The organism is Rhodobacter sp. P2_H5 (genome assembly GCF_056403335.1).
In genome coordinates, this window is the sequence record NZ_JBFUFS010000004.1 from 1 (window position 1) to 55,037 (window position 55,037).

Annotated in this window: 56 protein-coding genes, 1 tRNA gene and 1 pseudogene (1 of these 58 running past the window's edge); 30 read left to right on the plus strand and 28 right to left on the minus strand. The window is 65.5% G+C overall.

All coding sequences use genetic code 11. The annotated features are described in order from the left end of the window. The coding region (locus AC1DVR_RS05945; RefSeq protein WP_477999990.1) for a transposase at nucleotides 1–129 on the minus strand (129 nt) is incomplete at its 3' end. A gap of 220 nt (nucleotides 130–349) precedes the next feature. Continuing rightward, nucleotides 350–4,114, minus strand: coding sequence for a glycosyltransferase (locus AC1DVR_RS05950; RefSeq protein WP_477999624.1), 3,765 nt, complete (start codon nucleotides 4,112–4,114; stop codon nucleotides 350–352). 797 nt (nucleotides 4,115–4,911) lie between these two features. On the opposite strand from AC1DVR_RS05950, the gene AC1DVR_RS05955 reads away from it, so the two are divergent. The 3 genes from AC1DVR_RS05955 (at nucleotide 4,912) to AC1DVR_RS05965 (ending at nucleotide 6,741) form a co-directional block, all read left to right on the plus strand. After that, nucleotides 4,912–5,529: a trimeric intracellular cation channel family protein gene (locus tag AC1DVR_RS05955; RefSeq protein ID WP_477999625.1), complete on the plus strand. Its 618-nt coding sequence runs from the start codon at nucleotides 4,912–4,914 to the stop codon at nucleotides 5,527–5,529. Nucleotides 5,530–5,622: 93 nt separating this feature from the next. Continuing rightward, the gene (locus AC1DVR_RS05960) at nucleotides 5,623–6,366 is read left to right on the plus strand and encodes a M24 family metallopeptidase (RefSeq protein ID WP_477999626.1); all 744 of its coding nucleotides are present in this window, start codon (nucleotides 5,623–5,625) and stop codon (nucleotides 6,364–6,366) included. Between the two features lie 177 nt (nucleotides 6,367–6,543). Continuing rightward, the gene (locus AC1DVR_RS05965) at nucleotides 6,544–6,741 is read left to right on the plus strand and encodes a hypothetical protein (protein ID WP_477999627.1); all 198 of its coding nucleotides are present in this window, start codon (nucleotides 6,544–6,546) and stop codon (nucleotides 6,739–6,741) included. Nucleotides 6,742–7,149: 408 nt separating this feature from the next. Here AC1DVR_RS05965 and AC1DVR_RS05970 read toward each other — a convergent pair whose 3' ends face one another. From AC1DVR_RS05970 to AC1DVR_RS06005, 8 genes are all read right to left on the minus strand, one after another. Further along, a complete protein-coding gene (locus AC1DVR_RS05970; RefSeq protein ID WP_477999628.1) occupies nucleotides 7,150–7,401 on the minus strand; it encodes a hypothetical protein in 252 nt (83 codons plus the stop codon). 696 nt (nucleotides 7,402–8,097) lie between these two features. Next, nucleotides 8,098–8,925, minus strand: coding sequence for a hypothetical protein (locus AC1DVR_RS05975; RefSeq protein ID WP_477999629.1), 828 nt, complete (start codon nucleotides 8,923–8,925; stop codon nucleotides 8,098–8,100). A 94-nt stretch (nucleotides 8,926–9,019) separates the two neighbouring features. Beyond that, nucleotides 9,020–9,229, minus strand: coding sequence for a helix-turn-helix transcriptional regulator (locus AC1DVR_RS05980; protein ID WP_477999630.1), 210 nt, complete (start codon nucleotides 9,227–9,229; stop codon nucleotides 9,020–9,022). A 138-nt stretch (nucleotides 9,230–9,367) separates the two neighbouring features. Next, entirely contained in the window at nucleotides 9,368–10,306 is a 939-nt protein-coding gene (locus AC1DVR_RS05985; protein WP_477999631.1) for a hypothetical protein, read from the minus strand. Nucleotides 10,307–10,351: 45 nt separating this feature from the next. After that, nucleotides 10,352–11,503, minus strand: a complete 1,152-nt coding sequence (locus AC1DVR_RS05990; protein ID WP_477999991.1) for a tyrosine-type recombinase/integrase — start codon at nucleotides 11,501–11,503, stop codon at nucleotides 10,352–10,354. 194 nt (nucleotides 11,504–11,697) lie between these two features. After that, a tRNA-Met gene (locus AC1DVR_RS05995) sits at nucleotides 11,698–11,774 on the minus strand. An 84-nt stretch (nucleotides 11,775–11,858) separates the two neighbouring features. Next, nucleotides 11,859–13,856: a hydantoinase/oxoprolinase N-terminal domain-containing protein gene (locus AC1DVR_RS06000; RefSeq protein WP_477999632.1), complete on the minus strand. Its 1,998-nt coding sequence runs from the start codon at nucleotides 13,854–13,856 to the stop codon at nucleotides 11,859–11,861. A 91-nt stretch (nucleotides 13,857–13,947) separates the two neighbouring features. Then, nucleotides 13,948–14,889 carry an L-threonylcarbamoyladenylate synthase gene (locus AC1DVR_RS06005; RefSeq protein WP_477999633.1) on the minus strand — a complete coding sequence of 314 codons (942 nt, stop codon included), beginning with the start codon at nucleotides 14,887–14,889 and terminating at the stop codon, nucleotides 13,948–13,950. Nucleotides 14,890–14,997: 108 nt separating this feature from the next. On the opposite strand from AC1DVR_RS06005, the gene AC1DVR_RS06010 reads away from it, so the two are divergent. From AC1DVR_RS06010 to AC1DVR_RS06035, 6 genes are all read left to right on the plus strand, one after another. Next, on the plus strand, nucleotides 14,998–16,686 hold the full coding sequence (locus tag AC1DVR_RS06010) for an acyl-CoA dehydrogenase (protein WP_477999634.1): 1,689 nt from the start codon (nucleotides 14,998–15,000) through the stop codon (nucleotides 16,684–16,686). Continuing rightward, complete coding sequence (locus tag AC1DVR_RS06015) at nucleotides 16,683–17,717, plus strand: MBL fold metallo-hydrolase (RefSeq protein WP_477999635.1); 1,035 nt, start codon at nucleotides 16,683–16,685, stop codon at nucleotides 17,715–17,717. Before AC1DVR_RS06010 ends, AC1DVR_RS06015 begins: the two co-directional genes overlap by 4 nt. Nucleotides 17,718–17,875: 158 nt before the next feature. Continuing rightward, nucleotides 17,876–18,010, plus strand: coding sequence for an aa3-type cytochrome c oxidase subunit IV (locus AC1DVR_RS06020; RefSeq protein ID WP_477999636.1), 135 nt, complete (start codon nucleotides 17,876–17,878; stop codon nucleotides 18,008–18,010). A 69-nt stretch (nucleotides 18,011–18,079) separates the two neighbouring features. Continuing rightward, nucleotides 18,080–18,706: a hypothetical protein gene (locus AC1DVR_RS06025; protein WP_477999637.1), complete on the plus strand. Its 627-nt coding sequence runs from the start codon at nucleotides 18,080–18,082 to the stop codon at nucleotides 18,704–18,706. Nucleotides 18,707–18,850: 144 nt separating this feature from the next. Next, nucleotides 18,851–19,462: a molybdenum cofactor guanylyltransferase MobA gene (gene mobA, locus AC1DVR_RS06030; protein ID WP_477999638.1), complete on the plus strand. Its 612-nt coding sequence runs from the start codon at nucleotides 18,851–18,853 to the stop codon at nucleotides 19,460–19,462. Beyond that, nucleotides 19,459–20,076: a GNAT family N-acetyltransferase gene (locus tag AC1DVR_RS06035; protein WP_477999639.1), complete on the plus strand. Its 618-nt coding sequence runs from the start codon at nucleotides 19,459–19,461 to the stop codon at nucleotides 20,074–20,076. The genes mobA and AC1DVR_RS06035 overlap by 4 nt, the downstream gene beginning before the upstream one ends. Here the strand turns inward: AC1DVR_RS06035 and AC1DVR_RS06040 are convergent. From AC1DVR_RS06040 to AC1DVR_RS06050, 3 genes are all read right to left on the minus strand, one after another. After that, nucleotides 20,073–20,918: a 4-(cytidine 5'-diphospho)-2-C-methyl-D-erythritol kinase gene (locus AC1DVR_RS06040; protein ID WP_477999640.1), complete on the minus strand. Its 846-nt coding sequence runs from the start codon at nucleotides 20,916–20,918 to the stop codon at nucleotides 20,073–20,075. The two genes, AC1DVR_RS06035 and AC1DVR_RS06040, sit on opposite strands and share 4 nt — an antisense overlap. Beyond that, a complete protein-coding gene (locus AC1DVR_RS06045) occupies nucleotides 20,908–22,686 on the minus strand; it encodes a tetratricopeptide repeat protein (protein WP_477999641.1) in 1,779 nt (592 codons plus the stop codon). The genes AC1DVR_RS06040 and AC1DVR_RS06045 overlap by 11 nt, the downstream gene beginning before the upstream one ends. A gap of 118 nt (nucleotides 22,687–22,804) precedes the next feature. Further along, complete coding sequence (locus AC1DVR_RS06050; protein ID WP_477999642.1) at nucleotides 22,805–24,457, minus strand: electron transfer flavoprotein-ubiquinone oxidoreductase; 1,653 nt, start codon at nucleotides 24,455–24,457, stop codon at nucleotides 22,805–22,807. 246 nt (nucleotides 24,458–24,703) lie between these two features. On the opposite strand from AC1DVR_RS06050, the gene greA reads away from it, so the two are divergent. Beyond that, nucleotides 24,704–25,174: a transcription elongation factor GreA gene (greA, locus tag AC1DVR_RS06055; protein WP_477999643.1), complete on the plus strand. Its 471-nt coding sequence runs from the start codon at nucleotides 24,704–24,706 to the stop codon at nucleotides 25,172–25,174. Between the two features lie 20 nt (nucleotides 25,175–25,194). Continuing rightward, entirely contained in the window at nucleotides 25,195–26,187 is a 993-nt protein-coding gene (locus AC1DVR_RS06060) for a hypothetical protein (protein ID WP_477999644.1), read from the plus strand. A 91-nt stretch (nucleotides 26,188–26,278) separates the two neighbouring features. On the opposite strand, the gene AC1DVR_RS06065 is transcribed toward AC1DVR_RS06060, so the two are convergent. Further along, nucleotides 26,279–27,277, minus strand: a complete 999-nt coding sequence (locus AC1DVR_RS06065) for a polyprenyl synthetase family protein (RefSeq protein ID WP_477999992.1) — start codon at nucleotides 27,275–27,277, stop codon at nucleotides 26,279–26,281. A 59-nt stretch (nucleotides 27,278–27,336) separates the two neighbouring features. Between AC1DVR_RS06065 and AC1DVR_RS06070 the strand changes: the two genes are divergently transcribed. From AC1DVR_RS06070 to AC1DVR_RS06080, 3 genes are all read left to right on the plus strand, one after another. After that, nucleotides 27,337–27,561: a putative signal transducing protein gene (locus tag AC1DVR_RS06070; protein ID WP_477999645.1), complete on the plus strand. Its 225-nt coding sequence runs from the start codon at nucleotides 27,337–27,339 to the stop codon at nucleotides 27,559–27,561. After that, on the plus strand, nucleotides 27,558–28,322 hold the full coding sequence (locus AC1DVR_RS06075) for a tRNA1(Val) (adenine(37)-N6)-methyltransferase (RefSeq protein WP_477999646.1): 765 nt from the start codon (nucleotides 27,558–27,560) through the stop codon (nucleotides 28,320–28,322). The genes AC1DVR_RS06070 and AC1DVR_RS06075 overlap by 4 nt, the downstream gene beginning before the upstream one ends. A 100-nt stretch (nucleotides 28,323–28,422) precedes the next feature. Further along, nucleotides 28,423–28,587, plus strand: a complete 165-nt coding sequence (locus tag AC1DVR_RS06080; protein WP_477999647.1) for a DUF465 domain-containing protein — start codon at nucleotides 28,423–28,425, stop codon at nucleotides 28,585–28,587. Here AC1DVR_RS06080 and yddG read toward each other — a convergent pair. From yddG to AC1DVR_RS06105, 5 genes are all read right to left on the minus strand, one after another. Further along, nucleotides 28,568–29,449 (minus strand): aromatic amino acid exporter YddG, encoded by an 882-nt coding sequence (gene yddG / locus AC1DVR_RS06085; RefSeq protein ID WP_477999648.1) that lies wholly within the window; start codon nucleotides 29,447–29,449, stop codon nucleotides 28,568–28,570. The two genes, AC1DVR_RS06080 and yddG, sit on opposite strands and share 20 nt — an antisense overlap. Next, nucleotides 29,446–30,621 (minus strand): sugar-transfer associated ATP-grasp domain-containing protein, encoded by a 1,176-nt coding sequence (locus tag AC1DVR_RS06090; protein WP_477999649.1) that lies wholly within the window; start codon nucleotides 30,619–30,621, stop codon nucleotides 29,446–29,448. The genes yddG and AC1DVR_RS06090 overlap by 4 nt, the downstream gene beginning before the upstream one ends. 138 nt (nucleotides 30,622–30,759) lie before the next feature. Beyond that, complete coding sequence (phbB, locus tag AC1DVR_RS06095; RefSeq protein WP_477999650.1) at nucleotides 30,760–31,485, minus strand: acetoacetyl-CoA reductase; 726 nt, start codon at nucleotides 31,483–31,485, stop codon at nucleotides 30,760–30,762. A 109-nt stretch (nucleotides 31,486–31,594) separates the two neighbouring features. Next, nucleotides 31,595–32,770: an acetyl-CoA C-acetyltransferase gene (locus tag AC1DVR_RS06100; RefSeq protein WP_477999651.1), complete on the minus strand. Its 1,176-nt coding sequence runs from the start codon at nucleotides 32,768–32,770 to the stop codon at nucleotides 31,595–31,597. A gap of 229 nt (nucleotides 32,771–32,999) precedes the next feature. Beyond that, complete coding sequence (locus AC1DVR_RS06105) at nucleotides 33,000–33,842, minus strand: EAL domain-containing protein (RefSeq protein WP_477999652.1); 843 nt, start codon at nucleotides 33,840–33,842, stop codon at nucleotides 33,000–33,002. 123 nt (nucleotides 33,843–33,965) lie between these two features. On the opposite strand from AC1DVR_RS06105, the gene AC1DVR_RS06110 reads away from it, so the two are divergent. Both AC1DVR_RS06110 and AC1DVR_RS06115 read left to right on the plus strand, forming a co-directional pair. After that, nucleotides 33,966–34,553, plus strand: coding sequence for a DNA-3-methyladenine glycosylase I (locus AC1DVR_RS06110; RefSeq protein ID WP_477999653.1), 588 nt, complete (start codon nucleotides 33,966–33,968; stop codon nucleotides 34,551–34,553). A gap of 146 nt (nucleotides 34,554–34,699) precedes the next feature. Beyond that, entirely contained in the window at nucleotides 34,700–35,284 is a 585-nt protein-coding gene (locus AC1DVR_RS06115) for a DUF2087 domain-containing protein (protein WP_477999654.1), read from the plus strand. Nucleotides 35,285–35,361: 77 nt separating this feature from the next. Here the strand turns inward: AC1DVR_RS06115 and AC1DVR_RS06120 are convergent, their stop codons facing one another. Then, nucleotides 35,362–35,910 (minus strand): TlpA family protein disulfide reductase, encoded by a 549-nt coding sequence (locus AC1DVR_RS06120; protein WP_477999655.1) that lies wholly within the window; start codon nucleotides 35,908–35,910, stop codon nucleotides 35,362–35,364. Between the two features lie 24 nt (nucleotides 35,911–35,934). Here AC1DVR_RS06120 and argH point away from each other — a divergent pair, with 24 nt between their 5' ends. From argH to AC1DVR_RS06140, 4 genes are all read left to right on the plus strand, one after another. After that, nucleotides 35,935–37,335: an argininosuccinate lyase gene (argH, locus tag AC1DVR_RS06125; protein ID WP_477999656.1), complete on the plus strand. Its 1,401-nt coding sequence runs from the start codon at nucleotides 35,935–35,937 to the stop codon at nucleotides 37,333–37,335. Between the two features lie 70 nt (nucleotides 37,336–37,405). Beyond that, nucleotides 37,406–37,549, plus strand: coding sequence for a hypothetical protein (locus AC1DVR_RS06130; RefSeq protein WP_477999657.1), 144 nt, complete (start codon nucleotides 37,406–37,408; stop codon nucleotides 37,547–37,549). Nucleotides 37,550–37,681: 132 nt separating this feature from the next. Next, nucleotides 37,682–38,947, plus strand: coding sequence for a diaminopimelate decarboxylase (gene lysA / locus AC1DVR_RS06135; RefSeq protein WP_477999658.1), 1,266 nt, complete (start codon nucleotides 37,682–37,684; stop codon nucleotides 38,945–38,947). A 28-nt stretch (nucleotides 38,948–38,975) separates the two neighbouring features. Beyond that, a complete protein-coding gene (locus AC1DVR_RS06140) occupies nucleotides 38,976–41,501 on the plus strand; it encodes a TIGR02302 family protein (protein ID WP_477999659.1) in 2,526 nt (841 codons plus the stop codon). Nucleotides 41,502–41,604: 103 nt separating this feature from the next. On the opposite strand, the gene AC1DVR_RS06145 is transcribed toward AC1DVR_RS06140, so the two are convergent. Continuing rightward, entirely contained in the window at nucleotides 41,605–42,513 is a 909-nt protein-coding gene (locus AC1DVR_RS06145) for a hypothetical protein (RefSeq protein WP_478000009.1), read from the minus strand. Between the two features lie 168 nt (nucleotides 42,514–42,681). Beyond that, nucleotides 42,682–42,984, minus strand: a pseudogene (locus tag AC1DVR_RS06150) (zinc-ribbon domain-containing protein); the annotation flags it as partial. A 69-nt stretch (nucleotides 42,985–43,053) separates the two neighbouring features. Here AC1DVR_RS06150 and AC1DVR_RS06155 point away from each other — a divergent pair. The 5 genes from AC1DVR_RS06155 to AC1DVR_RS06175 are packed head-to-tail and all read left to right on the plus strand — an operon-like array spanning nucleotide 43,054 to nucleotide 46,307. After that, nucleotides 43,054–43,725: a cell division ATP-binding protein FtsE gene (locus tag AC1DVR_RS06155; protein WP_477999660.1), complete on the plus strand. Its 672-nt coding sequence runs from the start codon at nucleotides 43,054–43,056 to the stop codon at nucleotides 43,723–43,725. Beyond that, the gene (locus AC1DVR_RS06160) at nucleotides 43,722–44,609 is read left to right on the plus strand and encodes a cell division protein FtsX (protein ID WP_477999661.1); all 888 of its coding nucleotides are present in this window, start codon (nucleotides 43,722–43,724) and stop codon (nucleotides 44,607–44,609) included. Before AC1DVR_RS06155 ends, AC1DVR_RS06160 begins: the two co-directional genes overlap by 4 nt. A 12-nt stretch (nucleotides 44,610–44,621) precedes the next feature. Next, on the plus strand, nucleotides 44,622–45,350 hold the full coding sequence (locus AC1DVR_RS06165; protein ID WP_477999662.1) for a lysophospholipid acyltransferase family protein: 729 nt from the start codon (nucleotides 44,622–44,624) through the stop codon (nucleotides 45,348–45,350). Continuing rightward, nucleotides 45,350–45,700: a TfoX/Sxy family protein gene (locus tag AC1DVR_RS06170; RefSeq protein WP_477999663.1), complete on the plus strand. Its 351-nt coding sequence runs from the start codon at nucleotides 45,350–45,352 to the stop codon at nucleotides 45,698–45,700. Before AC1DVR_RS06165 ends, AC1DVR_RS06170 begins: the two co-directional genes overlap by 1 nt. 1 nt (nucleotide 45,701) lies before the next feature. Then, nucleotides 45,702–46,307 (plus strand): pyridoxamine 5'-phosphate oxidase family protein, encoded by a 606-nt coding sequence (locus AC1DVR_RS06175; protein WP_477999664.1) that lies wholly within the window; start codon nucleotides 45,702–45,704, stop codon nucleotides 46,305–46,307. 15 nt (nucleotides 46,308–46,322) lie between these two features. Here AC1DVR_RS06175 and AC1DVR_RS06180 read toward each other — a convergent pair whose 3' ends face one another. Then, nucleotides 46,323–46,904 carry a CGNR zinc finger domain-containing protein gene (locus tag AC1DVR_RS06180; RefSeq protein ID WP_477999665.1) on the minus strand — a complete coding sequence of 194 codons (582 nt, stop codon included), beginning with the start codon at nucleotides 46,902–46,904 and terminating at the stop codon, nucleotides 46,323–46,325. 126 nt (nucleotides 46,905–47,030) lie between these two features. On the opposite strand from AC1DVR_RS06180, the gene AC1DVR_RS06185 reads away from it, so the two are divergent. Then, nucleotides 47,031–47,498: a DUF4437 domain-containing protein gene (locus AC1DVR_RS06185; protein ID WP_477999666.1), complete on the plus strand. Its 468-nt coding sequence runs from the start codon at nucleotides 47,031–47,033 to the stop codon at nucleotides 47,496–47,498. A 141-nt stretch (nucleotides 47,499–47,639) separates the two neighbouring features. On the opposite strand, the gene AC1DVR_RS06190 is transcribed toward AC1DVR_RS06185, so the two are convergent. Both AC1DVR_RS06190 and AC1DVR_RS06195 read right to left on the minus strand, forming a co-directional pair. Then, on the minus strand, nucleotides 47,640–48,599 hold the full coding sequence (locus AC1DVR_RS06190; RefSeq protein WP_477999667.1) for an acetyl-CoA carboxylase carboxyltransferase subunit alpha: 960 nt from the start codon (nucleotides 48,597–48,599) through the stop codon (nucleotides 47,640–47,642). A gap of 300 nt (nucleotides 48,600–48,899) precedes the next feature. Further along, nucleotides 48,900–49,859: an L-malyl-CoA/beta-methylmalyl-CoA lyase gene (locus AC1DVR_RS06195; RefSeq protein ID WP_477999668.1), complete on the minus strand. Its 960-nt coding sequence runs from the start codon at nucleotides 49,857–49,859 to the stop codon at nucleotides 48,900–48,902. A gap of 180 nt (nucleotides 49,860–50,039) precedes the next feature. Here AC1DVR_RS06195 and dgcA point away from each other — a divergent pair, with 180 nt between their 5' ends. The 3 genes from dgcA to AC1DVR_RS06210 all read left to right on the plus strand — a co-directional run bounded on the left by dgcA (nucleotide 50,040) and on the right by AC1DVR_RS06210 (nucleotide 52,531). Then, nucleotides 50,040–51,002: an N-acetyl-D-Glu racemase DgcA gene (dgcA, locus tag AC1DVR_RS06200; RefSeq protein ID WP_477999669.1), complete on the plus strand. Its 963-nt coding sequence runs from the start codon at nucleotides 50,040–50,042 to the stop codon at nucleotides 51,000–51,002. Between the two features lie 3 nt (nucleotides 51,003–51,005). After that, a complete protein-coding gene (locus tag AC1DVR_RS06205; protein ID WP_477999670.1) occupies nucleotides 51,006–51,866 on the plus strand; it encodes a D-amino-acid transaminase in 861 nt (286 codons plus the stop codon). 206 nt (nucleotides 51,867–52,072) lie between these two features. Beyond that, nucleotides 52,073–52,531: a hypothetical protein gene (locus AC1DVR_RS06210; protein WP_477999671.1), complete on the plus strand. Its 459-nt coding sequence runs from the start codon at nucleotides 52,073–52,075 to the stop codon at nucleotides 52,529–52,531. Between the two features lie 247 nt (nucleotides 52,532–52,778). Here AC1DVR_RS06210 and AC1DVR_RS06215 read toward each other — a convergent pair whose 3' ends face one another. Continuing rightward, a complete protein-coding gene (locus tag AC1DVR_RS06215) occupies nucleotides 52,779–53,522 on the minus strand; it encodes an SDR family oxidoreductase (protein WP_477999672.1) in 744 nt (247 codons plus the stop codon). Nucleotides 53,523–53,630: 108 nt separating this feature from the next. Between AC1DVR_RS06215 and AC1DVR_RS06220 the strand changes: the two genes are divergently transcribed. Further along, nucleotides 53,631–54,011 carry a winged helix-turn-helix transcriptional regulator gene (locus tag AC1DVR_RS06220; protein ID WP_477999673.1) on the plus strand — a complete coding sequence of 127 codons (381 nt, stop codon included), beginning with the start codon at nucleotides 53,631–53,633 and terminating at the stop codon, nucleotides 54,009–54,011. 124 nt (nucleotides 54,012–54,135) lie between these two features. Here the strand turns inward: AC1DVR_RS06220 and AC1DVR_RS06225 are convergent, their stop codons facing one another. Together AC1DVR_RS06225 and AC1DVR_RS06230 are read right to left on the minus strand one after the other, a co-directional pair. After that, a complete protein-coding gene (locus tag AC1DVR_RS06225; protein WP_477999993.1) occupies nucleotides 54,136–54,456 on the minus strand; it encodes a DUF1244 domain-containing protein in 321 nt (106 codons plus the stop codon). Nucleotides 54,457–54,476: 20 nt separating this feature from the next. Continuing rightward, nucleotides 54,477–55,037 carry the 3' portion of an N-formylglutamate amidohydrolase gene (locus tag AC1DVR_RS06230; protein ID WP_477999674.1) on the minus strand. Its footprint extends 201 nt past the window's final position, so 561 of the gene's 762 nt are visible here — the last part of the coding sequence; its start codon lies beyond the right edge, outside the window; the stop codon is at nucleotides 54,477–54,479.

Below are 55,037 nucleotides of genomic sequence, written 5' to 3' on the forward strand. Positions count from 1 at the left end.
GGCCTTGTATTTGTAGAACGTCGCCGAGCTGATGCCGTGCTTGCGGCAGACCTCCACCGTCGGCGATCCGCTCTCCTGCTCCTTCAAAATCCCAATGATCTGCGCTTCCGTAAACCGCGATTGCTTCATTGTCCGTCTCCTTGCGTGGACGGACTCTACCAAAATCTGGAGGAGGTTCACGGGCTCAGGTCAAAGTGAGGAAACTTGCCAAGAAGGGGTCTAAATTTAAGTCAGTACTGCTGACGTATAATGTACATTATGTTATTTCTTTAGTTTGATAGCCCTGAGCCTTCTCTCAAGAGAAGGCAAGATAATATTTGCCCGCTCATAGGCAACCTGCCTCGCTTTACTATGTAATACTTAGATCGGATAGAAGCTTTCTAACCGACTCTCGCCAGGTCTTCTGGGATGCAAGTAATTCCCGAACTTGAGCCGCACGTTGGAAAGACGCTTCGCGATCGGAAAGCACTCGATTGATGTGTTCTGCCCAACGATCCAATAGATTCTGCCTCTCGCCGGACATTGGAACGACCATGCGAGCAGCTTGTTCTGGAGGCAACACTTCATTCAGTAATTGGCCCAGTCCGCTTTCTCCACTGATCAGAACAGGTGTTCCAGCGACAATGGCTTCTAACCCAACCAAGCCAAACCCCTCGGTCATGGATGGCATTAAGACTAGACTGGCTCGCCGCAAATCCACCCGCAAGCGTTCATCAGATGTCGTAAAGGTTCGAACAACAAGCTTGAGTTCGGCTGCTCCTTCTTTACCCAGTAGCGCATCCCTAAGGTCGTCCGCGCTTCCCGGTTGGGCTCCGCGGATGACAAGTTCAAGGCGGGCGAGACCGGGCGCACGCTCTTTGGCTGCCTTCGCCACGGCCATCGCCGCAATGTCCAACCCCTTGAGAGTCACATCTTCTGCTCGCCCTATGAGAAGAATTTGCCAAGGATCGCCAATCGGAGCAACTCGCGGCTCCATGTTGATTGCATCGAAACCTGGGTCAAAACGTAGCGGCGGCGGAACTTCGGAATATCCTGCAAAATATGTCGAATATCTGCCATGAAGCCGTGGCCCGACGGCGATAACTCGATGGGCTTTGCGACCAAGAGCTTCCTCGATCTCGGTGCGCTCCTGTGCTCGGACACTCGACTCGTCCTGCCGGTCTAGCTTGTATGCCTCGATTTCGTCTGGTGCCATGTGAACGAAATGAAGCCGGCGCGCGGTTGGATAGTGATCCGCTGCTAACGCTGCCGCCGCCGGACCAGTGATCCTGCCGTGACCGATCAGAAAATCCGGGTAGAAGCCTTCGAAATCTGGCGGCTTTCGCATAAGTCTTTGTTCATCGGAGAACCCCGGATCGCGGTTTGCCTCGATCAACGTGACATTTTGCTTCACCGCCTCGATCTTCTCGGCCTCCGAGGCCTCAAGCACCAGACAGGCGACCCGGAGGCCTGCTTTTGAAACAGCAATGCAGAGTTGGCGGTTGAATGTGCTCAGCCCGCCACGTCCCGAAGACCACTCCGTGGCCACCGCAAGCACGGAGACCGGCTTTACGGCACCATCGGGCTGTGCCTTGTTTTCTTCGTGGGGCGCATGAGCGCTCGTTGCGGTCTTGCCATCCGCGCCCATTAACTCGTTCCGGACCAGCACATTGTCCATTCCACTGATGCTCGTCGGTATCCGTGGGAAATGATAGGATAGGGAGGAGCCTAGTTCTCGGCAGGACTCCTTCCAACATTGCAGGAGATCGTCGATCGTAACCGGCTCGGATTCGTTCTCACATCCTAAATAGACGTTCAGATAGTGCCTGGCTTTTTCCATATCTCCAGCCAGGAACTCGGTCAGCGAGAAAAGCCAAACGCAGCTTTCGCCTTTGGCCAAATTGAATTCGCCGGGCCATCTCGCGAAGACTGCGCGCGCGCATTTCACGTCCCGAGCGGCGAGCGCCGCTATCGCCGCCTGCATATATAACGCGAAGTATCTTGGATATGCCTCGACCCCAATCATGGCCAGTTTAATGGCGCCCTGATAGTTTCCGGCTGCAAATTGTGTCAAAGTATCAAGCAGAGGTTTTTGCATCCCAGTTATCGGCCAGTCGTGGATGAGCTCCACCCGATCAAGTCCGATGGTCAAAAGGATTGCGCTCTCGACCAACTTGTAACCGTTTGACACGTTTCCAATTCTACCCGAACCCTCGCGCAGCAGCGTCACCGCCTCTTCAGATTTGCCGTCCCGGGCGAGGAGTTCGCCGGCCGCCTGGTAGAGCGAGAAAAGGTTCTGTGTCGGCGGCACCKTCTTGATGCCCTCGCGCAGCAGCGTCACGGCCTCTTCAGATTTGCCGTCCCGGGCRAGGAGTTCGCCGGCYGCCTGGTAGAGCGAGGAAAGGCTGCCGATGTTCGGCGTCTTGATGCCCTCGCGCAGCAGCGTCACSGCCTCTTCAGATTTGCCGTCCCGGGCRAGGAGTTCGCCGGCCGCCTGGTAGAGCGAGRAAAGGYTCTGTGTCGGCGGCACCKTCTTGATGCCCTCGCGCAGCAGCGTCACSGCCTCTTCAGATTTGCCGTCCCGGGCGAGRAGTTCGCCGGCCGCCTGGTAGAGCGAGAAAAGGTTCTGTGTCGGCGGCACCGTCTTGATGCCCTCGCGGGCGGCCTTGATCGCATCAGGGATTCCATTGATCTGGTACTCCGCCTGAATTCTTAGAACCCATGCTTGAGCAGGTGAGCGGGGGCCGGTTGAACGGCGCAGATGCGGTATTGCCAGACGCGTATCATTTGGATGACCTCGGGCCAGTAGGCACCGGGCAAGATGGAATTCCAACCCAACTGCACCGCGATCCTTCAACAGGGCCGACAACAGGGTAATTCGCTCATCACGCTCTTGCGGGTCCGAGGGGATCGGGCTGACAAAGTTGTATTGGTTTTTCAGGTGCGTCTCGAAAAGGCTGGCGATCTCTCGGAGATCCTCTTCGGACTCTCCAAGGGTGAAGTGGTATCTTGCTTCGACAAACCGCTCGCCGAGGGCTTCCGGGCGGCCAACCATTTCCTTCGCGCGAAACGCTGTCGCGAAGAACCGTCCGGCAATGAGATGGGCTTTGCGGCGCTGTGTTGCCGACACCTTCGTCAGCAATGTGTCTCGAATAATCGGGTGAGTATGGTAGTGCCCGGAACGGAACTCGATGATGTAGCGGGCCAGCAACTCGTCTCGAGACGTCTCCAAATCAACGCCACCTATGGCAAGGGCTTCTAGCACTTGGCGGCGAAAGGGCTTGCGCAGCACGGCGATCCGCTTCATCAGAAGTCCGGTTTTCTCGTCTAGTTGTTCGACAGCTCGCTCCAGAACACTCGTTTCGAAATCGCGCAGAAGTCTTGGCGAAACCTCTCGATCTCGGGCCTCCCAAGTATGCGGAGCGAGGCCGATCAAGAAATCCAAGCCTTCTCTGCCGAGGGCGGACACCAACAGCCGGATCGCACGAGCGTTTCCACCAAGCCAAGACGCCACATCAGCAATCCGATCCGGCGGGATCGCCTCTAATCTGTCATGTTCCCGCAGCAGGGCAACGAGATAGGCCTGTGCATCGCTTGGTTGAAACGGATTGAGCGTGACTATCTCGCTGTGCTCGGTCCATCGCGATGGGGTGAACTCTTGGCTAGACAATAGAAGAAGTTTGCCCGGAACAGATGTAGCTCGGGATATATTCTCTAGTATGCCTGCTATCGTTTTATTGCGAAGCAGTCCGCCGGAGGGGCTAATAAGACGCTGCGCTTCGTCGATCACGATTAGCCGTGGGCGTGTTAATAGCCTTCTGAAAATCTCTGCAGGATCTCTTCCTTCGTTAATTGCATCTGCAACTTGGGTATCGCCGGAACTCTCCAGATGTTCTGCAATGATAAGGAGCAGGTCATCGACAAGTGAGGTTGCTGCTTCTGGACAGTCGAAGTAAACGATCGATGCAACACCAGATTTGTCGCTCAATGCTCTCATGGCATGCATGGCAATTTCGGTCTTTCCCAAACCGGGAAACCCTTGGATGACAGCCAGAGGAGAACCGGTCTGCCACCAAGCCTCGACCAGCCATTCGACTAAAGCCGAGTGTTGTGCTCCAAACAGATGGTCTAGCAACTGTGCACACGCATTTCAGGTAGATCACCCCAAGTCCTATTCACCCTGCAAATGACAATCTCTGAAATTCCTCCCTGATACAAGGTATTGTCAGACCGAGCCTATGATAGGCGGCTAGTAAGGAACGCGTCAACACGGTACAGCGTTCGTGAAGCAATTTGCCTAAAACGGTGGTTTTCGTGCGCCCTCCGGCTTTCACACAACGTCAATGGTTTAGCCGAGACAGAACCCCCAGACAAAACTGGGCCAGTTCCGACACGTTTTTGACGCACGTGCACGACGAGCACGCCGACCTTGCGCAAGCTGCCGTCCGACTCGGCGGTCAGACGTCTTAGAAGGGGTCAGACCAGAAGTTCGCTGCGGGATGTACGAAGGTCGGCTATGGGCCGGTTGCGGACGTTACGCGAAGCTGGTCAACTGCTAGAAGCAAACGGGGTTGTCCGAAGGGCGGAGGGCGTCCCCAACCCGATCTTGCGCGTGATCGAGTTTCCATCCCAGGGACATGGACTCGGCCGTCTTGGATCTCCAGCAGCAACACATACCTGTCGAGTTGGATTCGAGTGCGGACCAAACGGAACCTCCAGAAAGATCCGGCGGGTCCAGGGCACTTCGGCAGCCCCTCCTTCATCAATGCGACGCAGGCATGGAAAGGTCTGGTGGCAGCGGAATGCCGACCCCTGAGGACGACGCCGCTTCCGATGCGCAAGGGGTCTTGGGCGGCCTTCTGCGCTTGGTTCCACCTTTCCTTCCCTTGCCGGATCGACGAAGGTCACAGGAAATCACCGATCGGAGGCGGGATGTCGACAGCCATGCTCTTCCAGGTTCTGAACATCCTCGGTACCTTCGTCTTCGGGCTCAGCGGCGCCATGGTGGCGGTCCGGCGCAGGCTGGACATCTTCGGCGTGCTGGTCCTGGCCGTGGCGACGGGCGTCGCGGGCGGCATGCTGCGCGACATGGCCCTGGGTGCGGTGCCGCCCGAGGTCTTGGTCAGCCTCTGGCCCATGGCCGTGGCCAGCCTCGCCGGGCTCTGCGTCTGGTTCTTCAAACCCCTGATCGAGCGGCTGAACCGCCCCGTCATGCTTCTGGACGCTGCGGGCCTTGGAGTCTTCACGGTCGCCGGATGCCGCAAGGCGCTGATCTTCGGCCTCGATGCCCCGGGAGCGATGCTTCTGGGCGTCATGACGGCCATTGGTGGCGGCATGCTGCGCGACATGATGGTCGCAGAGGTGCCGCGCGTCCTACGCGAAGAGGTCTACGCCCTGGCGGCCTTCGCCGGGGCGGCGGGTTATTGCCTCGGCCTCTGGCTCGGGGTGTCCGAGACCCTGGCGGCGGGGGGATCGGTGCTTCTGGCCTCGGGGCTGCGCATCGCCAGCGTGCGCTTCGGCTGGAAGCTGCCCCGCCCGCCCAAGGCCTGATCGCGGCCCAAATCCAGAAATTTCCACTACAAATTTCAAACCGCCCCTCCGGTCGGCTTAGTCTTGGCCGAGAGGATTTGCGGGAACATGCACATGACGAACGACATGGTTCATGTCATGGAATGGCACAATGGCGACAAGAGCCTGTCGCCCTTTTCACAGGCCGAGATGCGCCGCCGCGCAGACCTCGTCCGGGCCTGGATGGCAGGCCACGAGGTTGATGCGGTGCTCTTCCTTTCGGATCAGGCCATCGGTCATCTTTCGGGCTGGCTTCGCCCAGCCCCCGGCCGGAACCGCGGCCTGGTCCTGACCCGGACGGACTCGACGACGATTTCGGCCGCGATTGACGAGGGTCGGGGCTGGCGGCAGAGCTGTGGCGGAAACCTGACCTATACCGACTGGCGGCAGGATAATCACTGGCGCGCGGTCAAGCAGTTGTCGGCGGGGGTCCGGCGCTTGGCCCTGGAGTTCGACGTGGTCTCGCTGGACTTCCGCCGCTTGCTGGATGCCGCCCTGCCAGGCGTCGAGATGGTGGATATCGGCGCGGCGGCCCGCGCGATGCGACGGATGAAATCGGCCGAAGAGATCGCCTTGATCCGCAAGGGGGCCGCGATCTGCGACATCGGCGCCCGGGCGGCCATGGCCTGCATCCGCCCAAGCGTGACGGAATACGAGGTCGCACGCACTGCGTCCGTGGCGATGGACCAGGCCCTCGCCGAGGCCTTCCCCCTGATCGAGCTGGCGGGCGTCGCCTGGTTTCGCTCCGGCATCCACACCGACGGCGCGCACAGCCCCTCGACGGCCAAGCGGATCGGGCGGGCGAGATCCTTTCCCTGACCTGCGCGCCTTCGCTCTTCGGCCAGGTGGCGAGGCTGCGGCGGACAATGGCTTGCGGCCAGATGGACGAGGCGCGCCTCGTCCATCTGGCGGAAGAACGCCGCCGTCCATGCCCGGGGCCTGGCCCTGATCTGCCCCGGCGCCGCCTGTGCCGAGATCGGAGCGGTCTTGAACTAGATGTATCGCGGCTTCGGCCTTCTGACGCGCCGATCGTGCCGGGTGCTGAGCCATCTCGACGGCCACGAGGACCTCGGCGCCGAGCTGGTGCCGTGCATGGTCGTGGCGCTGGAGCCGATGGTGATGCTGCCCGAGGGCCATCCGGGCGCGGACGGCTACCGGGAGCAGGACAGCCTTCGTCGGCTACTGGAGGGATGACAATGCAGCCCATCCCCGAAAATGGGCGCGACCAGACCTTGGCGCATAGTCCCTCGTGGCCCTGAAATTGGCAAACCGCCTTTGCTACGTTGCGGATGAGGAGAGCCGGGGCAGTCAGGCCAGAATGCTAGTCCCGGAGAATGGTGGCACAGGTCAAGGCGGACACCCGAAACCAAATTCATCCGTCCTGGATTCAAAAGGGTGACCCCAAATCCGAGCAGCCCAAACGAGATCCCGGGCTCGGCTTCAACAGCGGCAAATATCACTCTATGAGCGCGAAGATCCGCGAAAAGCGAACGGGACATTCAGTCATAGCCTTTCACAGACTGTTGGGGGCGGGGCCAAGCAATCGCGTGACGCAAGGTCAGAGGCAACGGCTTCGGTGAGCGCCCGGGGTAAGCCCAAGCGTCAGGCCGGCATTGGAAGGCGGCCACGCCGGAGGGATTTTGGCACTTGCTCCACCCGGAATTCAACCTGGCTCGTCGCATTACGGATGCGGCGGATCTGAGCAATGTCGATGTAGCCTAGCAGGCCGATTGAGCCACCGTCTTTAACCGCGGTGAGCCGCGCGAGGTCGTGGCGCGGGCCTTTAAACGAAAGCGCTCCATCGCTCCAACGTAATTGGATCACCACGGTGGCCAGAACATCAAGGCGATCCACAAGATTGCATCCAGTCGTACATTGACCGGTGAGCCCAAAGACCCGAACGCCACAATCCGCAACCCGCCTTCCGACCAAGACCATAACAGGGATATGAGCGACGGAGCCCGTTTCGGGCGCATGGATGGCACCTCAACGGCGGTGCGGGTGAGCGATGCCCAAGTACGCAGTCCGGCATTGGAAGGCAACTCCGTCCAGCCAAACCCAAACTCTGCAGCTGAAAAATTAACCGGGGTGATGGGGCTTCCATGCCAGAGGCCATGACGCCGTCCTCCAAGGGTCTGGGCAAGGTCGGACAGGTCTTCAGACCGACTGACGGAAGGCCTTAAGAAGGACTGTACTGACCCGAGCAGATGACCGACGCTTTCACGCGGAATGGAGTGAGCTTCAGCGATGACGTCTCGAAAATCCGCAACGGTGATACAGAGGGCGGCGTGAAGGCAATGCTCCCCAAAATGCCGAAAAACCTGCCTCAGGCCCAGCTATGCGCATGAAAGGCGTCAAGGTGAAGGGCTGCGAGCCCCAAGTTAGATGATAATGATTCCTCATGACCTGAACCGCGGCATATGCAAAGGCGCTCGTCCATAACCACCCTCGAGCGACAGCCCCCTTGCAAGACCATGGGTGCGGAAAACCATGGGGGGATGATAGGGGGATAGTGGGGGGATCGGTCCGGCGGTTCGGCATGGCCTGACTCTATCCGCAGCGATGAAATCTGGCGCGTGCTTTGGGGCCGATGGCTTCGGACAAGCCGAAGACTTTGCCTGCGAGGTCTGGCCAATCGGCATGGTTTTCCGATTGCCTTGCGATGTAATCCACCCACGTCAGAGCCCCAGTCAGCAGGTCTTTGCCGTAGATGGTTTCAACCAGCCAACCCCGGCAGGAGGAGGCGAAGGTCAGGTTGCCTTTTCGGCGATCTTGCGGGGTTTCGACGGCGGCACTGCCGGTCACTCTTTGCATCAGCGCCAGAAGGGTTAACAAGTTCGCTCTGGAGCGCAGCGACCAATGCAGGGCCAGATGCGTGTGAAGGCCCATCCTGCTGCCAATGTCGCGGCCCCAGATGGCCACGAAGGGCTTACCCTGGGGACGGCTGCGGGTGAGTTCTGCACGCAGATAGGCTTCGCGCGACTTCTCGGAGCGGAACAGGCAATTGCCCTCGTTGTGCTCCCCCGCCTGAATCAGCGCGGTCCAGTTGATGGTGATGGCGATGTTGAGGGGCCAGCCCATTTCGTAGGCGAAGCGCGTGCCGGCTTCAAAGTTAAGACGGCGGTTCTTCTCGATCCGGCGGCGCTCTCTGGGGTGAGGGGGGTGCTGCCGCGCCTTCGGCTTGGCGGTGGCGATGACGGTGGATGACTCCCCTGCCCTGCTGCCTTCCACAAGGGTTGGACTGGCCTGCGCAGAGATGTTTTTTGCGCATACTATAAGAGGGGCTTTTGCGCCGGTTTTCTCTGCCCGTTCAAATACAGGGTTTTCTTCGAAAGCTTCCGCGCGTTTCGTCGTGAGTTTTCCCACGCTCGCGGCCATTCCCCCCTGTTCTGCGGCGGTCGCGGAATCCGACGGGGAACGACTTGTGATCGTTCCCCGCGGGCCTTGCAAAACTGTCTGGTGATCCTTTGGCCTAGGCATCCGAGCCGGCCTCGAACAGCGCCCGGATCTCTTCGGCCTTCCAGACCGTGGTGCGCGGGCCGAGCTTGGTCGGCTGGGGGAAACGCCCGTCCTTGACGCCCTGCCACCAGGTCGAGGGCGAGACGGGGATCGGGCCTTGCGGGGCCAGGATGGATTTCAACCGGACGAGGCCGGTCTTCGGAAAGGCGATAGTGTCCGACATGATGCACTCCGATGTGTGGACGTGCGATCAGGTCTGGCAGATGAGAAAATCGGATTGGGGCGGCAAAACCTCTATTTTAAGTCATTGATTTTGCATGAAACTCCTGAACTTGACGGAATCCCGACAAGGTTCCGACAGTCAGGGATCAGTCTTTCCGGCCTCTGCCAAGGCCACCAGACCATCTTTCAACAGGGCCCGGACTGCCTTCTGATCGAAGGCCAAACCCAGAAGGTCGCCGTCGGACTGGATCGCCTTGACCGCCTTGCCGATGTCTTCGGCCCCCTTCAGCCCGTATTTCCGCATCGCCATGGCCAGAACGATCTTGGCATGCGCGCGTGCCGAGGCACCGTGCAGTGGCTTTTCAGGGAGCACTCGGGGGTCCGACGGAACGGGCGGCTTGGGTGCCGCCTCGGCCAGCCTTTTGCGCCGCTCATGGATCATGCGGCGAAAGCGCTCATCGACGCTGACCGAGAAGGTGTCGATCCAGGCGTAGAAAGCATCGGCATCAATCATGGCGTCTTCGTCGTTCCGGTCGAGGCCAAGCCCATCAGCGATGGCATTGTAGCGGTCCTCCAGGAAATACAGGACCTGGTCGCCGGGATCTGAGCGCCCGTAGTGCTTCATCACTGCCGCGAAGGTGGTCTTCCGGGGATCGCGTCCCAGGGAAAGCATGGCAGCCTCAGCCAGCGTATAGCGCGCCATGCCGCGCCAATGCGGCTGATCGACCTCGCGCCCTTTGATGGCCCAGCCGCCGACGTAATCCATCGGTCGGTCTTTCTTGAGACGCGCCAAGCGTTGAGCCAGGTGACCGGCCCGGCCATCGCCATCAAACAGAAGGTTGCGGGCTGCCGTTGTGGTGGGTGGAAAGTCCTGTTGCAGTTCTTCGACCGGCAGCATCGCCAGATAGGCGCGCAGGTCAGCTTGAAAGTCCTGCAATGCCGCGGTGTACCGCTTGAAGACCTCAGGATAGGCCGGCCCGATGTTCTTGAGGGGCAGCGGCTCGGACCAGGACATCAGATCCTCAAGCGCGAAACGGATGATCCCGTCGATCATCTGGTCTTTTTCTGGCTCCGACATGCGCAAACTCCGTTTCAACGGCCGACAGGTTTGCGACCCATGCCCTCAGTCCTTGCCCTTGCGCAAGTCGTCCAGATACCCGGCCCACCAGTCCGCCATCCGCACGCGCTCCTCCCAATAGGCACCGCGGGCATAAGCCCGGCGCACCGCGTTCTCATCGACATGGGCAAGAGCACGCTCGATAGCATCGGGATGCCAGAGGCCGCTTTCGTTGGCCAAGGTCGAGAAGGTCGCGCGGAAGCCATGCGAGGTCATCTCATCCCCGCCGAAGCCCATGATGCGCAAAGCCACGTTCAGGGTATTCTCGCTCATTGTCCGCAGTGGGGTTCGCAGGCTGGGCAGGACGTATTCCCCGGACCCGGTCAGCGCCTGCAACTCATTCAGGATCTCGATGGCCTTGGCGGGCAGCGGCACCTGATGTGCGCGGCGCATTTTCATGCGCTCCGCCGGGATCGACCAGATCTTGGCCACAAGGTCGAACTCGGACCATGTCGCCTTGCGCAACTCACCCGGGCGCGGCACGAGGAGGACCAGCAGGGACAGCGCCAGCTGGGTGACCTTCTGGCCTTGAAAGCCGTCGATGGCGCGCAGCAGCCCACCGAGCCTGTCGGCATCCGTGATGGCGGCACGCGGCTTGGGCGTCGGGCGGATCAGCGCGCCTTGCAGAGAAAAAGTCGGGTCAGTTTCGGCCAAACCCACCGCCACCGCATATTTGAACACTGCTCCGATTTTGGCACGCAGACGTTTGGCGGTCTCGTGGTTGCCCTTGGCTTCGACCTTGCGCAGGCAAGCGAGGATCATCGGAGCGGAAATCTCGATGATCGGCCGCGCACCGAAGCTCGCGATAGCCATGCCCAAAAGCCACTCGGTCTTGGTCTGGGTGGAGGCCGCGCGCCCCTCGGCTGCCGCCTTTGCCATGAATTCCCCCGCCAAGACCTCGAACGTATTCCCACGCCGGGTGCGGTCCTGTCGTTGCTGATCCTTCTTGGCTTCGCTGGGATCCTTGCCCGCCGCCAGCAAGGCACGCGCCTCGTCCTTCCTGGCCCGGGCCATCGCCAAACCGATCCCGATGGACAAGAGCTTTTCCTTCCCGTCGATCCGGTACTTGAACTGCCAGAGCTTCGAACCTGTCGGTTTGATGCACAAGAACAGCCCCTCAAAACCGGAAACCTTGAAGGGTTTCTCTTCGGGTTTCAGGTTTCAGAACGCTGCATCGGTCAGTGGCATGTTGGGGGGATCGCCTTTTTCAGGCTTTTCCCGGTACCTCCGGCGATACAACCAAACCGGGGTATCTCAGCCGATCATGTCAGAGAACATCGGACAATCCGGGATCACGAAGCCCTAATACGGCAAGGCTTTCACCTGCCAAACGACAATTTCGGAGGGGAAAGTGGTGGCGAGGGGGGGACTCGAACCCCCGACCCTGCGATTATGAGTCGCATGCTCTAACCAACTGAGCTACCTAGCCAACGAGCGGGGAGGTACTGGACCCCGCATTTGGCGTCAAGGCGAAATCGACAGCCACAGACACAGTATCGGCCGCCCCTTCGCCCTAATGCGCCACCCTGGGCCGGCCCGAGGCGGTCGCGGTCACGGTCGCCTCGATGAACATCGGGTTGCCCTCGACCATCGCCTCGCGGATGTCGCGCGAAGTCGTCACCCGCAGATCCTCGGCCCCGGCCTTGCGGGCGCGGGCGCTGGCCTCGGCGACCAAGGCGGCCTCCAGCGCCGCCAAGGCCGCATCCCGGTCGGTGAAGCTTTGCAGACCCTCGGGCAGGTGGGCGGTGAAACGGCCTTCGCCGGGGCTGGAGACGAGGCCCTGCGCGCGCTGGCTCACCTGCCCCACCACGGCCCCGATCGCATTGGCGACCCCGGCGTGTTCGGGCAGGATCATCCGGCAGCTGAGCCTGTCGCCCACCGCGCCGTAATAGCTCGGGGCCGAGGCGCCGAGGCCCACGACCGGCACGCCGAGCCGCAGGGAGACCTCGACCACACCGCGATGCTGTTTCAGGCCCGCCTGGGTCAAGGGATGCCTTGCCAGGGTTTCGGCGGGGTCGTCAAAGCCGCCATCCTCGTCAAAGGCGGCTTCGAGCAGGCATTCCACGGTCTGCGTCGTCAATTGGTCCACAATGGCGCGGGCGAGGACGAGGCCATCCGCCGCGATCCGCTCGCCCGCGCCGTTGCGGCGTTTGGCCAGCAGTTTCAAAGCCTTCTCCGAGGCTGTCGCATCCCATGACGCCAGCCCGCCCAAAACGTGGCTCGCATCCGAAGGCGTCACGCCGGAAATCATCACCAGCCCCCGCGCCACCAGCCGTTCCATCGCCGCGACCTCCAGCCGCGAGGTCAGGGCTTGCGAGATCGGCATGGCCTGTGTCACCCGCGCCAGAACCGTCGCCTCGCGCGTCGAAAGCCCGCCGGTCTGGCCGGCCATCGGCAGGACGAAGCGGCCGTCGAACTCCCCGGACGTGTCCGAAGACAACCAGCGGTCCAGCGCGGCATGGACCATCGGCCCATGTTCCACCGCCAGCAATGCCACCGGGATCAGGCGGCGCGGGCCGAGCCGCAGGCCGCCGGTCAGGCCAGAGGTCACCAGATGCACCTCGCTGTCGCCGCCAAGCCCGGTGGTGCGCATCGCCACCGCCTCGACCATGGTGCGAAGGCCGCCGACACGGGCGCCCTCCGGGTCGATCTCGGGCAATCCGCCGCGCAACAGGGCCACGTCGGTCGTCGTCCCGCCAATGTCGCTGACCAGCGCATCCGGCTGCCCGGTCAGCCAGCGCGCGCCGACGATCGAGGCGGCGGGGCCGGAGAGGATCGTTTCAATCGGGCGTTCGCGCACCATGGCGGCAGAGATCAGCGCCCCGTCGCCGCGCACCACCATCAGGGGGGCTTCGATGCCCACCGCGGCCAGATGCCGCTCGCAAGCCGCGACCAGACGGTCGATCATCCCGATCAGCCGGGCATTCAGCACCGCGGTCAAAGCCCGCTTCGGCCCGTTCAGCTTGGCCGACAGCTCATGGCTGCAGGTCACCGGGCGGCCCGAAACTCGGCGGATCAGGTCGCGCGCCGCAATCTCATGCGCCGGGTTGCGGGTGGCAAAGCGGGCGGCCACGGCAAAGCCCATCACATCGCCAGAAAGCGCCGTGACGGCTTCTTCCAGCGCGGTCATGTCCAAAGGCGCCGCCTCGCCCCCGGCGTGGGAATGGCCACCGGCCAGACGCACCACCGGGTCGCCCTTCAATGCCTCGGTCAGGCCACCGCGTTCCAGATCGTCGGCGTCAAAGCCGATGAAGATGAGAGCCACCCGCCCGCCCTGCCCTTCGACCAGCGCATTGGTGGCCAAGGTGGTCGACAGCGACACCATCGCGATCTGCGAAGGCGCCACGCCTGCGGCCTCCAAGGCCGCATCCACCGCCTTGCCGATGCCAGTGGCCAGATCGGCCCGCGTGGTCAGCGACTTGGCCTTGCCGATCACCGCATCGGCGGTCTCGTCAAGGATCACCGCATCGGTATAGGTGCCGCCGGTATCGACGCCCAGAAGGTAGGCCATTCGCGCATTCCCGTATCAGGTCAAGGTGAAGGTAAAGCCAAGTCGGCGGCGGAACAGGCCCAAAGGCGACGCGAAAGGTCGGCCAGCGCCCTCATCGCGGGGCTGCCGCCCGGCGCAGGCGGTCGTTGATCGCGCGGCCCAGCCCGACCTCGGGGATGGGCGCCACGGCGATCATGCGGCCCTGCGCGATCCGGTCCACCTCGCGCATCAGATGGAAGAGGTTCGCCGCCGCCTCGACCAGATCGCCCTTGGCCGAAAGGTTGAGGTCCGCCTCCCCCGGACCAAAGCCCAGCCGCACCTCGCCGGGGCGCAGATCTGACGCCTCCAGCCGCACCGGAGCTTCGGGGGCATAATGGCTTGACAGCTGGCCCGGCGCGTTGGGCTTCGGGCCATGACCGCCGAGGGTCAGAGGCCCGGTCAAAGCCTCGACCGCCTCGGCCGGCACGCCGCCGGCGCGCAGCAGTTCGACTTGGTCAAAGACCCCGAGGATCGTGCTTTCCACGCCCACCGCGCAAGCGCCGCCGTCGATCACGGCGGCGATGCGGCCCGAGAGGCCCTCGATGACATGGGCGGCACGGGTGGGCGAGATCCGGCCCGACGGGTTGGCCGAAGGCCCGGCAATCGGCCCGCCGAAAGCCGCGATCAGGGCACGGGCCACCGGATGGGCGGGCATGCGGATCGCCACGGTCGGCAGTTCGGCGGTGACATAGGGCGACAGGCCGGCATCGGCCCGCAGGGGCAGGACCAGGGTCAGGGGGCCGGGCCAGAAGCGCGCCGCCAAAGCCTCGGCTCGCGCGTCAAACACCGCCAGACTGCGCGCCATGTCCATATCAGAGACATGCGCGATCAGGGGGTTGAAGCGCGGCCTTCCCTTGGCCTCGTAGATCCGCGCCACCGCCAGATCGGAGCGCGCATCGCCGCCCAGACCATAGACCGTCTCGGTCGGAAAGGCGACCAGCCGCCCCGCCGCCAGCAAGGCGGCAGCGCGCGCGATACCCGTGGCATCGGGGGTCAGGATCTCGGTCGTCTCCATCGTGACGCAGCGTCTTTCTTGCTGGTAACCCGGGCGGGGGTAAGCGTAAACCAGTGCTGCCATACCCCGCGCAGCCCGCCTTGTGAAGCCGAACCGGAGAAAGCGCCCATGTCCTACAAAGCCCCGCTCGCCGATTATCACCTGCTCCTCGATGTCATGGGCTTCGACCGGGTCGCAGCCACCAACCGCTTCGCCGATGCCACGCCCGAGACGGTCGAGGCGATCCTGACCGAGGCGGCGCGCCTTGCGGAAACCGTGCTCGCCCCCCTGAACCGCGCGGGCGATCTGCACCCGGCCCGGCTGGAGAATGGCGTGGTCCGCGCCTCGCCCGGGTTCGCGCAGGGCTTCGCAGCCCTGGCCGAGGGCGGCTGGATCGGCATCTCCGCCCCGCCCGCCCATGGCGGCATGGGCCTGCCGATCACCCTTGCCACCTGCGTCAACGAAATGACCGGCTCGGCCTGCCTGGCCCTGCAGCTGAACCCCCTGCTCACCCAGGGCCAGATCGAGGCGCTGGAACATCACGCCAGCCCGGAACTGCAGGCGCTTTACATCCCCAACCTGATCTCCGGCGCCTGGAACGGCACGATGAACCTGACCGAGGCGCAGGCCGGATCGGACGTCGGCGCGCTCCGCGCCCGGGCCGAACCGCTGGGCGACGGCACCTATGCGGTGACGGGCGAGAAGATCTTCATCTCCTGGGCCGATACCGATTTCTGCGCCAACACCTGCCACCTCGTCCTCGCCCGCCTGCCCGACGGGGCGGAGGGGACGCGGGGCATCTCCCTCTTCCTCGTGCCGAAATTCCTGCCCGATGCCGCGGGCAACCCCGGCGTGCCCAACAGCCTGAAGGTGGTGCGGCTGGAACATAAACTCGGCCTCCACGGCTCGCCCACCGCCGTCATGGCCTTTGAGGGGGCCAAGGGCTGGATGGTGGGCGCGCCGCACAAGGGGATGGCGGCCATGTTCACCATGATGAACAACGCAAGGCTGGGTGTGGGGATGCAAGGCGTCTCCTGCGCCGAGGCGGCCTTTCAGCAGGCGCTGACCTATGCGCAGGAACGCAAGCAAGGCAAGACAGCCTCGGGCGAGGCGGGGATCATCGGCCACGCCGATGTGCGCCGGATGCTGCTGGAGATGAAGGCCGAAACCTTCGCCGCCCGCGCGATCGGTCTGGCCTGCGCGGTGGCCATCGACATGGGGCGCGCGACGGGCGAGGCCGCCTGGCAGGCGCGGGCGGCGTTCCTCACGCCGCTCGCCAAGGCCTACGGAACCGACACCGGCCATCTGGTGGCGCAGCTCGGCATCCAGGTCCATGGCGGCATGGGCTTCATCGAGGATACCGGGGCGGCGCAATTCGCCCGCGATGTCCGGGTGACCGCGATCTATGAAGGCACCAATGGCATTCAGGCGCTGGATCTTGTCGGGCGCAAGATGATGGATGACGGCGCCATGGCCTTCACGATCCTGGACGAAATCGCTGCCGCCGCCGAAAGCGCCGCTGCCGACCTCCGCGCACCCTTGCTGCAGGCGGTCAGCGCCCTGCGCGCCGGCACCCAGACCCTGCTCGCCCAGAACCCGCTGGACCGGGGCGGCGCGGCGGTGGCCTATCAGCGCGCCTTCGCGCAGGTTCTGGGCGCGCATTTCCACCTTCTGGCGGCGCAGAAAGACCCCAACCGCCTGCCCCTCGCCCGCTTTGCGCTCACCAGGCTCCTGCCGCGCCACGCCGCCCTTCTCGCCGAAGCGCAGCAGGGGTCCGCTGACCTGTACGACCTGACCCCGGAGGCCCTTCTCGCGTGAGCGACCCTATCACCACCCCCTTCCCCGACGCCCCCGGCGAGTTCCAGTCCATCGAGGTCGCCCCCGGCATCCGCTGGATGCGCCTGCCGCTGCCGATGGCCCTGGACCATGTCAATGTCTACGCGCTGGAAGAGACGGACGGCTGGACGCTGGTCGATACCGGCCTGTCCTCCAAACGCACCAAGGCGATCTGGCAGGGGCTGATGGCGGTCACACTCGCGGGCAAGCCGGTCACCAGGCTGATCGTGACGCACCATCACCCCGATCACATCGGTCTTGCCGGCTGGTTCCAGACCCAGGGGGTCGAGCTGATCATCCCGCGCACCGCCTGGCTTTACGCAAGGATGCTGACGCTGGACGAACAGCGCGCCCATGTGCCCGAGGCGGTGCAGTTCCAGATCCGCGCCGGGGTGGACCCCGAAGCCATGGCCAGCCGCGCCCGTGAACGGCCCTTCAACTTCTGTGACGTGGTGGCCCCCATGCCGCTCGGCTTCACCCGGATCGGCGAAGGCTCGATCCTGCAGGCCGGCGGGCGGCGCTGGCTGGTGCGGCTCGGCCAGGGCCATGCGCCCGACCACGCCACACTCTGGAGCCTCGATGACGCGGTGATCCTTGGCGGCGACCAGTTTCTGGCGACGATCACCCCCAACATCGGCGTCTATCCGACCGAGCCAGAGGCCGACCCCCTGACCGAATGGCTGGCCTCGTGCCGCGGCTTCCGCGATCTGGCGCGGGGCGGCGATCTGGTCCTGCCCGGCCACAAGCTGCCCTTCACCGGCCTGCCCCTGCGGCTGGAGCAGATCCTGACCTCGCACAGCGATGCGCTGGACCGGCTGGCCGCGCATCTGGCGACCCCCACCACCGCCGTCGATTGCTTCGGCACCCTCTTTCGCCGGACACTCGGGCCGCAGGACTTCGGCCTGGCCCTGGCCGAGACGGTGGCCCATCTGAACTGCCTTCTGCAACAGGGCCGCGCCCGGCGGGCCATGGCGCCCTCGGGCGCCTGGCTCTGGCACAGCGCCACCGGCTGAGGCCCGCTGCCCGACGCCGGAACAGGCAGCGCCGCACCAGGCCCGCGCACAAGCGGGTGCAAGGCCACTTGCCCCCGTGACAGGCCCGCACTTATCGGCTAAGGGCAAGACAAGGGTTTGAGAACCTTCAACGGTTTGACAGGATGAGGACTGGGAAGATGAGCGACTACGTTCCGGGCAAAATGGACATCCGCGCGCAGGAAAAGACCTTTGCGGGCTTTATCCGCATGGTGTCCTGGGGTGCGGTGATCTCGATTCTCGTCCTGATCATCATGGCACTGGCCGACGCCTGACCCGGTGCGCCGGGCCTTCCGGCGCCTGTGCCACCACAATCTGATCGATATATTTTCACGGGTGACCTCATGCTGCGCCGCCTCTTTCCTCTTGTCGCGGTGGCCTCTCTCGCCGCTTGCGGAGCCGACCACAAATGGGCCAGCGATGAAGAAGTGGCCCGCGCCGCCTATTCGCCCGGCCCGCCGACCTCGATCACGCTGATCACCTCGATCAACGGGCGCACCGGTTCGGGCGCCCACAGCGCCCTGCTGATCAACGGCAGCCAGCGCGTGCTTTATGACCCCGCCGGCACCTGGGAGGTCACCAACGGCCTCGCCCCCGAGCGCAACGACCTGCACTACGGCATGACCCCCCCGGTGCTGGAGGCCTACCGCGCCTTCCAGGCCAATGGCGTCTTCTATGTGATCGAACAAACCGTTTTCGTCAGCCAGGCCGAGGCCGACCATGTGATTGCCGCCGCCGTGGCCAAGGGCTCGATCCCCAAGGCCTATTGCTCGAACTCGATCTCGACCCTGCTGCATGACGTACCGGGCTTCGAGAATGTGAAGACCACCTTCTTCCCCAAGGCGCTGGCCAACGAATTTGCCAAGGTGGCGGGCGTGCAGCGCAGCGTGGTCGAGGGGACAATCTCGCCCGACGCCGATGTCATGCGCGGCGTGGATTCGCCCGTGGGACTGCCGCCCCGGACCAATTGATCGGGACGAACTGATCGGGACGAACTGACCCCGAACGGTCCGGCGCCCGCTCGAAGGGCCGTCGGACCGGACGAAGCCGGGCGAGCACCCGGTCTTGGCCGCCCCGCCTTAAGCGCCGGGCGTGCCGCAGGAAAGGAAGGGCACTTGCGGATCTTTGGCGTGATTCTGGCAGGGGGTGAGGCGCGTCGGATGGGCTCCGACAAGGCGCTGATGCCGCTGGCCGGAAAGCCCCTGGTCCGCTGGGTCGCCGAACGGTTCGCCCCGCAAGTCGAGACGCTGGCCCTGTCCGCCAATGGCGACCCCCGCCGCTTTGCCGACCTCGGCCTGCCGGTTCTGGCCGACGAGATGCCCCCCGTCTCTGAACCTTCTGCCCCCACCCATCGCGGCCCGCTGGCCGGTGTGCTGGCCGGCCTGCGCTGGGCCGCCCCGCTTGGGGCCACGGCGCTGGTCTCGGTCCCCTGCGACGGCCCCTTCCTGCCGCCCGACCTCGTGCCGCGCCTCTGCCTTGCCGGCGAGGGCGGACTGCCCGCCTTGGCAGAAAGCGGTGCCGATCTGCACCCGACCTACGGGCTCTGGCCCATCACCCTTCTGGAGCCTCTGGCCGCCTTTCTGGCCTCCGGCGCTGTGCCGCGCGTCCGCGATTTCGCCCGTGCCCATGGCGCCGCCACCGCCCGCTTTCCCGAGGGCACCTTCCTCAACGCCAATAGCCCCGAAGACCTCGCCCGGATCGAGGCCGCTCTCGCGGGGTCGGCGTGAGCGCCCCGCCACCCGACAGCGCGCCGCGCATCCGCTACAGCATCCACCTCGGCCTGCCGCCCGCCCTGATGCCAGAGGCGGGGCGGCTCTACTGGCAGGCCTTCGGCGGCAAGCTTGGCCGGGTCATGGGGCCGGAAAGCCGGGCGCTGGCCTATCTGGCGCAGGCGATGCGGCCCGACCACGCGCTTTACGCCATCTCGCAGGAGGGGCGGCTTCTGGGGCTGGCCGGATTCAAGTCGCCGGAGGGCAGCTTCGCCGCTGGCAATGCAGCCCAGATGCGCGCGGTCTATGGCGAGTTCGGCGGCTTCTGGCGCGGCCATCTGATGGGGCTTCTGTCGCGCGAGATCGACGACGAGAACTTCCTGCTCGACGGGCTTTGCGTGCAGCCCGATCTGCGCAGCATGGGCCTTGGCACCGCGCTGATGCAGGCGATCAGCGCCGAGGCCCGTGCCCGCGGCTATGCCAATGTGCGCCTCGATGTGGTCGATACCAACTGGCGGGCCCAGGCGCTCTACCGCCGCCTTGGCTTTGTCGAGACCCGGCGGCAAAGCATCGGGCTTTTGCGCCTGGTCTTCGGCTTTTCCTCAGCAATCACCATGCTGCGCGGGGTTTAAGAGGCCAGCGCCCCCGCCCGCACCCACCATCCGGCCTCGGACTTGGCAATCTGGGCCGCCGCAGCCTCGGCCTGCGCGGCGGTGGCGAAAAGCCCGAAACAGGTGGCGCCAGAGCCTGACATCCGCGCCAAAAGACAGCCCGTCTGCGCCGCCAAAGCCGCCACCACGCGGCCGATCACCGGGGCCAGCCCCTGCGCCGGCGGCCCCAGATCATTGCGGCACTGGCGCAGATAGGTGGCGAGCGCCGCCGCATCCGGCCAGACCGCAGGCGTGGGCAGGGCCGGATGATCGCGCCGGGTCAGGGCGCGAAACACCTCTGCCGTGCCAAGGCCGATGCCAGGATTGGCCAGCACCACATGCACCTCGGGCAGCGCCAGGGGCGCAACCTCCTCACCGATCCCCGCCATCCGCGCCGGGCGGCCAAGCAGACACACCGGCACATCGGCGCCAAGCGCCAGCACCTCCGCCGCGCCGGGCAAGGGGCAGTCCCACAGCGCCGCAAGCGCCCGCAAGGTCGCCGCCGCATCGGCCGAACCGCCGCCTATCCCCGAGGCCACCGGCAGATGCTTCTCCAGCGTAATCCGCGCGCCCTGCCCCGATCCGAAGGCCGAAGCCGCCCGCAAAACGAGATTGTCCGGCCCGGCCCCCAGTCCCGCCGCCTTGGGCCCGGTGATCCGCAGGCTCAAAGCCTCCGCGGGCTCAACCGTGATCCGATCGCCGAAATCGGCAAAGGCCACCAGACTGTCGAGCAGATGATAGCCATCCGCCCGCCGCCCGGTCACATGCAGCGCGAGGTTGATCTTGGCCCGCGCCAGCTGCGTGAAGGTGGCCTCAGCCGCCATTGCCATCCGCAGGTGCGGGAGCAGGCACAGGCGCCGCAGCCTTTTCCTCCTGCAGGACCTGATCCAGCCCCACCTCCAGCTTGTGGCGGATGCGGGCGGCGTCCTTGTCCTCGGGGTGGAACGACAGCGCGCGGTGCCACTGATACTCCGCCTCGCGCTTGCGGCCCGCCATCCAGTAGACGTCGCCCAGATGGTCGGTCACCACCGGATCGACCGGCATCAGAAGCGAGGCCTTCTCCTGCGGCTCGACCGCCTCCTGATAGCGGCCAAGGCGGAAATAGGCCCAGGCCAGGCTGTCGATGATGAAGCCCTGGTCGGGCGCCGCCGCCACCGCCTTCTGGATCATCGCCAGCGCCGCATCGAGGTTCTCACCCCGGTCGACATAGCCATAGCCCAGCTCGTTGAGCAGGCGCGGCTCGTTCGGCGCCAGCGCAAGAGCAGCCTTATAATCGGCCTCGGCGGCGGGCCAGTTGCCCTGCTGGAACTCGCAGCTGCCGCGCCGGTAGTAGAAGGGCCAATCCGCCGCCACCGGCTTTTGGATCAGGGCAATCGCCTGACCATAGACCGGAATCGCCAGATCGCAGTGATCTTGCCGGCGCAGCACATCGCCATAGGCCGACAGGACGGCGCTGTCCTTCGGGCGCTTCTCGGCCAGCGCCTTGAGCAAGGCCGCCGCATCCTCGACCTTGCCGGCAGAAAGCGCGGCACTGGCCTGGCCCACCACCGCCGTCGGATAGGCGGCATCGGTTTCGGGCACTTCGGCATAGGCCTTCATCGCCAGATCGTATTGCTTCAGCTTCTCCAGGATCCGCGCCGTCATCAGCTTGGCATCGGCATGGTCGGGCCGCAGGGCCGTGGCCACCCGGGTGTTGAGGAGGGTGAACGTGTCATCCGCCTGATCGGCCAGCGCGGTGGCCAGGGTGAAGAAGGCCTCGGCCAGCCCCTCCTGCGGGGTGCGCGCCACGTCGAAGGGCAAGGGCGCGCCTGCCGCCAGCTTCATGCGCAGATCGGCCAGACCGTCATCCAGATCGGGCCCATAGATCTTGTCCAGCAAGGCCACCGCATCGGGGCCGCGCTCCAGGGCGCTCAGAATCTCGACATGGGCCAGGATGCCGCGCCGCAGGCCATTGACCGCCTGCGCCCGCGGGTCCTCCAGAAGCTTCTCGGCCCCTTCGTAATCGCCGGTCTGCGCCAGGGCGAGGGCCTTGTGGTAGAGGCCGAACGCCTCCATCCCCGGGGTCGCGATGATCTTTTCGAAGCTGGTCAGCGCATCCGACATCTTGCCGGTGCCGACCTCGGACCAGGCCTTGACCAGACCGTCCATCAGCTGGCCGATGGTCATGCCCTTGGCCTGATCCTGCAGAACGGCGGCGAAATCGTCCTTCTGCGCCGCGGCGGTCAGCAGGATCATCGAGCCGGTCTGGCTCTTGGCCCCGGTCGCGGCCAGATCGGCCGCCGCCTTGGCCGCGCCGGCCAGATCGCCCAAGGCCATCAGCGTGGTGGCCTGCCCCTCCAGCAAGGCGGGGTTCTGCGGGTCGTTCTGCAGGGCGAGGGCAAACCACTCCGCCGCCGCCGTAAAATCATGCATCGCCACCGCCTGACGCGCAGCGAGATAGGCCCCGGCGCCATCGGGCAGATCGAGCGGCTTTTCCTTGGCCGAATCAGCCGCCGGTGCGGGGGTGTCTTTCGCGGTGGTCCCCGCGTAAATCGGGCCGCTCACCAACCCCATGGCAAGGATCAGGGCAAGGCTCAGGGTCGGACGCGGCATATGGGGCTCCTCCAGCAATGGACAACAAGCTAGTGGGCTGCGGCCCGAAGGGCAATGCGGCCCGGCGCAATTCACGCCGGGCCGGGGACGCACGTTTCAGTGAAGCGCCGTCTCAGCCTCACATATTGGGATAGTTCGGCCCGCCACCGCCCTGCGGCGTGGTCCAGACGATGTTCTGGCTCGGGTCCTTGATGTCGCAGGTCTTGCAGTGGACGCAGTTCTGGAAGTTGATCTGGAAGCGCGGGTCCTTGCCGGCTTCCGAGATCACCTCGTAAACCCCGGCCGGGCAATAGCGCTGCGCCGGTTCGGCATATTCCGGCAGGTTCACCGCGATCGGGATCGTCGGGTCCTTCAGCTTCAGATGCGCCGGCTGGTCCGGGTCATGGTTGGTGGCCGAAAACGCAATATTGGTCAGCCGGTCGAAGGACAGCACGCCATCGGGCTTGGGATAGTCGATCGGCTTGAACTTGGCCGCCTTGCCGGTGGCCGCCGCGTCGGTCTTGCGATGGCGCAGCGTGCCAAAGGCGGTCAGGCCAAAGGTGTTCAGCCACATATCGAGGCCCCCGCCCAGCAGCGAGGCCACAAGCCCATAGTTCGACCACAAGGGCTTGACGTTGCGCACCTTCTTCAGGTCCGCCCCGATCGCCCCGCCGCGCACCTCGGTCTCGTAAGCCGACAGCTCATCACCCCGGCGCCCGGCGCGGATCGCGTCAAACGACGCCTCGGCCGCGGCCTTGCCCGACAGCATCGCATTGTGGTTGCCCTTGATCCGCGGCACGTTCACCAGACCCGCGGTGCAACCCAGCAAAGCCACGCCCGGCGCCACCATCTTCGGGATCGACTGCCAGCCACCTTCCGAGATCGCACGGGCGCCATAAGCCACCCGCTTGCCGCCCTTCAGAAGCTCGGCCACCATCGGGTGATGCTTGAAGCGCTGGAACTCCATATAGGGGTAAAGATAGGGGTTCTCGTAGTTGAGGTGAACGACGAAGCCCACATAGACCTGATTGTTTTCAAGGTGATAGATGAAGCTGCCGCCGCCTGCGTTCTTGCCTAGCGGCCAGCCCATCGTATGGGTCACCCGGCCTTCGTGGTGCTTGGCCGGATCAATCTCCCAGATTTCCTTCATGCCAAGGCCGAACTTCTGGGGCGATTTGCCTTTCGACAGGTCATATTTCGCGATGACCTCCTTGGCGAGCGACCCGCGCACCCCTTCCGACAGGAAGACATATTTCCCCGCCAGAACCATGCCGGGTTCATAGGACGGGCCGGGGGTGCCATCGGCCTGCTTGCCGAACTCACCGGCCACCACGCCGCGCACCTCGCCCGAAGGCCCATAGACCAGTTCCGAACAGGACATGCCCGGGAAGATCTCGACGCCCAGACCCTCGGCCACCGTCGCCATCCAGCGGCAGACATTCGCCATCGAGACGATGTAATTGCCGTGGTTGTTCATCAGGGGCGGCATCGGCCAGTTCGGGATCCGCATGTGGCCAGCCGGCCCGAGGATAAAGAAGTTGTCCTCATGCACCTGGGTCTTGATCGGCGCGCCCATCGTGCGCCACTCCGGCAGCAGCGCATCCAGCCCCGCAGGGTCCAGCACCGCGCCCGACAGGATATGCGCGCCGACTTCCGAGCCCTTCTCCAGCACCACCACCGACAGATCGGGGTCAAGCTGTTTCAGGCGGATCGCCGCCGACAGGCCAGAGGGGCCCGCGCCCACGATGACCACGTCATATTCCATCTCTTCGCGCACGATGTCCTGTGCCATGATCATCTCCTGCAAAAGCGTCAAAGTGTCCTTGCCCGATGGCGTTGAACGCGTCAACGCTGCAGCGCAACGAAAGGCTGAAACCTTGCAGCACCGCCGCAAGATTCTGTCCCATGCGCGACAATGCCCCGCTTATTCGCGGCCAGCCCCCTTGCAATCTGGGCGAGATCGGGCTTTCTAGACACCTTATGCAAGGTCATGGTCCGGGAAAAGGGCCGTGACCTTGTTCTTTGAATGAGTGGGCCGATGGAAAAGATTCCGATGACGCGCGCAGGGTTCACCCTGCTGGACGACGAGCTGAAGCAACTGAAATCGGTGGAACGCCCCGCCGTGATCCGCGCCATCGCGGAAGCACGCGAGCATGGCGACCTGTCGGAAAACGCCGAGTACCATGCCGCCCGCGAGAAGCAGAGCTTCATCGAGGGCCGGGTCAAGGAACTCGAAGCTGTCCTGAGCCGGGCCGAAGTGATCGACCCGTCGAAATTCTCCGGCTCGGTCAAGTTCGGCGCGACCGTGGTCGTCTCCGACGACGACTCGGGCGAGGAAAAGACCTTCCAGATCGTGGGCGAGGTCGAAGCCGACCTGGAACGCGGCCTCCTCAACATCCGCTCGCCTCTGGCCCGTGCCCTGATCGGCAAGGACGAGGGCGATTCGATTGAGGTCAAGACTCCGGGCGGTCAGAAGAGCTATGAAATCGTGAGCGTCCGCTTCGTCTGAGCGGACGAGACGGGGCAAGAATGCCGAAACCTGCGCAAGAAATTCCGGACCTGAACCGCTTGCCCCTTGGCGAGGCGCGGCCTGACGCGCTCGATTGGGCGGGCGGCGCCTTCAGCCTGTTCTGGCTGCTGGCGGTCGGGATCTACGTCTGGTCGGGGCTGAGTGGGGCCGGTTTCATCGGCATCCTGATGACCCTTCTGGTGGTGATCCTGCCGCTCGGCCTCTGCTGGTTCGCGGTGGGTTCGTTGCGCGCGATCCGCAGCCTGCGGGCCGAAGCTGCGCGCCTGCAGGCCGCGGCGGACCAGATCCGCGTCTCCTATGCCTCGACCCAGCAGCAGATCGCCGCCGCCCGCACCACGCCGCGCGCCGAAGAGCCTGCCGAACGGCAAGGCAGCGCCGGCGCCTTCGCCTCGCGCCGCAACGGCACGCTGACCCAAGCCTCGTCCGACCGGCGCAGCGTGATGGCTGCCCCCCGCCCCACAGCCCCGGGCGAGGACCAGCCCGGCCTGGCGCTCGGCACGCCGCTGGAGGCGGAGGCGGCCCCCCTGACCATGGCCGATTTCCTGCGCGCCCTGCATTTCCCCGAAAGCCCCGACGATACCGAAGGCTTCCGCGCCCTGCGGATGGCGCTGGCCGACCGCACCACCGCCAAGCTGATCCGCGCGGCACAGGATGTGCTGACCCTCCTGGCGCAGGAAGGCATCTATATGGACGACCTCGCCCCCGACCGCGCCCGCCCCGAGCTCTGGCGCCAGTTCGCCGCCGGCGAGCGCGGCCGCACCATCGCAGGCCTCGGCGGCGTGCGCGACCGCTCCTGCCTGGCGCTGACCGCCGCCCGGATGCGCGAGGACACCGTCTTCCGCGACGCCGCCCACCACTTCCTGCGCAGCTTCGACAAGGCCCTGGCCGCGATCGAACCGCGCGCCTCGGATGGCGAGCTCAGCACCCTGTCCGACACCCGCACGGCGCGGGCTTTCATGCTGTTTGGCCGGGTCACCGGGACCTTTGATTGAGGCCTTTGGCCTGCGGCATCAAGCGCCGGGGGTTTCACACCCCCGGACCCCCGTGGAGTATTTGCACAGAGGGCAAAGGGGCGCGGTTTTTTTACTTGATCCGGCTGACCACATAATCAGCGAGGTCTGAGAGGACCCCGCGCAGCGGATGGTCGGGGAGTGCTGTCAGCGCCGCGCGGGCCTTGGCCGCCCAGTCCAGCGCCTCGGCGCGGGCGGCGTCCAGCGCGCCGCTTTGCGCGAGCAGGGTGAGGGCATGGTCTAGGTCGCCGTCGCGCTGGTCGCCCTTCTCGATCACCCGGGTCCAGAAGGCGCGGTCCTCGGGGCTGGCCTTGGCCACGGCCTTGATCACCGGCAGCGTCACCTTGCGTTCCCGGAAATCGTCGCCGGTGTTCTTGCCGATCTGCGCCGAGGAGCCGCCGTAATCCAGCATGTCATCGGCGATCTGGAAGGCGATGCCGAGCGCGTCGCCATAGTCGAACAGCGCCTTCACATGCGCCTCAGGCGCGCCGGCGATCACCCCGCCGACCTCGGTCGCGGCGGCAAAGAGGGCGGCGGTCTTGCCGCGCACCACCTGCAGATAGATGCTCTCGTCGGTTTTCAGATCCTGCGCTGCGGTCAGCTGCAGGACCTCGCCCTCGGCGATCGTGGCCGAGGCATTGGCGAGGATGTCCATCACCCGGAAGGTGCCGGTTTCGACCATCAGCTGGAAGCTGCGGGCGAAAAGGTAATCGCCGACCAGGACCGAGGATTTGTTGTCCCACAGGAGGTTCGCCGTCGGCCGCCCGCGGCGCTGGGTGCTTTCATCCACCACATCGTCATGCAGCAGCGTGGCCGTATGGATGAACTCCACCGTGGCGGCCAGCTTGATATGGTTGTCGCCCTCGTAGCCGCAGATCCGCGCGGCGGCGAGGGTCAGCATCGGGCGCAGGCGCTTGCCGCCGGCCTCGACCAGATGGGCTGTGACCTCGGGGATGCGGGGCGCGTGGCGCGAAGCCATCCGGTCGCGGATCAGAAGGTTGACCGCCGCCATATCCTCGGCCAGCGCCTCGGCCAGCGCATCCTGCGGCTTCAGATCGGCACCCTTGTTCATCGCGTTCATCGCTTTCCCTATCTCTCGACATGGGCCCCGGCACACCTTAGATCTGGCCCATGCGCTTGCTTTTACGCACCAATGACCCGACCCTGATCGCCTTTGCCCAAGCCCTGCTTGCGGGCGAGGGTATAACGGCCTTTGAAATGGACGTCCACATGAGCATCCTGGAGGGGTCGAGCTTTCTGCTGCCGCGCCGGTTGATGGTGGCGGACCGCGACCACTTTCTGGCGCGCAGCGTGTTGCGCGACAACGATTTTCCCGCCGACACGCTGCCCGCATGACCAGCGACCCCGCCTTCGCGCTGACCCATGACGCCTTTCTGTGCGGGCGCCTGCACCTCTGGCAGCCGCGCAAGGGCTACAGGGCGGCCACCGATGCCGTGCTGCTGGCCGCCGCCTGCCCGGCGGTTGCGGGGCAAAGGGTGCTGGATCTGGGCTGCGGCGTCGGGGCGGCCTCGCTCTGCCTCGCCACCCGGGTGCCCGGCCTGCAGCACTGGGGGCTGGAACTGCAGGAGGATTACGCCGCCCTCGCCCGCCGCAACGCCGCCGAGAACGGCGTGGCGCTGGAGGTGGTGACCGGCGATCTGACCGCGATGCCCGCTGCGTTAAGGCTCGGCTTCGATCAGGTCATCGCCAACCCGCCCTGGTATCCGCGCGGCGGCTCGCCCTCGCCGGTGGCCGGGCGTGACACAGCACTCAGGGCCGAACTTCCCTTGGGCGAATGGGTCACGGCGGCGGCGCGGCGGCTGGAGCCGGGCGGCTGGCTGACCATGATCCTCGGCGCCGATGGCCTGCCCGAGGTTCTGGGCGCCTTGGGCACCCGCATGGGCTCGGCCGCGGTCCTGCCCTTGGCCGCGCGCGAGGGCCGCGCCGCGCTGCGGGTGATTCTGCGGGCGCGCAAGGGCGGGCGGGCGGCCTTCCGGCTCTTGGCGCCCCTCGTCATCCACCAAGGCCCCGCCCATGACGGCGACCGCGAAAGTTACACGCCTAGGGCGAACGACATCCTGCGCAATGGCGCGGCAGTTTCGGCAGAGTTTAGCTGAATTCTTGGCAAAGCGCCGCCGCGCCATGTGAAGAATTCGTGACAGACTCGGAAAATCGTGTTGCAGTGGGATTCTTAGAAACAGACATAGGAGGTTCCCCATGAGCGTTGCTTCACATGTGACTGAGCTGAAGCGCAAACACGAACACCTCTCGACCGCGGTCGAAGCGGCGCAGCGCCGCCCCGCAGTGAACGATCTGGAAATCGCCGAATTGAAAAAGCAGAAGCTGAAGCTGAAGGAGGAAATCAGCCGGCTGACGCAGTAACCCCCTTGCCGCCGGCGCGGGCAGCGAGGGCTGCCCCGCCGGTAATCGCAAGCGCCGAAAGGCCAAGGGTCGGACTCAGTTCCGCATGGCCCGTGACGACCAGAACCAGCGTGGACAAAAGCGGTGCCGCATAAGACAGCGTGCCAAGCATTTGAATATCCCCGCGTTTCATCCCGACATCCCAGGTGAAGAAGGCCAGCCCTACCGGGCCAAGGCCCAGCGCCAGCACTGACAGCCAACCCGAAGAGGCCGCAGGCCAGACCGTCGGCTCCAGGGCCAGATGGCACAGCGCCGACAGTGCCGCGGTCAGCAGGCAGAACACCGTCACCGCCTCGGTCGGGACCTGCCCCATCAGGCGCGACAGCACCGAATAGCCCGCCCAGGTCAGCGCACACAGAAACGCCAGCCCAAGCCCCGCCGCGGCCCCCGGCCCCGCCGCCATGCCGCCGCCCAGCACGATCCCCGCCGCCCCGGCAAAGGCCAGCCCGGCCCCGATCAGATGCAGCGGGCGCAGCGTCTCGCCGGGCAGAAGGCCGGACAAGAGGACGATGAACAAGGGCCAGAGATAGGCGATCAGCCCGGTCTGCGCATAGGGCGCCAGGCGGAAGGCGGTGAAGTATAGGAGATGATAGCCAAACAACCCTAGCGTGCCAAAGGCATAGACCTTCCAGCTGACCTGACCCAGCACGCCAAAGCCGCGCCCGAAGCCCATCCAGAGCAGACCAATCCCGCCGCCCAAGGCAAAGCAGAACGCGTTCAGCTGCAAGGGCGGCACCGGCGCCGTGCCGATGGTCAGCACCGCCAGAAGCGCCCACATCAGGACCGAGGCGAAGCCGATCAGCGTCGCCGTACCGCGGCTCACGCCCCTGCCCCTGCAAACAGCGCCAGCCGCGCCTTCAGGGCCGCCTCGGCTTCCGCCAGCTTCGCCTTGCGCGGCGGCGAGAGGAACCCCTCGTCCACCGTCCGCTGATACAGCGTATGCAGCGGGTTGGTGTTGATCTCGGTCACCACCGGGCCGCGCGGCGTGATCGCCACATCCCAGCCCAGCAGCCCATGGCCCGGGAACCCCCGGTGCCCCTCGACACAGGTTGCCACCACGCGCTCCCAATCGGGCAGGCCAAAGCCCACCAGATCCGCCTCGGGATCGACCAGCGATTTCGTCACCGCATGGCCGGTCAGATGGTCGCCATATTGCGCCCGGCGGACCACGCCCGTCGCGGGGTCGATCTCGGCCAGGATATTGGTGCCCGAAACCACGCCATCGGTCATCGCGCCCACCGCCGGAATCCGCCAGAGCACATAGAAGGGCGCCGGCCCACCCTCCAGCCACAGGGTGACAAAGCGAAGCGCGGCCAGCGCCGGCCCGGCGCGCCGCGCCATCTCGGGCGTGTTCTCCAGCAATTCCTGAATGATCCAGCCGCGCGGGAAGCCTGCGGCAATCTCGCGCGACAGCCTGCCGGCATCGACCTCGCGGCCATCGCCCAGAACCACGCTCCCCGGCGCCTGACCCAGCGCCATGACCGAAATCGCCCCCAACGCGCGCGAGCCGTTGACCGGTTTGCCGAAGAAGGGCAGATGCGCCGGCTCCAGCAGATATTCCGCCAAAGCCTCCACCGTGGTCAGGCGCGGCAGACCGGGGCCATAGGACACCTGCGGGCTGAAGATCGCCCGCGCCCCCGGCGTCGGCAGACCCATGCCCTGCAGCACAAAGGCGGTGAACTGCTTGTCCACGGTCAACAGCGCCTGCCGGTCGGCATCGCCGCTGGTCAGCCGCTCGTTCACCCCGGTCACCCCGGACAGCGAGATATAGGCCGCGCGCGCCTCGGGCGTCAGCTCTTTCCGCCACAGCCCGTAGCCCAGATATTCCAGCGGCAGCATCCGCGCCTTGCTGCGCGCCGCCCGCATGATCTCGATCCCGAGGCCCATCGAAGAGCGGCCGGATTTCTGGCACGCGATGCGCAGCTTGGCCGGGTCAAGGTCAAGCCCTTCGTTCACCGCCGTCGCGAGGATGGGTGTATCGCCTGCTGCCGCCATGATCCCTGCCCGTTTATTATGGTGTTTCGCAAGTTATCCTCGCAAAAACCGCGCCGCGCAACGAGGAACCGCAGGGGTCTCGCCATGCAAAACGCCCGCAACCGAAGCTGCGGGCGTGAAAGACTCGGGCGTATGGCGTCAGACGAAGAACTGCCCGCCGTTGGCCGAGATGGTCGAACCGGTGATGAAGCCGGCGTCGTCCGAGGCGAGGAAAACCACGATCCGCGCGATCTCTTCCGGCTCGCCCAGACGGCCGACCGGGATCTGCGGGATGATGCGCTCTTTCAGCACCTTCTCGTCGATCGCCTTCACCATGTCGGTGCCGATATAGCCGGGGCAGATCGCATTGACCGTGATGCCAGCCCGCGCACCTTCCTGCGCCAGCGCCTTGGTGAAGCCCAGATCGCCGGACTTCGCGGCCGAGTAGTTGACCTGCCCCGCCTGCCCCTTCTGCCCGTTGATCGACGAGATGTTGATCACCCGGCCGAACTTGCGGTCGCGCATGCCGTTCCAGACCGGATGCGTCATGTTGAACAGGCCCGACAGGTTGGTGTCGATCACCTCTTTCCAGGATTGCGGCGTCATCTTGTGGAACATGGCGTCCCGCGTGATCCCGGCGTTGTTGACCAGCACCGCGATGGGGCCGAGGTCCGCTTCGACCTGGGCGATCCCGGCGCTGCAGGCGTCATAATCGGCCACCGACCATTTGTAGGTCTTGATCCCGGTTTCGGCGGTAAAGGCAGCTGCGGCCTCATCATTTCCGGCGTAGTTCGCCGCAACCGTATAGCCGGCCGCCTTCAACGCCATCGAGATCGCCGCGCCGATCCCGCGCGAGCCACCCGTCACCAAAGCCACTTTCGACATTCCGTCCTCCCTAGACTTTCCTTACAGACCTGTTAGCGAAAATAGGAGTGCCGCGCAAGATTATTGCGCGGCACCATGCTCATGCGGCAATATTACGCAAGCGCAGCAATCAGGCGCGTTCGATGCACATGGCAACGCCCATGCCGCCGCCGATGCAGAGCGTGGCGAGGCCCTTCTTGGCCTCGCGGCGGCCCATTTCGTGGATCAGGGTGTTGAGGATGCGCGCCCCCGAAGCGCCGATCGGGTGGCCGATGGCGATGGCGCCGCCGTTCACGTTCACGATCGACGGATCCCAGCCCATGTCCTTGTTGACGGCACAAGCCTGCGCCGCAAAGGCCTCGTTCGCCTCGACCAGATCGAGGTCGGCGACCTTCCAGCCCGCCTTGGTCAGCGCCTTGCGGCTGGCATAGATCGGCCCGACGCCCATGATCGAGGGGTCAAGGCCTGCGGTCGCATAAGAAGCGATCCGCGCCAGAACCTTCAGCCCACGACGCGCCGCCTCTTCTTCCGTCATCAGAAGCACGGCCGCAGCCCCGTCGTTCAGACCCGAGGCATTGGCTGCGGTGACCGAGCCGTCCTTGGTGAAGGCCGGGCGCAGCTTCTGCATCGACTCCAGCGTGGCGCCGTGGCGGATGTATTCGTCCTGATCCACCGTGACGTCGCCCTTGCGGGTCTTGATCACGAAGGGGATGATCTCATCCTTGAACTTGCCAGCCTTCTGCGCGGCCTCCGCCTTGTTCTGGCTGGCCAGTGCGAAAAGGTCCTGCATCTCGCGGCTGATCTGCCACTGGTTGGCGACGTTTTCCGCCGTCTGACCCATGTGATAGCCGTTGAACGCGTCCCAGAGGCCGTCCTTGATCATGCTGTCGACGAAGGCGATGTCGCCCATCTTGGTGCCGGCGCGCATATGGGCGACATGGGGGCTCAGGCTCATGCTTTCCTGACCGCCGGCCACGACGACATCGGCATCGCCCAGCTGCACATGCATCGCACCCAGGGCAACCGCGCGCAGACCCGAGCCGCAAACCTGGTTGAGGCTCCACGCGCTGGCTTCCTTGGCCAGACCGGCCTTGATCGCGGCCTGACGCGCCGGGTTCTGGCCCTGCCCTGCGGTCAGCACCTGACCCAGGATGGTCTCGCCGACCTCTGCCTTGTCGATGCCGGCGCGGGCGACAACCGCCTCGATCACCGCAGCGCCCAGGTCATGCGCCGGCGTCGCGGCAAAAGCGCCGTTGAAGCTGCCCACAGCGGTCCGCGCCGCCGAAACGATCACGACATTGGTCATTTCCTCGCCCTTTCAGATCCCCTCACGGCGCGGAACATCCACGCCGCTCTTGGGTTTGGACTAGACGGGAAAGCCCGAAAAAGCAACTTCCGAAGCGTGGTCACGCCCGATCAAATTGCCGCAGCCCCAGTTCTGTCGCCTTCAGGAGGAGCGCACGGCATCGGGCGGAAGCCCAGCCGCGACGTCGCGCCGGGGCCCAAAAACCCAAGCCCCACAGGCCGCGCGACCCTCAGGCCGATTGCGCCTGCGCTGCCTGGGGCGCCCAGGGCGGCTGCACGGTGGGGGCGCCGAAAAGATAGCCCTGCAGGCAATCCACCCCAAGTTTGCGCAGGCAATCCGCCTCCTCCCGGCTTTCCACGCTTTCGGCCACGGTGAACATGTCAAAGTTCTTGCCGATGCCCAAAAGCGCCTTGACCAGCGCCAGATTGTCCGGGCTGCGCTGGATCTTGCGGATGAACTGGCCGTCGATCTTGAGGATATCAAAGGAGAAATCGCGGAAATGCCGGATCGCGAGCGGCCCTGCCCCGAAATCGTCCATCGCAAAGGCCACGCCAAAACGCTGCATCTCGTCCATGAAAGCGATGACCAGTTCGGGCACCATCATGGCCGAGTTTTCGGTGATCTCCAGAATCAGACGTTCACCAATGGTTTCATGCGCCTCCAGCCCGGTGTTCAGGATCCGCATCCAATGCGGATAGCCGATCGAGCGGGCCGACATGTTGATCGACAGCCGCAGGTCGGGATGCTGGGCCAGCGCGCGCAAGCCCATCTCCAGCGCGGCGCAGTCGATCTCGCGCCCCAGTTCCTGCCCTTCAATCGCCCCGATGAAATCCCCGGCGGGAATGATCCTGCCATTGGGCTCCATCACGCGGATCAGCCCCTCGTGAAAGGCCACCCGCCGCGGATCGCGCGCCAGCACGACCGGCTGGTAGGCCAGCACCAGCCGCCGCGCGCGGATCGCCTCCTGCACCAGAAGCATCGTCTCCTGATCGGCCTGCGAAATCGCCACGCCCAGCGGGCTGGCGAGGCCGACCCGCGCCTCGATCCTTGGTTTGCCATAATCCGGCTGCATCTCTGTACCCCTAACCCCAATCGTGGCGGGGATGCCGCCCCACCGGTGACAAATCTGCGCGCAAAGGGTAAAGCCCGGGTGAACTTTGGCATTTGCGCCAAATGCAATGCTTTTGGAGCCATGATGACCGAACGCTGTCCCTGGTGCGGCACCGACCCGCTCTATTGCGCCTATCATGACGAGGAATGGGGGGTGCCCGAATGGGACGCCCGGGCGCTCTGGGAAAAGCTGATCCTCGACGGCTTTCAGGCCGGGCTCAGCTGGATCACGATCCTGAAAAAGCGCGACAATTTCCGTGCGGCCTTTGCGGGCTTCCACCCCGAAGTCCTCGCAAGCTGGGGCGAACCTCAGGTGCTGGCGGCGCTCGCCAACCCCGGCATCATCCGCCACCGCGGCAAGATCGAGGCCACGGTGAAGAACGCCCGCGCTTACCTTGCCTTGCAGGAGAAGGGCGATTTTGCGACCCTGCTCTGGGATTACGTCGATGGCGCCCCGCGTCAGAACCGCCCCGCCACAGGCCGCGACATCCCGGCCGAGACGCCGGAATCGCAGGCCATGTCCAAGATGCTGAAGAAAGCCGGTTTCACCTTTGTCGGCCCCACCATCGTCTATGCCTTCATGCAGGCCTGCGGCCTCGTCAACGACCACCTCGTGACCTGCCACGTCCAGCCCCGCGTCGCAGCCCTTGCCAGCCGCCCCGCCCAAGGCTAACCTTGGGCCAGGGTCCGCAGTTCACCCAGGCGTCACCGGTCCGACAGGACAGCTAAACCTGCTTTCCCGGTCCAAGGTTTCCCTCCTCTGGCCCGCCCGCCAAGCCGGTGACCCGCGCGACCCAAGGGCCTGACCCCGAGGATGCCATGACCCGCACCACCATTCCCCTGCCCATCGCAGACCTGTCGCGCTTTGCCCGCAGCCTTGCCGCAGAATTGAAAGCCGACCTCGCGACCGAAGCGAAAGCCGAACCGCCCGGCCATCTGCGCCTCCTCAACATGCTGGCCCGCGCCTCGGGCTTTCGCAACTTCCAGCACCTGCGCGCCAGTCAAAAGGCCGGCGAGGCCCTCTCCCAACCGCCCGAGGCGCCGCCCGACCTGACCCGCGTGCAATCCGCGCTCCGCCATTTCGACGCCGCTGGCCTGATGACCACCTGGCCCGCCCGCACCGCGATCCAGCACCTCTGCCTCTGGGCGCTCTGGTCGCGCCTGCCGTCCGACGTGATGACCGAGCGTCAGATCAGCCAGCACCTCAACCAGATGCACAGCTTCGGGGACCCCGCCCTCCTGCGCCGCACGCTCTGCGAACTCCGCCTCGTCACCCGCGCCCCCGGCGCCAGCGCCTACACCAAGCTCCCGCAGACGCCCCCTCCCGAGGCGCGCGCCCTCTTCAAGGCCCTGCCGATTTCATCCAGACAAAAATATCCCACAGGGGGTGGCGGGGGCGCGTGAGCGACCCCCGCCGCGGGGGGTGCGGGGGGCAGCAGCCCCCCGCCTGCCCGGCCCGCTGCAAGCGCACTTCCGCCCGCCTACTTCCGCAAAGCCTCAAACACCGCCAAAGCCTCCGGCGCGCCCCAATCCGCCCCGCCAATCAACCGCGCGACTTCCTGCCCCTCAGGATTGACGATCACCGTCACCGGCAGCCCGAAAACCCCCATCTGATGCGCCAGTTTCTGGCCCGGGTCGCGCAGCACGGTCAGATCGCTCACCCCCGCCCCGCTCAGAAACCTGGTGATCGCCGGCACCGGGTTCGGCCCCGAGGCCACCGCCACCACCGCCAGATCCGGCACCTCGCGCGCCAGCCTGCCCAGCGCCGGCATCTCCTCGCGGCAGGGCACGCACCAGGTGGCCCAGAGGTTCACCACCAGCCACTTGCCCTTGTAGGGCGCCAGGCTCGCCGCCCCGTCCGCCATGTCCATCAACTCGGCTTCGGGCAAGGGCTTGGGCGCCACCAGGATCAGCTTCTCCATCGGCCCCGTCAGCAGCGCCGGGTCCACCGCCCCGGCGACAGCCAGACCCGAGACCATGTTTGCGCAGGCCAGAAAGCCCGTATAAAGGAAAGCCCGAACGATCCGCATCTTACCTCGCCAAAGGGGGCCACCATGACCCAGAATGAAAAACCTGCCGCCAACACCATGTGGGGCGGGCGCTTCGCCTCCGGGCCCGATGCGATCATGACCGCGATCAACGCCTCGATCTCCTACGACCAGCGGCTCTACGCGCAAGACATCGCCGGCTCCCGCGCCCATGCCGCCATGCTGGCCGCCTGCGGCATCATCACCGATAGCGATGCAACGGCGATCCGGGAAGGCCTCCTCACGGTCTTGTCAGAGATCGAGGGCGGAAAATTCACCTTCCGCACCGATCTGGAAGACATCCACCTCAACATCGAATCCCGCCTGACCGAGATCGTGGGCGAACCCGGCAAGCGCCTGCACACCGGGCGTTCGCGCAACGACCAGGTCGCCGTCGACTTCCGCCTCTGGACCCGCGACCAGTGTGATGCCGCCATCCAGGGCCTCACCACCCTGATGCAGGCCTTCCTCGCCCAGGCCGAGGCCGGCGCCGATTGGGTCATGCCCGGCTTCACCCATCTGCAAGTGGCGCAACCCGTGACCTGGGGCCACCACATGCTCGCCTATGTCGAGATGCTGGGCCGCGACCGCTCCCGCTTTCAGGATGCCCGCAAGCGGATGAACGAAAGCCCGCTCGGCGCGGCGGCTCTGGCCGGCACCGGCTTCCCGATCGACCGCCACATGACGGCAGCCGCCTTGGGCTTCGACCGCCCCACCGCCAACTCCCTTGACTCTGTCTCCGACCGCGACTTCGCGCTCGAATTCCTCTCCGCCTCCGCCATCTGCGCCACCCATCTGTCGCGCTTTGCCGAAGAGCTGGTGATCTGGTCCACCGCCCAGTTCCGCTTCGTCAAACTCTCGGACAAATGGACCACCGGCTCCTCGATCATGCCGCAGAAGAAGAACCCCGACGCCGCCGAGCTTCTGCGCGCCAAGATCGGCCGGATTCTGGGCTCCACCGTCGCGCTTTTCACCATCATGAAGGGCCTGCCGCTGACCTATTCCAAGGACATGCAGGAAGATAAAGAGCAGGTCTTCGACGCCGCCGACACGCTGATGCTCTCGCTCGCCGCCATGACCGGCATGGTCAGCGACATGACCGCCCAGCGTGACGCCCTCAAAACCGCCGCCGCCTCCGGCTTCTCCACCGCCACCGACCTCGCCGACTGGCTGGTCCGCGCCTTGGGCCTGCCCTTCCGCGAGGCGCATCATGTCACCGGCCGCCTGGTGGCGCTCGCCGAATCCAAGGGCTGCGACCTGCCCGACCTCTCGCTGGCCGAGATGCACTCCGCCCACGAAGGCATCACACAAGAGATCTACTCCGTTCTCGGCGTCGAAAACTCGATCCGCTCGCGCCAGTCCTACGGCGGAACCGCGCCCGATCAGGTCCGCGCCCAGATCGCCCGCTGGAAGGCCGCCCTCGCCTGAGCCAGACTGCAGCAGATCCACCGCACCTCCCGGTGGAGCCCCTCGAATCAATACAACCCAAAGGTTCCCCATGTCCCGCCTCGCCCTCCTCAGCCTCCTCGCCCTCGCCGCCTGCGGGGCCGATGGTCTGCCCACGCCGCCCGCCGCCACCACACCCGCCTCCAATGTCACCGTCAGCGGCGAAGCAAGGGTCGGCGCCACCGCCTCGTTCTAAGGCCCGCTCCGCTTTCTTGCGCTTTCATTTTGGCCCAAATATCCCCGCCGGAGGCCTCCGCCCCCGGCGCCAATTGCACCCGGGGGATCATCTGCTATAGCTGCCGGGGCAAAGACGCGAAGGGGCCAGCCGATGGATCATTTCCTGTACCGGGACGGGCGGCTGATGGCCGAAGACGTCGCCATCTCCCAGATCGCCGAGGAGGTCGGCACCCCCTTCTACGTCTATTCCGCCGCCACCCTGACCCGGCATTACAAGCTCTTCTCCGAGGCGCTCTCCCCCCTGCCGCACCAGATCTGCTTTGCGATCAAGTCCCTGTCGAACCTCGCCGTCCTGAAACTGCTCGGCGACCTCGGCGCGGGCATGGATGTGGTCTCGGGCGGCGAATATATGCGCGCCAAGGCCGCCGGCGTGCCGGGGGATCGCATCGTCTTTTCCGGCGTCGGCAAGACCCGTGACGAGATGGCCCTCGCCCTGCAAGGCGGCATCCGCCAGTTCAACGTCGAATCCGAGCCCGAACTTCTCGCCCTCTCCGCCGTGGCCACCAAACTGGGCCTCACCGCGCCGATCACCCTGCGGGTCAATCCGGACGTTGACGCCAAGACGCACGAGAAGATCGCCACCGGCAAGAAAGAGAACAAGTTCGGCATCCCGATCGCCAAGGCCCGCGCCGTCTATGCGCTTGCGGCCACTCTGCCCGGCCTCAAAGTCGTCGGTGTCGATGTCCATATCGGCAGCCAGCTGACCGACCTCGCCCCTTTCGAGGCCGCCTTCCTGAAAGTCGCCGAACTGACCGAACAGCTGCGCGCCGACGGCCATGTCATCACCCGCCTCGACCTCGGCGGCGGGCTTGGCATCCCTTACGAGCGCTCGAACGAGGCGCCGCCCCTGCCGCTCGACTATGGCGCCATGATCAAGCGCACCCTTGGCCATCTGGGCTGTGAGATCGAGATCGAGCCCGGTCGCCTGATCTCCGGCAACTCCGGCCTTCTGGTCTCGGAAGTGATCTATGTGAAAGAGGGCGAGGATCGCACCTTCCTGATCGTCGATGCCGCGATGAACGATCTGGTGCGCCCCTCGATGTATGGCGCCCATCACGACATCATTCCGGTCATCGAACCCGAAGTGGCCGCCCCGCCGCAGGCTTATGACATCGTGGGCCCGGTCTGCGAGACGGGCGATACCTTCGCCAAGGCCCGCCCCCTGCCCCAACTGGCCGAAGGCGACCTGATCGCCTTCCGCTCGGCGGGGGCTTACGGTGCGGTGATGGCCTCGGAATACAACACAAGGCCGCTCATCCCCGAGGTTCTGGTGCGCGGGGATCACTTCGCCGTCATCCGGGCCCGGCCCACCATTGACGAAATCCTCAAGCGGGATAGCATTCCGGAATGGCTGTGAGTTTCACGGCCAGAAACCGGCGGAGGCAATGAGCGAAGGCAAGCCCGAAGCGGCCCTGAAGCGGATCGAGTTTCCGCTGCGCCTGACCCTCATGGGGCTCTGGGCCGAAAGGCTGGTGCGTGCCTTCTGGCCGCTCTGGACCCTGCTGATCACCGGCCTCGGCCTCGCCGCCCTCGGCGTGCAGGACCATCTGCCGTTGGAAGCCGACTGGTTCGGCATCGTCTCCCTCATCGTGGCCTCGGTCTGGGCGCTGATCTGGGGCTGGCGCACCTTCCGCAAACCGACCCGGGACGAGGCTCTGGCCCGGCTCGACAGCCGGATGCCCGGCCGCCCGATCGCGGCCCTGCGCGACAGTCTGGCGCTGGGAGCGGGGGACGAGGCGGCGCAGGCGATCTGGTCGGTCCACCGCGACCGCATGGCGGCGCGCGCCGCCGATGCCAAGCCGGTCGAGCCCGACCTGCGGCTGGCCAGCCGCGACCCCTATGCCTTCCGCTACATGGCGCTGACCCTTCTGGTGCTGGCGCTGCTCTTCGGCTCGCTCTGGAAAGTGGCCTCGGTCGCAGGCCTGCCCGCCCCGGTGGGTCCGGGGCAAGCCGCCGCAGGCCCGGCGTGGGAAGGTTGGGCCCAGCCCCCCGCCTATACCCACAAGCCCAGCCTCTACCTCGCCGATCAAAAGGACGAGGCGCTGGTCCTGCCCGAGGGCACCCGCATCCAGCTGCGCTTTTACGGCGCACCGGGCGCCCTGATCCTCGCCGAGACGGTGTCAGGCCGCACCAATGTGCCGCCGGCCTCCGAACCGGTGCAGGATTTCACCGTCAGGCAATCCGGCCGGCTCTCGATCTCCGGCGCCGGGGGCCGCGAATGGCTGGTCACGGTCCTTGCCGATGCGCCCCCCGCCATCGCCACCAAAGGCCCGATCGACCGCGACGCCGATGGCCGCTTCAAACTGCCCTTCGAAGCGACGGATGATTACGGCGTGGTCAAGGGCTCCGCCACCATCGCGCTGGACCTTTCCGCCGTCGACCGCCGCTACGGCCTCGCCGCCAAGCCCGAGGACCGCGCCCCCATCACCCTCGACCTGCCCCTGCCGATGAAGCGCGACCGCACCAAGGTTGATGCCGTGCTGGTCGATGACCTGTCCAAGGATGTGCTGTCCAACCTGCCGGTCACGCTGACCCTCTCGGCCACCGATGCCGCCGGCCACACCGCCACCGCCGAACCCCTGCACGTCACCCTCCCCGGCCGCCGCTTCTTCGACCCCCTCGCCGCCGCCATCATCGAGATGCGCCGCGATCTTCTGTGGAGCCGCACCAACGCCCCCCGCACGGTCGAGGTCCTGAAAGCCGTGACCTACAAGCCCGAGGGCTTCATCCTCGACCAGAAGGTCTACCTGCGCCTGCGCGTGCTGATCAAGGAACTCGACGCGATCGCGCCCTCGCTGGATAAAGCCAAGCGCGACGAGCTGGCCGAGGAGCTGTGGAAGATCGCCCTGCAGGTCGAAGACGGCTCCCTCTCCGACGCCTTCGAGGCGATGAAACGCGCCCAGGACCGCTTGGACGAGGCGATCCGCAACGGCGCCAGCCCCGCCGAGATCGACCGCCTGATGAAGGAAATGCGCGAGGCCTTGGACAAATACATGGCCCAGCAGGCCCAGAAGGACGCGCAGAACCCCGACGAGCCGGGCAAGAAAGACCAGCCCGGCATGAAGCTGACCCAGGATCAGCTGCAACAGATGCTCGACCGCCTGCAACAGCTGATGAAAGAGGGCCGCACCGCCGAGGCGCAGGCCCTGATGCAGCAGCTGCGCGATTTCATGAACAACATGAAGGTGACGCAAGGCCAGGGCGAGGGTCAGGGCGGCCCCGGCGGCAAGGCGATGAAGGATCTGGGCCAGACCCTGCGCGACCAGCAGAAGCTCTCCGACGACAGTTTCCACGACATGCAGAACGGCGGCCAGCCCAACCCGGACGGCCAGCAGGGTCAGGATGGGCAGCAGGGCCAGGACGGCCAGCAGGGCCAAGGCGACCAGCCCGCCCCCGATGGCCAAAGCGGCCAGAGCCTCGCCGAACGCCAGCAGGCGCTGAAGGACCGCATCGAGGCCCTGCGCAAATCCGGCACCCTGCCCGGCGCCGGCGATCCCAAGGGCGAGGAAGGCCGCAAGCAGCTTGACGAGGCGGGCCGCGCCATGAAGGACGCCGAACAGGCGCTGCGCGACGGCGACCTGCCCGAGGCCCTGGACAAGCAGGCCCAGGCGCTGGATGCGCTGCGCCAGGGCATCAAGCAATTGGGCGAGGCGCAGGCGCAAAGCCAGCGCGACCGCAACGCGAACGACGCCAAGCCCACCGATCAGGCCGGCCCGAAAGGCCAGCGCGACCCCCTTGGCCGTGAAAGCAGTGACAACAGCCAGACCGGCTCCGATCAGGGCATGCTGCAGAACAAGGATGTCTACCGCCGCGCCCAGGAACTGCTGGACGAGATCCGCAAGCGCGCCGGCGAACAGGGCCGCAGCGATCAGGAACGCAGCTATCTGCAGCGCCTGCTCGACCTGTTCTGAGCAGAGTCAGCAGGCCTTAAGCAGAACGGAAAAACGGGGCGGCCCATCGCTGGGCCGCCCCGTTTTCCTGTTGATGGGTCCCGCAAAGCCTGGGCGGGCGCGCTCAGCCCTGCGAAGCGCCTTCCATGCCGCGCAACATGCCGATCAGGCTGCGGATCTGGCTGTCGACCCAGACCCGCGCCGCATCGACGGTCGCGACATAAGACGCGGCCGCCCCGGCGAGCGAGGGCACCTTGGCCTCGATCAGCGGCGCAAAGACGTACAGCGCCAGCAGGATCACCCCGAACAGCACCAGCGTCAGGAACCCGGTGCGGAAGCCGCCCTTGCGCGGACCGGAGGCCTCCATCTCGCCGAAATTCGCCTCGTCATAGCCGCGCTCGGACGTGGCGCGCAGGGTCGAGTTGATCTCTTCGATCGCCGGCAAAAGATCGCGGCGCGGCCGGGCGGGATCGACCGGAACAGCCTCTACGCGACTCGTCTCAACGCGACCCGTCTCGACCCGGCCAACCGTGGCAGGACCAGCCGCCGTGACGGGGGCCGGGGTCGGGGCGGGCGATGGCGCGGCGAGCGGTGCCGCAGCGGGCGCCGGCCGGGGCGTGGCATCGGCCTGCAAGCGCGCGGCGCGACGGCTGGCGGCGGGGTCCAGCGTCATCTCGGTCTGGGTTTCCAGCACGGGCGGCGCTTCGGCGCGGCGTGCGGCCGACTCGCGGGCCGCCTCTTCGCGCAGCACCGCCAGAATGCTTTCATCGATGTTGCGCGCCGGCATCGGCTCGGTCCGGATCGTGACCACATTGGGCGCCGCAGCCGCAGCGGGCGCCATCGCCGGGTCGGGCACCAGATCGGGCAAGGCGGGCATTGCCGGGCTCGGCAAGGCCTCCTCCTCAAACTCGGGCAGCGGCGGCGCGGCCAGCGCCATATCCCCGCCCGGCATTTCCTCCGGCCCATATTCCAGATCGTAGTCGGGGTCGTAGTCCGGCTCGGCGGCGGCCAGGATGTCTTCGGGCTCCGGCATCGGGGGGGGCGCAGGGATTGGCGGTGCCGCCGGGATTGCGGGAGCAACTGAGGCAGCGGCTGCGGCGGCAGGCGCCACCGTCGATGTCACGGTCGTCTGCGCCTTCGCCCTTGCGGTTACTGCGGGCTGTTCGGCCACAGCCTCGGGATGGGTCTGAAACCACGCATGACCGCAATTCGAACATTGCACATCGCGCCCTGCCCGCGGAATGGCGGCATCATCCACCTCGTATTCCGCATCGCAATTGGGGCACACCAAACGCATCTGAACCTGTCCCGCCAAATTTCCGGTTGTTTTGACAGGTGTTGTACCAAGGAAAGCGCTGTCGTCCAATGGTTTGTGTCCGAATGAGAGACACTGGCCCGCGGGTGTTGCGGTCAAGGTGCAGGTCGGGCGGCCTGCGGGGCGGCAGGACGCGCAAATTTTCGGTCCGGCGCGCCGCCCCACCCGATTTCGCCGCCCCGCCCGCATACGAGCCGTTGAAACCCGTGTTCCGTTCAGCGATGGTAAGGCTGCACTTTTCAGGAACGGACCTAGGGTTTGATCGCTTTCGAAAATGCCGCCTACAGCTACGGCGGCGGAGAGCTGCTGTCAGAGATCTCGTTGCGGCTGGCACCGGGGTCGTTTCACTTTCTGACCGGGCCGTCGGGCTCGGGCAAATCGACATTCATGAAGCTGTGCTATGCCGAGCTTTTGCCCACGGCGGGCCGGGTCACCCTGTTCGACCGCGAGGTGCGGGGCCTCAGCCGCGATGACGTGGCCCTGACCCGGCGGCGGATCGGCGTCGTGCATCAGGATTGCCAGTTTCTGGATCATCTGCCCCTGTCGGCCAATGTGGCCTTGCCCCTCGTCGTGGCCGGGCGCCCGACCCAGGCCGCCGATCTGTCGGACCTTCTGAACTGGGTGGGGCTTGGCCCGCTGGCGGCGTCCCTGCCGCCCTCGCTGTCGGGGGGGGAGCGGCAGCGCGCCGCCCTGGCCCGGGCGATCATCACCGGCCCGGATGTGATCCTGGCCGACGAGCCGACCGGCAACCTCGACTGGGAGATGTCGCTCCGCCTCCTGACCCTGCTGGTGGAGCTGAACCGGATGGGCAAGACGATCCTTGTGGCGACCCATGACCTCAACATCATCCGCCAGGCCAAAAGCCAGATCGCGGCGCGGGTGCTGCGGATCTCCAAACGGCGGATCCAGCTGGCGGGGGCGGACCTGTGAGCCTGTTCCGCCGCCCGACCCAGGCGCAGGATGACCGCGTGGTGCCGCCCTCCGGCGCCTCGGCGCGGCTGACCTCCTTCACCGCCGGGGCGATGGCCTTTCTGGCGGTCTTTGCCATGGCGCTGTCGATGGCCTCGGACCGGCTCGCCACCCGCTGGGCCGATGCGCTGGACCGCACGGCGACGGTGCGCATCTCGGCGCCGGAGGATCAGCTGGCGCTGCAGACCAAGGCGGTGATCGACCTTCTGGCCACCACCCCCGGCATCGCCTCCGCCCGCGCGCTGACGGCTGATGAGGCCAAGAAACTGCTGGAACCCTGGTTCGGCCCCGACCTGCCGCTGGAAGACCTGCCCCTGCCCCAGCTGATCGAGGTGAAGGAAACCGGCGCCGGCTACGACGCCGAGGGCCTGCGCCAGCGCCTCTCGGCCGAGGCGCCGGGTGCCGTGCTCGACGACCACCTGCGCTGGCGCCGCCCGATGGCCGAGGCCGCCAGCCGCCTGCGCCTTCTGGGCATTCTCGCCATCGGCCTGATCGGCGCCGCGATGGCCGCGATGATCACCCTCGCGGCAGGGGCGGCGCTGGCGGCCAATGCCCAGGTGATCAAGGTCCTGCGGCTGGTCGGCGCCCGCGACGCCTATATCGCCCGCGCCTTCGTCCGCCGCTTCACGCTGCGCGCCACCTCCGGCGCCCTGGCCGGCGTCTTGGCCGGCATGGCCGGCGTCGCCCTTCTGCCCGCGCAAGACGCCGCCGGCGGCTTTCTGACCGGGCTCGGCTTCACCGGCCTCGGCTGGTTCCTGCCCCTGCTCCTGGTGCCGCTCGCCGCCATCGTGGCCTTTGTCGCCACCCGCACCGCCGCCTTCCGCACCCTGCGCGGATTGACCTGAGAGGCCATGCCCATGCCCAAACCGATCCGCTGGATCCTGTCCCTGATCTTCATCGTCCAGATGTACCTGGCGATGGCCGTCGTGGCCCTCGTCTTCGCCATCCCCGCCCTGATCAGCCGCGAGGGCGCCTTCGCCGGGGTCCATGCCTATTGCAACTGGGTCCGTTTCACCGCCCGCCTCCTCGTGGGCCTTCGCTCCGAAGCCCGCGGCGAGATCCCCCAGGGCGAGACGCTGATCGTCGCCAAGCACCAAAGCTTCTTCGACATCATCCTCCTCTGCGCCTTTCTGCCCCGCCCGAAATTCATCATGAAGAAAGAGCTGATCTGGACCCCGATCCTCGGCCAATACGCCCTGCGGATCGGCTGCATCCCGCTGGACCGTGGCAAGCGCGGCGCGGCCATCGCCAAGCTGAAGGAAGACGCCCTGCGTGGTGCCGCCCACCCCGGCCAGCTGGTGATCTACCCGCAAGGCACCCGCGTCGCCCCCGGCGTCGCCCTGCCCTACAAGGTCGGCGCGGGCCTCCTCTACGATCAACTCGGCCAGACCTGCGTGCCGGTCGCCACCAACGTCGGGGTCTTCTGGCCCAAACACGGCATCATGCGCCAGCCCGGCCTTGCGGTGATCGAGTTCCTGCCCGCCATCGCCCCCGGCCGCCCGGTCGGCGACTTCATGCGCGCCATCACGAGTGAGATCGAGACCGCCTCCGACGCCCTGATGGCCGAAGCCGGGTGGCGCCCCTGATGGCGACCCGCCCCGCCACCATCGCCGACCTGACCGACGCTTTCGCCACCCTGCCGGGCCTGACCACCCGCAAGATGTTCGGCGAATATGCGGTCTACCTCGGGGCCAAGGTCGTGGCGCTGGTCTGCGACGACCTTCTGTATATCAAGCCCACGCCCGGCGCCCTGGCCCTGATCCCCACGCCGCAGATGGCCCCGCCCTACCCCGGCGCCAAGGACCATATCTGCCTCGAAGGCGCCCTCGATGACCCCGACCTCGCCATGGCCGCCCTGCGCGCCGTGGAGGCCGACCTTCCCGAACCGAAGCCGAAAAAGCCCAAACCGAAAAAGCCCAAACAACCAAAGGCCTGAGATGGACTGGATCACCACCCTCGACGACCTCCACGCCCTGTACGGCACCCCAAGCAAACCCGCTTTGGCGAAAGTCACCCCGCACCTGACCCCGAGCTACCGCGCCTTTCTGGAGCGGAGCCGCTTTTGCGTGCTGACCTCGGTCGGCCCCGAGGGCACCGACGGAAGCCCGCGCGGCGATCAGGGCCCGGTGGTCCGCGTCCTTGATGCCCGCACCCTCGCCCTGCCCGACTGGAAGGGCAACGAGCGGATCGACAGCCTTCGCAACATCCTGCGCGACGGCCGCGTCAGCCTGATGTTCCTGATCCCCGGCTCGACCACCGCGCTGCGCATCAACGGGCGCGCAAGGCTGACCGCCGATGCCAGCCTCTGCCAAAGCTTCGAACGCGACGGCAAGCATCCCCGCACCGTCATCGTCATCGCGGTGGAAGAGGTCTATTCGCAATGCGCCCGCGCCCTGCAACGCTCCGCCTTCTGGACCGAGGGCGACCAGAGCCAGGGCCTGCCCTCGGTCGGGACCATGCTGCAAGAGGCGTCCGAGAGTGCCATCGACGGCGCCGAATACGACCGCGAGCGCGCGACCCGCGCCCATCTCGGCTGGTGGTAAGCCCCGCCTGACCCCTTAAGCTTCGCCGCGCTTGCGGGCGCGGTAGCTTGCCACCTTGTCGCGGTTGCCGCAGACCGCCATCGAACACCAGCGCCGCCGGTTGTTCTTGCCATGGTCGTAAAAGACCATGCTGCAGGCTGGGTTGGCGCAATGCTTCAGCCGCGCCGGCTCAAACCCTTCGGCAAAGCGCGCGAAATCCAGTGCCACTTGAGCCGCCACCGGCGCCGAGGGCGCCGCGACGTGCTGCACCAGCGCCAGCCCCGCGCCCTTGTCTTCCAGCGTCAACGTGAGCTTCAACTGCGACAAAAGCGCATTGACCGCGCGCCGCAGGCTCTCGGGCACCGCCATCCCCGCCGCCATCGCCTCGAAGGCCAACCGCAAGGCCTCGCGCAGCGCCGCAACCCCCGGCCCGGGTTCGGCGCCTTCGGGCAGGTCCAGCCCGGCAAGCCCGGCCCAATGCGCCACTGCCCCCGGACCGGCGAGCAGATCCTGCGCCTGCCCCTCGATCACCGGCGTGGTGTTCAACAGGTCGATCCACAGGCTGCCGCCCAGAAAGGGCACCCCGTCGCGGAAGTCTTGCTGGTCCGTGGCACTCATCCTGTCACCTGCCTTTCTCTGCGACGATATGTAACCGATAAAAACAGTATTGACCAGTGCAAGCTGGGAGTGTAACCTTTCAAAAGTCATCACATCGGTGTCACCTTCCAGAGAAAGGATCTCCCCATGTCCCTGCTCCCCAAGTCCCTGCTGCGCAGGTCCCTTCTGGCCGCTGGCCTTCTCGCCGCCGCCCTCACCCTGCCCGCTTCGGCCGAGGTCATGCACCACGGCGCCTCGGTCAGCCTGCCCGCCGACCAGATCGGCTTCGGCGGCACCGGCATCAAGACCGAAGCTGGCGAGCTTTTCGCCGGCCCCGCCTTTGGCGATCTGACCAAGGGGATGCACGGCACCTTCATCAAGATGCCCGCCGGTTTCGTCAGCCCGGTCCACACCCATACCGAGGATTACCTCGCCGTCGTCATCCACGGCGTCGGTGAAAACGGCCCGGCCGGTTCGCCGGATGTGCCGCTGCCGGTCGGCTCCTACTGGTTCCAGCGCGGCGAAGAGCCCCATGTGACCAAGTGCCTGTCCAAGGAAGACTGCCTGTTCTTCCTCTACCAGCCTGGCAAATTCGACTACATTCCGGTGCAATAAAGCCAAACGGCGGCCCGGTTTCCCGGGCCGCCGCTTTCCAATTTCGCAGGCTCAAGAAGTTAATGCTTCCCGAACGCCGCAAATTATATCATTTTATATCAGTCGGTTACCAAAGATTGCACGCGTGCAATCCGCCCCGTTTCACGCAGCCAGCCCCTTGGTCCCCATATCGAGGAACTTCTCGCGACGGTCCTTGATCAGGAAATCCGGCTTCTTGCCCGACAATTCCTTGAGCATCGCCTCGATCGCCTTGCCCACCGCCTCGATCGTCTCTTTCTTGCCCCTTTGAGCGCCGCCAAGCGGCTCCTTCACAATCCGGTCAATCACGCCCAATTTCTGCAAATCCTGCGCCGTGAGCCGCAAAGCCTCCGCCGCCTCGCGCATCTTCTCGGCATCCTTCCACAGGATCGAGGCGCAACCTTCCGGCGAGATGACCGAGTAGATCGAATGCTCCAGCATCGCGATCCGGTTCGCCGTGGCCAAGGCGACAGCCCCGCCGGACCCACCCTCACCCACGACCACCGAAATCACCGGCACGCCGATCTGCAAGCTCTTCTCCGTGGCCCGCGCAATCGCCTCCGCCTGCCCCCGCTCCTCGGCCCCCTTGCCCGGATAAGCCCCGGGGGTATCAACGATCATCACCACCGGCAGCCGGAACCGATCCGCCATCTCCATCAGCCGGATCACCTTGCGGTAGCCTTCCGGCCGGGCCATCCCAAAGTTCCGCTCGATCCTGGTCTTGGTATCGTGCCCCTTCTCCTGCCCCATCACCATGACCGCGTGATCGTTGATCCGGGCAAGGCCGCCCATGATCGCGTGATCGTCGGCAAAGTTCCGGTCGCCGGCGAGCGGGGTATATTCGGTGAAAAGCGCCTCGATATACTCGCGGCAATGCGGCCGGTCGGGGTGGCGGGCGACCTGACATTTCTGCCAGGCATTCAGCCCCTTGTAGAGGTCCTTCAGCATCTGATCCGCCTTGCGATCCAGCGCCTCGGCTTCTTTGCTGACATCGGTCGCCGGGTTCGAGCGGCCCATGGCACGCAGCTCCTCGGCCTTGCCTTCGATCTCGGCGAGGGGCTTTTCGAATTCCAGATAATTCATCGGACACTCCCAGAAGGCCGCAGGTTCTTTGGCCCTATATGGCCGGGCCGCGCCAAAGATGCAACTCGGGCGGCCAAGGGGGCGGGAAACGGTCGCGTGAGGCGGGCCAGAACTGCCCGGTTTCGGGCGCAGGTCGGGCCCGAAACAGCAGCCCGGAAATAACAACGCGCCTTGCGATACAAGACCGCAAGGCGCGCTTCCTCCCCTGATCGCTGCCGAGGGCCTCCTCTCCCAGGGCAGCAGGGTAACCAATTCTCTGCCGTATCAGTGCCCGCTTTATGGGCGTTGTGTCAACACTTCTTACGCTGCGGCAATCAATTCCGACTGGGCCACGATGACCTCCGCCTGGCGGATCGAGGCGATGTCGACGAGGCGGCCCTTGAAGACCGTCGCCCCCTCGCCGCGCGCCTTGGCCTCGGCCATGGCAGAGAGGATCTCGCGCGCCTCGGCGACCTGGGCGTCGGAGGGGGTGAAGACCTCGTTGGCGAGGGCTATCTGCTTGGGATGAATGGCCCATTTGCCCACCATGCCCAAAGTGGCAGAGCGGCGGGCCTGGGCGCGAAAGCCCTCGTCATCGCTGAAATCGCCGAAAGGACCGTCAACGGGCAGCAGCCCATGGGTGCGGCAGGCGGCCACAATCGCCGTCTGCGCCCAGTGCCAGGGGTCGGACCAATGCCGGGTGCCCTGGTGCAGCATGTAGTAATTCTCCTGCGTCCCGCCGATTCCGGTGGTCTGCATGCCCATGGAGGCTGCGAAATCCGCCGCACCCAGGCTCATCGCCACCATGCGCGGCGAGGCGGCGGCAATCGCCTCGACATGGGACAGACCGGCAGCTGATTCGATGATGACTTCAAAGTTGATCGGCTTCTTGCGGCCCTTGGCGCGTTCGATGGCGGTGACCAGGGCATCGACGGCATAGATATCCTCGGCGCAGCCGACCTTGGGGATCATGATCTGATCCAGCCGGTCGCCGGCCTGCTCCAGCAGGTCCACCACATCCCTGTACCAGAAGGACGTGTCCAGCGCGTTGATCCGCACCGAAAGCGTCTTGCGGCCCCAGTCGGTCGCCGAGATCGCCTCGATGATATTGGCGCGGGCCTGCGGCTTGTCGGCGGGGGCGACGGAATCCTCAAGGTCAAGGTTCACCACATCGGCCGTCGAGGCCGCCATCTTGGCGAACAGCGCCGGGCGCGAGCCGGGTCCGAACAGCTGGCAGCGGTTGGGCCGGGCCGGGGGAGCGGGTTGCAGACGAAAGGACAAGATGGCCTCGCAATGAAGTTTCAAGATTGCATGCCGCTTCGTTATATTATTGCGTGCACCCTTGCAAGCGCGATTTGCAGCTGCAGCAATTTCACCACGCGCGGTCACGATTTTTCGCCGAAAAATCGGCTCTCGCCTTTGCGGGATTTTTCGCAGAAAAATCGTCGCGATGAGGTTCCCATGATCAGCGTTACCCCCGACACGTTCAAAATCGCCCGCACCTTCACCATCTCGCGCGGCTCCAAGACCGAGGCCCATGTCCTGACGGTCCGCATCACGCGGGGTGGCTTCACCGGCTGGGGCGAATGCGTGCCCTATGCCCGTTATGGCGAAAGCCTCGAATCGGTGACGGCGGCAATCCTCGACCTGCCGCCCGACATCACCCGTCAGGCCCTGCAATCCGCCCTGCCCCCCGGCGCCGCCCGCAACGCAGTCGACTGCGCGCTCTGGGATCTGGAGGCGAAAACCGCAGGCCACCGCGCCTGGCAGCTCGCCGGCCTCGCCGCCCCCCGGCCGGTGCAGATCGCCTTCACCCTGTCGCTCGACACGCCCGAAGACATGCGCCTGCAGGCCGCCCAGAACGCCCACCGCCCGCTCTTGAAGATCAAGCTCGGCACCCCTGACGACATGCCGCGGCTGGAGGCCGTCCGCCAGGGCGCCCCCACCGCCCGCCTGATCGTCGATGCCAACGAGGGCTGGACTCCGCAGGTCTACACTGAACTCGCCCCCCACCTCCTCCGCCTTGGTGTGGCCATGGTCGAACAACCCCTGCCCGCCGGGGCCGATGACATGCTGGCCGAAATCGCAAGGCCTTTGCCAATCTGCGCCGACGAATCCGCCCATGGCGCGGCGAGCCTCGCCGGCCTCAAGGGCAAATACGACCTCGTCAACCTCAAGCTCGACAAGACCGGCGGCCTCACCGAAGGCCTTGCCGCCAAGGCCGAGGCGGCAAGGCTCGGCCTTGGCCTGATGGTCGGCTGCATGGTCGGCTCCTCGCTCGCCATGGCGCCGGCGGTCCTCCTGGCGCAGGGGGCAAGCTATTCCGATCTTGACGGCCCGCTCCTTCTGTCTCAAGACCGCGACACCCCTTTGCACTATGACAGCGCCGGGGTGCATCCGCCTGAAAAGGCCCTTTGGGGATAGAGCATGAGCCGCATTGTCTATGTGAATGGCAGTTTCGTTCCGGAAGCCGAAGCCGTGGTTTCGGTCTTTGACCGCGGCTTCCTGATGGCCGATGGCGTCTATGAGGTGACCTCGGTTCTGGACGGCAAGCTGATCGACTTCGCGGGCCACTGCGTCCGCCTCGCGCGCAGCCTGTCGGAACTGGAGATAGCCAATCCCCACACCGATGCCGAATGGCTCGCCCTGTTCCGTGCGATCGTGGCGCAGAATGCCGTGGTCGATGGCATGGTCTATCTGCAGGTCACCCGCGGCAACCCCGGCGACCGCGACTTCGCCTTTCCCGGGCCGGAGGTCACCCCGACCGTGGTCATGTTCACCCAGTCCAAGCCGGGCCTCGCCGAAAACCCCGCCGCCAAGGTCGGCATGAAGGTGATCGGCGTCCCCGACATCCGCTGGGGCCGGCGCGACATCAAGACGGTGCAATTGCTTTACCCCTCGATGGCCAAGATGATGGCCAAGAAGGCCCATGTCGACGATTGCTGGTTCGTCGAGGATGGCGCCGTGACCGAAGGCACCTCGAACAACGCCTATATCGTCAAGGGCAACAGGATCATCACCCGCGCCCTCTCCCCCGACATCCTGCACGGCATCACCCGGGCCGCCGTGCTGCGCTTTGCGTCCGAGGCCCAGATGGAAGTCGAAGAACGCGCTTTCACCATCGCCGAAGCGCAAGCGGCGGATGAGGCCTTCGTCACCTCGGCCTCGGCTTTCGTCATGCCGGTGGTGGAAATCGACGGCGCAGCGGTAGGCTCGGGCAAGCCGGGCGCCGTGGTCGCCCGCCTGCGCGAGATCTACCTCGACGAGATGCGCAAGGCGGCGGTCTGAGGGGAAAACAGGCCATGGACATGGCCGACTCTTGGCAATTGGCTGGGACGGGCATGTGTGCCTTTGGCAGTGGCGGTTGTGCAGAGAAAGCGGTCGTTGATTTCGTCGGCTTGTCCTGTAGCATTGCTTCGCACTCCAACTGAGTTTCCGCGAACTTAGGAGCTTGCGCGGTGCAAGAATGTCAGTCGGTGCGGAGGTCAGGGACGATGAGCCGCCTGATATACATAGTTCTTGCGATGGGCGGGCTTGTGGCGGCAGCGGCGCTGGCTTCCGTCCTATATTTCCTTGGAGCTTCGGTGCGGATGCGGGCAGACCTTGAGGCTCTCGGCGAAAAAGGCGGCGCAGGCCTTTTAGAAACTTTGAGCAGTCGGGGTTTTACCCGTGTGGGCGAATTTACCCTGTCTGCGGGAGCGAAAGATTTCTGTGAAATTTCTGCCCCAATTTTTCCTCGAATGCTCCAGCCGCCAGAATGGATGACAGTCGCCGTCAAAATCACTTGCTGGGACGGTGAGGCAGATGAAACAGACGGTGGAACGCTCTGGCGCATCTGCCATGCAGAGCAGCCCAGCGCGGGGTATTCGGTGGCCCATCTGGAAAAGGACTTCTCTGCCGGGACTTGGCAAGGAGGCCTCACTCCAGAGGATTCTGGCGGTCGCTGCCATTGAATGGGGAATGGATGCGGGCTCATGTCAATGCTAGCTCTGGCGTGTAGCCGTAGTCGAGAAGCAGTCAGGGTTCTTTTGGACGCCACGACATCAGGGTCGGCCACAAACTGTTAAAACCGACAGCCTCTACAACAACTTGCAATTCTCGGCCGATCCGTATGGGGCTAAGGGCTCCAAGCAGCCCTTCATCCGGTTCCCTTTGGGCGGAAAACGGCGGCAAGAACCCCCGCCCCTACCGCCCCTTTCCTCACACCGGGTTCAGCGCACCGAACACCGCCGGAAAGCTGCCATTGGCCTCGGCATTGCGCAGGCGCAGCACGGCGTTCACCAGAATCTCCGGCCGGCCTGCGGCCAGAAGGGCCATGACCTCGTCGATATAGGCGTCCAGTGGCATGGCATGGGGGCTGGTGCGGTTGACGGGCATCAGGTCGGTGGCGACCATCGGCGGCGCCAGCTCGATCACCTCCACGCTGGTCGCGCGCAGCTGATGTCGCAAGGACTGGGTCCAGGAATGCAGCGCCGCCTTGGTCGCCGAATAGGTCGGCGTGGCCGCCAGGGGCACGAAGGCAAGGCCCGAGGTCACATTCATCACCGCCGCGCTGCCTTGCGTCTTCAGATGCGGCAGGAAAGCCGCCGTCAGCCGGATCGGCCCAAGAAGGTTGATGGCAATCGTGGCCTCGGCCGTGGTCAGGTCACAGGGCTCGGCCAGCATGTCCTCGGCCTGCATGATCCCGGCATTGTTGATCAGCACGTTCAGGCCGGGATGCGCGGCCAGCACCTGCCTGGCAAAGCCCGGGATCGAGGCGCCATCCTCCACATCCAGCACAGCGTAGTCCATGCCCGGATTGGCCCGCGTCACCTCAGCCAGCAAGGCCTCGCGCCGTCCGGCGATGATCACCCTGTTGCCCCGGGCCTGCAGCGCCTCGGCCAGGGCGCGCCCGATGCCCGAACCGCCGCCGGTCACCAGAATCGTATTGCCTGTCATCTTCATGGGATGTCCTTTCAAGTCTTGGTCAGGTCTGCAGAGGTGATAGACCAAGTCACTTACCGGTGGTAAGCAGGCACCCGAAATATCTGTAGTTACTGAATGGAAACCGACATGACCGTGACCGACCCGGACGGAAGCAAGGTCAACCCGCGGGTCGAGGCGCTCGTCGCCGAACTGATCGGACGGGTGGCCGACAAATGGACGATGATCGTGCTGGAAGTGCTGGCCGAACAGGGCGAGACGCGCTTTACCGCGCTGGGCCGTCTGGTGCCCGGCATCAGCCAGAAGATGCTGACCCAGACCTTGCGCGCGATGGAGCGGGATGGCCTCGTGATCCGCACCATTCACCCCGTCATCCCGCCCCGCGTCGACTACAAGCTGACCGACCTCGGCCTCAGCCTGGGCGAGGCCTTCTGTGGTGTCTGGCTCTGGGCCGAAGCAAACCTTGCAAGGATCGACGCCGCCAGGCAGCGTTTCGACGCCAAAGCCTGACGCGTCTTTCGATTTCACAGGTCCAGAAATATCCTCGGGGTGGCCCGGGAGGGGCGGAAAGCCCCTCCGGCAGGGGGGATCGGGGGGCTGGCCCCCCCGACGCACCCGGCGGCAGCAAGCCCCCTTACTTCGAGGGCTCGCCCCCGACATTCGCCGCAAAAGCCACCGCGAAAGCCGCCTTCTTCTCCGCATCCGCCGCCGTCTGGTTCTGCGCGACCCATTCCGCATAGGGCATGCCATAGACGATCTCGCGGGCCTCTTCCTTGGTCATGGCGATGCCTTCCGCCGTGGCCGCCTCGTTGTACCAGCGGCTCAGGCAGTTGCGGCAGAAACCCGCCAGATTCATCAGGTCGATGTTCTGCACATCGGGGCGCTTTTCCAAAAGGTGGTGCATCAGCGCGCGGAAGGCCGCGGCTTCCAGTTTCTCACGGGTCTGGTCGTCCAGTTGCATCACGCCCTCTTTCTTCACAAAGCTTCCAATGCCCGGGTCAGGATGGGGGCCAGACGCAGACCCCAGGCTCTCTGCCCCTCTGGGTCAGAGATGAGGTCGTTCCTCACCTCGATCAAGGTGTTGTGGCGGCCCTTTTGCAAAGCGTGCAGGTCGATCGAATCGCCGGGCAAGTGGCCGTCATAGGGTTCGTTGTCGCCGATACACAGGTCCGGCTCGGCCTCCAGCGCCGCGATCAGCGGACGCGAGAAGCGCGGGTCGAGGTGGGAATAAAGGACGCCGACATGCCAGGGCCGCTGGGCCCTTCCGCGCAGGCAGGGGGTGAAGGAATGAATGGCCAGGATGATCGTATCCTCCTGTCGCGATGCCATCCGCTCCAGCGCCGCATGATAGGGTCGGTGCAGGGTGGCAAGCCGGCGCTCGACCTCGGCCGCGCTCACCCCGGCATTGGCCGGAATGATGGTGCCATCGTAAAGCTGCATGACCAGCGTCGGATCCTCCTCGCCCCGGTTGGCGTCGATCACGAGCCGGCTGAAATCCGAACAGATCACCGGACTGTCCAGCGCCTCGCCCAAAGC

Bases quoted from the DNA above. Each gene is read 5' to 3' on its own strand.
- AC1DVR_RS06045 (WP_477999641.1), bottom strand. From the start codon at position 22,686: ATGCCGCGTCCGACCCTGAGCCTTGCCCTGATCCTTGCCATGGGGTTG.
- AC1DVR_RS05985 (WP_477999631.1), bottom strand. From the start codon at position 10,306: ATGTCGGAGCCAGAAAAAGACCAGATGATCGACGGGATCATCCGTTTC.
- AC1DVR_RS06165 (WP_477999662.1), top strand. From the start codon at position 44,622: ATGCCCAAACCGATCCGCTGGATCCTGTCCCTGATCTTCATCGTCCAG.
- phbB (WP_477999650.1), bottom strand. From the start codon at position 31,485: ATGTCGAAAGTGGCTTTGGTGACGGGTGGCTCGCGCGGGATCGGCGCG.
- AC1DVR_RS06175 (WP_477999664.1), top strand. From the start codon at position 45,702: ATGGACTGGATCACCACCCTCGACGACCTCCACGCCCTGTACGGCACC.
- AC1DVR_RS06140 (WP_477999659.1), top strand. From the start codon at position 38,976: ATGAGCGAAGGCAAGCCCGAAGCGGCCCTGAAGCGGATCGAGTTTCCG.
- AC1DVR_RS06010 (WP_477999634.1), top strand. From the start codon at position 14,998: ATGTCCTACAAAGCCCCGCTCGCCGATTATCACCTGCTCCTCGATGTC.
- AC1DVR_RS06060 (WP_477999644.1), top strand. From the start codon at position 25,195: ATGCCGAAACCTGCGCAAGAAATTCCGGACCTGAACCGCTTGCCCCTT.
- AC1DVR_RS06090 (WP_477999649.1), bottom strand. From the start codon at position 30,621: ATGGCGGCAGCAGGCGATACACCCATCCTCGCGACGGCGGTGAACGAA.
- AC1DVR_RS06185 (WP_477999666.1), top strand. From the start codon at position 47,031: ATGTCCCTGCTCCCCAAGTCCCTGCTGCGCAGGTCCCTTCTGGCCGCT.
- AC1DVR_RS06005 (WP_477999633.1), bottom strand. From the start codon at position 14,889: ATGGAGACGACCGAGATCCTGACCCCCGATGCCACGGGTATCGCGCGC.
- AC1DVR_RS06145 (WP_478000009.1), bottom strand. From the start codon at position 42,513: ATGCCGGAGCCCGAAGACATCCTGGCCGCCGCCGAGCCGGACTACGAC.
- AC1DVR_RS06110 (WP_477999653.1), top strand. From the start codon at position 33,966: ATGACCGAACGCTGTCCCTGGTGCGGCACCGACCCGCTCTATTGCGCC.
- AC1DVR_RS06050 (WP_477999642.1), bottom strand. From the start codon at position 24,457: ATGGCACAGGACATCGTGCGCGAAGAGATGGAATATGACGTGGTCATC.
- AC1DVR_RS06130 (WP_477999657.1), top strand. From the start codon at position 37,406: ATGTCCCGCCTCGCCCTCCTCAGCCTCCTCGCCCTCGCCGCCTGCGGG.
- AC1DVR_RS06190 (WP_477999667.1), bottom strand. From the start codon at position 48,599: ATGAATTATCTGGAATTCGAAAAGCCCCTCGCCGAGATCGAAGGCAAG.
- AC1DVR_RS06025 (WP_477999637.1), top strand. From the start codon at position 18,080: ATGCTGCGCCGCCTCTTTCCTCTTGTCGCGGTGGCCTCTCTCGCCGCT.
- AC1DVR_RS05975 (WP_477999629.1), bottom strand. From the start codon at position 8,925: ATGGCCGCGAGCGTGGGAAAACTCACGACGAAACGCGCGGAAGCTTTC.
- AC1DVR_RS06080 (WP_477999647.1), top strand. From the start codon at position 28,423: ATGAGCGTTGCTTCACATGTGACTGAGCTGAAGCGCAAACACGAACAC.
- AC1DVR_RS06065 (WP_477999992.1), bottom strand. From the start codon at position 27,277: ATGAACAAGGGTGCCGATCTGAAGCCGCAGGATGCGCTGGCCGAGGCG.
- AC1DVR_RS06070 (WP_477999645.1), top strand. From the start codon at position 27,337: ATGCGCTTGCTTTTACGCACCAATGACCCGACCCTGATCGCCTTTGCC.
- argH (WP_477999656.1), top strand. From the start codon at position 35,935: ATGACCCAGAATGAAAAACCTGCCGCCAACACCATGTGGGGCGGGCGC.
- AC1DVR_RS06100 (WP_477999651.1), bottom strand. From the start codon at position 32,770: ATGACCAATGTCGTGATCGTTTCGGCGGCGCGGACCGCTGTGGGCAGC.
- greA (WP_477999643.1), top strand. From the start codon at position 24,704: ATGGAAAAGATTCCGATGACGCGCGCAGGGTTCACCCTGCTGGACGAC.
- AC1DVR_RS06115 (WP_477999654.1), top strand. From the start codon at position 34,700: ATGACCCGCACCACCATTCCCCTGCCCATCGCAGACCTGTCGCGCTTT.
- AC1DVR_RS05980 (WP_477999630.1), bottom strand. From the start codon at position 9,229: ATGTCGGACACTATCGCCTTTCCGAAGACCGGCCTCGTCCGGTTGAAA.
- AC1DVR_RS05955 (WP_477999625.1), top strand. From the start codon at position 4,912: ATGTCGACAGCCATGCTCTTCCAGGTTCTGAACATCCTCGGTACCTTC.
- AC1DVR_RS06000 (WP_477999632.1), bottom strand. From the start codon at position 13,856: ATGGCCTACCTTCTGGGCGTCGATACCGGCGGCACCTATACCGATGCG.
- lysA (WP_477999658.1), top strand. From the start codon at position 37,682: ATGGATCATTTCCTGTACCGGGACGGGCGGCTGATGGCCGAAGACGTC.
- AC1DVR_RS06215 (WP_477999672.1), bottom strand. From the start codon at position 53,522: ATGAAGATGACAGGCAATACGATTCTGGTGACCGGCGGCGGTTCGGGC.
- AC1DVR_RS06040 (WP_477999640.1), bottom strand. From the start codon at position 20,918: ATGGCGGCTGAGGCCACCTTCACGCAGCTGGCGCGGGCCAAGATCAAC.
- AC1DVR_RS05965 (WP_477999627.1), top strand. From the start codon at position 6,544: ATGTATCGCGGCTTCGGCCTTCTGACGCGCCGATCGTGCCGGGTGCTG.
- AC1DVR_RS06180 (WP_477999665.1), bottom strand. From the start codon at position 46,904: ATGAGTGCCACGGACCAGCAAGACTTCCGCGACGGGGTGCCCTTTCTG.
- AC1DVR_RS06170 (WP_477999663.1), top strand. From the start codon at position 45,350: ATGGCGACCCGCCCCGCCACCATCGCCGACCTGACCGACGCTTTCGCC.
- AC1DVR_RS06210 (WP_477999671.1), top strand. From the start codon at position 52,073: ATGAGCCGCCTGATATACATAGTTCTTGCGATGGGCGGGCTTGTGGCG.
- AC1DVR_RS05960 (WP_477999626.1), top strand. From the start codon at position 5,623: ATGACGAACGACATGGTTCATGTCATGGAATGGCACAATGGCGACAAG.
- dgcA (WP_477999669.1), top strand. From the start codon at position 50,040: ATGATCAGCGTTACCCCCGACACGTTCAAAATCGCCCGCACCTTCACC.
- AC1DVR_RS06220 (WP_477999673.1), top strand. From the start codon at position 53,631: ATGACCGTGACCGACCCGGACGGAAGCAAGGTCAACCCGCGGGTCGAG.
- AC1DVR_RS06120 (WP_477999655.1), bottom strand. From the start codon at position 35,910: ATGCGGATCGTTCGGGCTTTCCTTTATACGGGCTTTCTGGCCTGCGCA.
- AC1DVR_RS06020 (WP_477999636.1), top strand. From the start codon at position 17,876: ATGAGCGACTACGTTCCGGGCAAAATGGACATCCGCGCGCAGGAAAAG.
- AC1DVR_RS06075 (WP_477999646.1), top strand. From the start codon at position 27,558: ATGACCAGCGACCCCGCCTTCGCGCTGACCCATGACGCCTTTCTGTGC.
- AC1DVR_RS06205 (WP_477999670.1), top strand. From the start codon at position 51,006: ATGAGCCGCATTGTCTATGTGAATGGCAGTTTCGTTCCGGAAGCCGAA.
- AC1DVR_RS06105 (WP_477999652.1), bottom strand. From the start codon at position 33,842: ATGCAGCCGGATTATGGCAAACCAAGGATCGAGGCGCGGGTCGGCCTC.